General features: G+C 41.3%; 71 protein-coding genes and 5 pseudogenes. 6 read left to right on the top strand and 70 right to left on the bottom strand.

The genetic code is table 11. From position 1 onward, the window contains the following. Window positions 1-78: 78 nt before the first annotated feature. From DXA97_RS20310 to DXA97_RS15400, 9 genes and pseudogenes are all read right to left on the bottom strand, one after another. Window positions 79-237 (bottom strand): hypothetical protein, encoded by a 159-nt coding sequence (locus tag DXA97_RS20310; RefSeq protein WP_182436926.1) that lies wholly within the window; start codon window positions 235-237, stop codon window positions 79-81. Window positions 238-241: 4 nt separating this feature from the next. Next, on the bottom strand, window positions 242-433 hold the full coding sequence (locus DXA97_RS15435) for a hypothetical protein (protein WP_118720987.1): 192 nt from the start codon (window positions 431-433) through the stop codon (window positions 242-244). A 12-nt stretch (window positions 434-445) separates the two neighbouring features. Further along, window positions 446-2380 (bottom strand): annotated as a pseudogene (locus DXA97_RS15430) (DNA polymerase). Window positions 2381-2470: 90 nt separating this feature from the next. Continuing rightward, a complete protein-coding gene (locus DXA97_RS15425) occupies window positions 2471-3016 on the bottom strand; it encodes a DUF2815 family protein (protein WP_207666848.1) in 546 nt (181 codons plus the stop codon). Window positions 3017-3020: 4 nt separating this feature from the next. After that, window positions 3021-4157, bottom strand: a complete 1137-nt coding sequence (locus tag DXA97_RS15420) for a DUF2800 domain-containing protein (protein ID WP_118720986.1) — start codon at window positions 4155-4157, stop codon at window positions 3021-3023. After that, complete coding sequence (locus tag DXA97_RS15415) at window positions 4157-4522, bottom strand: type II toxin-antitoxin system PemK/MazF family toxin (protein ID WP_118720985.1); 366 nt, start codon at window positions 4520-4522, stop codon at window positions 4157-4159. The genes DXA97_RS15420 and DXA97_RS15415 overlap by 1 nt, the downstream gene beginning before the upstream one ends. Window positions 4523-4525: 3 nt before the next feature. Beyond that, window positions 4526-4897, bottom strand: a complete 372-nt coding sequence (locus tag DXA97_RS15410) for an rRNA biogenesis protein rrp5 (protein ID WP_118720984.1) — start codon at window positions 4895-4897, stop codon at window positions 4526-4528. An 11-nt stretch (window positions 4898-4908) separates the two neighbouring features. Next, window positions 4909-5466, bottom strand: coding sequence for a class I SAM-dependent methyltransferase (locus DXA97_RS15405; protein WP_147355584.1), 558 nt, complete (start codon window positions 5464-5466; stop codon window positions 4909-4911). A gap of 135 nt (window positions 5467-5601) precedes the next feature. Then, window positions 5602-5847 (bottom strand): helix-turn-helix transcriptional regulator, encoded by a 246-nt coding sequence (locus DXA97_RS15400; protein ID WP_147355583.1) that lies wholly within the window; start codon window positions 5845-5847, stop codon window positions 5602-5604. 495 nt (window positions 5848-6342) lie between these two features. On the opposite strand from DXA97_RS15400, the gene DXA97_RS15395 reads away from it, so the two are divergent. The 4 genes from DXA97_RS15395 (at window position 6343) to DXA97_RS15380 (ending at window position 7994) form a co-directional block, all read left to right on the top strand. Then, window positions 6343-6675 carry a helix-turn-helix transcriptional regulator gene (locus DXA97_RS15395; RefSeq protein ID WP_118720981.1) on the top strand — a complete coding sequence of 111 codons (333 nt, stop codon included), beginning with the start codon at window positions 6343-6345 and terminating at the stop codon, window positions 6673-6675. Window positions 6676-6944: 269 nt separating this feature from the next. Continuing rightward, complete coding sequence (locus tag DXA97_RS15390) at window positions 6945-7298, top strand: ImmA/IrrE family metallo-endopeptidase (protein ID WP_015541008.1); 354 nt, start codon at window positions 6945-6947, stop codon at window positions 7296-7298. A 58-nt stretch (window positions 7299-7356) separates the two neighbouring features. Then, on the top strand, window positions 7357-7701 hold the full coding sequence (locus tag DXA97_RS15385; protein ID WP_118720980.1) for a hypothetical protein: 345 nt from the start codon (window positions 7357-7359) through the stop codon (window positions 7699-7701). Window positions 7702-7736: 35 nt separating this feature from the next. Further along, the gene (locus tag DXA97_RS15380) at window positions 7737-7994 is read left to right on the top strand and encodes a hypothetical protein (protein WP_118720979.1); all 258 of its coding nucleotides are present in this window, start codon (window positions 7737-7739) and stop codon (window positions 7992-7994) included. 54 nt (window positions 7995-8048) lie between these two features. On the opposite strand, the gene DXA97_RS15375 is transcribed toward DXA97_RS15380, so the two are convergent. The 5 genes and pseudogenes from DXA97_RS15375 to DXA97_RS15355 form a co-directional block, all read right to left on the bottom strand. Further along, complete coding sequence (locus DXA97_RS15375; protein ID WP_118720978.1) at window positions 8049-8303, bottom strand: hypothetical protein; 255 nt, start codon at window positions 8301-8303, stop codon at window positions 8049-8051. Between the two features lie 63 nt (window positions 8304-8366). Then, entirely contained in the window at window positions 8367-8627 is a 261-nt protein-coding gene (locus DXA97_RS15370) for a DUF6809 family protein (protein ID WP_118720977.1), read from the bottom strand. Window positions 8628-9331: 704 nt separating this feature from the next. Continuing rightward, window positions 9332-9403, bottom strand: a pseudogene (locus tag DXA97_RS22360) (SEC-C metal-binding domain-containing protein); the annotation flags it as partial. A 29-nt stretch (window positions 9404-9432) separates the two neighbouring features. After that, window positions 9433-11115 (bottom strand): hypothetical protein, encoded by a 1683-nt coding sequence (locus DXA97_RS15360; protein ID WP_118720976.1) that lies wholly within the window; start codon window positions 11113-11115, stop codon window positions 9433-9435. A 16-nt stretch (window positions 11116-11131) separates the two neighbouring features. Continuing rightward, complete coding sequence (locus tag DXA97_RS15355) at window positions 11132-11974, bottom strand: hypothetical protein (protein WP_118720975.1); 843 nt, start codon at window positions 11972-11974, stop codon at window positions 11132-11134. A 59-nt stretch (window positions 11975-12033) separates the two neighbouring features. Here DXA97_RS15355 and DXA97_RS19930 point away from each other — a divergent pair, with 59 nt between their 5' ends. Continuing rightward, window positions 12034-12228, top strand: a complete 195-nt coding sequence (locus DXA97_RS19930) for a hypothetical protein (RefSeq protein WP_147355582.1) — start codon at window positions 12034-12036, stop codon at window positions 12226-12228. Window positions 12229-12272: 44 nt separating this feature from the next. Then, the gene (locus DXA97_RS15350) at window positions 12273-13289 is read left to right on the top strand and encodes a hypothetical protein (protein ID WP_118720974.1); all 1017 of its coding nucleotides are present in this window, start codon (window positions 12273-12275) and stop codon (window positions 13287-13289) included. Here DXA97_RS15350 and DXA97_RS15345 read toward each other — a convergent pair. The 56 genes and pseudogenes from DXA97_RS15345 to DXA97_RS15095 all read right to left on the bottom strand — a co-directional run bounded on the left by DXA97_RS15345 (window position 13273) and on the right by DXA97_RS15095 (window position 54677). Then, window positions 13273-14021, bottom strand: a pseudogene (locus DXA97_RS15345) (DNA adenine methylase). The gene DXA97_RS15350 and the pseudogene DXA97_RS15345 sit on opposite strands and share 17 nt — an antisense overlap. A gap of 98 nt (window positions 14022-14119) precedes the next feature. Next, complete coding sequence (locus DXA97_RS15335) at window positions 14120-14950, bottom strand: DNA adenine methylase (protein ID WP_118720971.1); 831 nt, start codon at window positions 14948-14950, stop codon at window positions 14120-14122. Window positions 14951-14961: 11 nt separating this feature from the next. Then, on the bottom strand, window positions 14962-15165 hold the full coding sequence (locus DXA97_RS15330; protein ID WP_118720970.1) for a helix-turn-helix transcriptional regulator: 204 nt from the start codon (window positions 15163-15165) through the stop codon (window positions 14962-14964). Between the two features lie 170 nt (window positions 15166-15335). After that, the gene (locus DXA97_RS15325; RefSeq protein WP_118720969.1) at window positions 15336-15812 is read right to left on the bottom strand and encodes a hypothetical protein; all 477 of its coding nucleotides are present in this window, start codon (window positions 15810-15812) and stop codon (window positions 15336-15338) included. Window positions 15813-16037: 225 nt separating this feature from the next. After that, complete coding sequence (locus DXA97_RS15320; protein WP_279221182.1) at window positions 16038-16331, bottom strand: hypothetical protein; 294 nt, start codon at window positions 16329-16331, stop codon at window positions 16038-16040. A 38-nt stretch (window positions 16332-16369) separates the two neighbouring features. Continuing rightward, window positions 16370-16903, bottom strand: a complete 534-nt coding sequence (locus tag DXA97_RS15315; RefSeq protein ID WP_147355581.1) for a hypothetical protein — start codon at window positions 16901-16903, stop codon at window positions 16370-16372. Window positions 16904-17030: 127 nt separating this feature from the next. After that, window positions 17031-17162, bottom strand: a complete 132-nt coding sequence (locus tag DXA97_RS21665) for a hypothetical protein (protein WP_279221181.1) — start codon at window positions 17160-17162, stop codon at window positions 17031-17033. Between the two features lie 2 nt (window positions 17163-17164). Beyond that, window positions 17165-17587: a phage holin family protein gene (locus DXA97_RS15310; protein ID WP_118004445.1), complete on the bottom strand. Its 423-nt coding sequence runs from the start codon at window positions 17585-17587 to the stop codon at window positions 17165-17167. Between the two features lie 101 nt (window positions 17588-17688). Then, the gene (locus DXA97_RS21660; protein ID WP_330362758.1) at window positions 17689-17814 is read right to left on the bottom strand and encodes a CD1375 family protein; all 126 of its coding nucleotides are present in this window, start codon (window positions 17812-17814) and stop codon (window positions 17689-17691) included. Between the two features lie 50 nt (window positions 17815-17864). Then, window positions 17865-17999 carry a CD1375 family protein gene (locus tag DXA97_RS21655; RefSeq protein ID WP_015527549.1) on the bottom strand — a complete coding sequence of 45 codons (135 nt, stop codon included), beginning with the start codon at window positions 17997-17999 and terminating at the stop codon, window positions 17865-17867. Between the two features lie 15 nt (window positions 18000-18014). Further along, the gene (locus tag DXA97_RS15305; protein ID WP_118720967.1) at window positions 18015-18281 is read right to left on the bottom strand and encodes a hypothetical protein; all 267 of its coding nucleotides are present in this window, start codon (window positions 18279-18281) and stop codon (window positions 18015-18017) included. Further along, window positions 18241-19431: an RNA-directed DNA polymerase gene (locus tag DXA97_RS15300; protein ID WP_118720966.1), complete on the bottom strand. Its 1191-nt coding sequence runs from the start codon at window positions 19429-19431 to the stop codon at window positions 18241-18243. Before DXA97_RS15300 ends, DXA97_RS15305 begins: the two co-directional genes overlap by 41 nt. 386 nt (window positions 19432-19817) lie before the next feature. Then, on the bottom strand, window positions 19818-21623 hold the full coding sequence (locus tag DXA97_RS15295; RefSeq protein ID WP_118720965.1) for a hypothetical protein: 1806 nt from the start codon (window positions 21621-21623) through the stop codon (window positions 19818-19820). A gap of 14 nt (window positions 21624-21637) precedes the next feature. Then, the gene (locus DXA97_RS15290) at window positions 21638-22432 is read right to left on the bottom strand and encodes a putative phage tail protein (RefSeq protein ID WP_118720964.1); all 795 of its coding nucleotides are present in this window, start codon (window positions 22430-22432) and stop codon (window positions 21638-21640) included. Beyond that, window positions 22429-23588: pseudogene (locus DXA97_RS22355) on the bottom strand (baseplate J/gp47 family protein). The gene DXA97_RS15290 and the pseudogene DXA97_RS22355 overlap by 4 nt, the downstream one beginning before the upstream one ends. A 43-nt stretch (window positions 23589-23631) precedes the next feature. Beyond that, on the bottom strand, window positions 23632-24036 hold the full coding sequence (locus DXA97_RS15280) for a DUF2634 domain-containing protein (protein WP_118720963.1): 405 nt from the start codon (window positions 24034-24036) through the stop codon (window positions 23632-23634). Beyond that, entirely contained in the window at window positions 24033-24428 is a 396-nt protein-coding gene (locus DXA97_RS15275) for a DUF2577 domain-containing protein (RefSeq protein ID WP_044911320.1), read from the bottom strand. The genes DXA97_RS15280 and DXA97_RS15275 overlap by 4 nt, the downstream gene beginning before the upstream one ends. Further along, complete coding sequence (locus tag DXA97_RS15270) at window positions 24421-25401, bottom strand: hypothetical protein (RefSeq protein WP_003500640.1); 981 nt, start codon at window positions 25399-25401, stop codon at window positions 24421-24423. Before DXA97_RS15270 ends, DXA97_RS15275 begins: the two co-directional genes overlap by 8 nt. Before the next feature lie 17 nt (window positions 25402-25418). After that, complete coding sequence (locus DXA97_RS15265; protein ID WP_003500642.1) at window positions 25419-26108, bottom strand: LysM peptidoglycan-binding domain-containing protein; 690 nt, start codon at window positions 26106-26108, stop codon at window positions 25419-25421. Beyond that, window positions 26108-28837: a tape measure protein gene (locus DXA97_RS15260; protein WP_118720989.1), complete on the bottom strand. Its 2730-nt coding sequence runs from the start codon at window positions 28835-28837 to the stop codon at window positions 26108-26110. Before DXA97_RS15260 ends, DXA97_RS15265 begins: the two co-directional genes overlap by 1 nt. Window positions 28838-29043: 206 nt before the next feature. Next, window positions 29044-29475, bottom strand: coding sequence for a hypothetical protein (locus DXA97_RS15255; protein WP_118004418.1), 432 nt, complete (start codon window positions 29473-29475; stop codon window positions 29044-29046). Between the two features lie 86 nt (window positions 29476-29561). Next, the gene (locus DXA97_RS15250; protein ID WP_003500649.1) at window positions 29562-30041 is read right to left on the bottom strand and encodes a phage tail tube protein; all 480 of its coding nucleotides are present in this window, start codon (window positions 30039-30041) and stop codon (window positions 29562-29564) included. Window positions 30042-30058: 17 nt separating this feature from the next. Then, window positions 30059-31362: pseudogene (locus DXA97_RS15245) on the bottom strand (phage tail sheath family protein). A gap of 1 nt (window position 31363) precedes the next feature. Then, entirely contained in the window at window positions 31364-31567 is a 204-nt protein-coding gene (locus tag DXA97_RS15240) for a hypothetical protein (RefSeq protein ID WP_015527559.1), read from the bottom strand. Window positions 31568-31569: 2 nt separating this feature from the next. Continuing rightward, complete coding sequence (locus tag DXA97_RS15235; protein WP_015527560.1) at window positions 31570-32004, bottom strand: DUF6838 family protein; 435 nt, start codon at window positions 32002-32004, stop codon at window positions 31570-31572. Further along, on the bottom strand, window positions 32001-32462 hold the full coding sequence (locus tag DXA97_RS15230; protein WP_118529847.1) for an HK97 gp10 family phage protein: 462 nt from the start codon (window positions 32460-32462) through the stop codon (window positions 32001-32003). The genes DXA97_RS15235 and DXA97_RS15230 overlap by 4 nt, the downstream gene beginning before the upstream one ends. Beyond that, window positions 32463-32846: a hypothetical protein gene (locus tag DXA97_RS15225; RefSeq protein ID WP_003500659.1), complete on the bottom strand. Its 384-nt coding sequence runs from the start codon at window positions 32844-32846 to the stop codon at window positions 32463-32465. It lies immediately after the preceding gene. Beyond that, window positions 32840-33235, bottom strand: coding sequence for a hypothetical protein (locus DXA97_RS15220; protein ID WP_118529845.1), 396 nt, complete (start codon window positions 33233-33235; stop codon window positions 32840-32842). Before DXA97_RS15220 ends, DXA97_RS15225 begins: the two co-directional genes overlap by 7 nt. A gap of 25 nt (window positions 33236-33260) precedes the next feature. Then, window positions 33261-34376: a major capsid protein gene (locus DXA97_RS15215; RefSeq protein WP_118656746.1), complete on the bottom strand. Its 1116-nt coding sequence runs from the start codon at window positions 34374-34376 to the stop codon at window positions 33261-33263. A gap of 26 nt (window positions 34377-34402) precedes the next feature. Further along, a complete protein-coding gene (locus DXA97_RS15210; protein ID WP_118656748.1) occupies window positions 34403-35029 on the bottom strand; it encodes a phage scaffolding protein in 627 nt (208 codons plus the stop codon). 305 nt (window positions 35030-35334) lie between these two features. Continuing rightward, the gene (locus tag DXA97_RS15205; protein WP_015527565.1) at window positions 35335-35544 is read right to left on the bottom strand and encodes a hypothetical protein; all 210 of its coding nucleotides are present in this window, start codon (window positions 35542-35544) and stop codon (window positions 35335-35337) included. Continuing rightward, window positions 35534-37291, bottom strand: coding sequence for a minor capsid protein (locus tag DXA97_RS15200; protein WP_118656750.1), 1758 nt, complete (start codon window positions 37289-37291; stop codon window positions 35534-35536). Before DXA97_RS15200 ends, DXA97_RS15205 begins: the two co-directional genes overlap by 11 nt. After that, window positions 37284-38780 carry a phage portal protein gene (locus DXA97_RS15195; RefSeq protein WP_118656752.1) on the bottom strand — a complete coding sequence of 499 codons (1497 nt, stop codon included), beginning with the start codon at window positions 38778-38780 and terminating at the stop codon, window positions 37284-37286. The genes DXA97_RS15200 and DXA97_RS15195 overlap by 8 nt, the downstream gene beginning before the upstream one ends. A 298-nt stretch (window positions 38781-39078) precedes the next feature. Beyond that, the gene (locus DXA97_RS15190; protein WP_015527567.1) at window positions 39079-40416 is read right to left on the bottom strand and encodes a PBSX family phage terminase large subunit; all 1338 of its coding nucleotides are present in this window, start codon (window positions 40414-40416) and stop codon (window positions 39079-39081) included. Window positions 40417-40429: 13 nt separating this feature from the next. Beyond that, window positions 40430-40936 carry a terminase small subunit gene (locus DXA97_RS15185; RefSeq protein ID WP_118720962.1) on the bottom strand — a complete coding sequence of 169 codons (507 nt, stop codon included), beginning with the start codon at window positions 40934-40936 and terminating at the stop codon, window positions 40430-40432. Between the two features lie 182 nt (window positions 40937-41118). After that, entirely contained in the window at window positions 41119-41565 is a 447-nt protein-coding gene (locus DXA97_RS15180) for a hypothetical protein (protein WP_118656802.1), read from the bottom strand. A gap of 274 nt (window positions 41566-41839) precedes the next feature. After that, entirely contained in the window at window positions 41840-42124 is a 285-nt protein-coding gene (locus tag DXA97_RS15175) for a hypothetical protein (RefSeq protein ID WP_118656756.1), read from the bottom strand. Then, window positions 42114-42266 (bottom strand): hypothetical protein, encoded by a 153-nt coding sequence (locus tag DXA97_RS20300; RefSeq protein ID WP_158563135.1) that lies wholly within the window; start codon window positions 42264-42266, stop codon window positions 42114-42116. Before DXA97_RS20300 ends, DXA97_RS15175 begins: the two co-directional genes overlap by 11 nt. Then, window positions 42263-42484, bottom strand: a complete 222-nt coding sequence (locus tag DXA97_RS15170) for a hypothetical protein (RefSeq protein ID WP_118656758.1) — start codon at window positions 42482-42484, stop codon at window positions 42263-42265. The genes DXA97_RS20300 and DXA97_RS15170 overlap by 4 nt, the downstream gene beginning before the upstream one ends. Then, window positions 42484-43485: a DNA cytosine methyltransferase gene (locus DXA97_RS15165; protein WP_347561647.1), complete on the bottom strand. Its 1002-nt coding sequence runs from the start codon at window positions 43483-43485 to the stop codon at window positions 42484-42486. The genes DXA97_RS15170 and DXA97_RS15165 overlap by 1 nt, the downstream gene beginning before the upstream one ends. A 21-nt stretch (window positions 43486-43506) precedes the next feature. After that, window positions 43507-44223: a phage/plasmid primase, P4 family gene (locus DXA97_RS21135; protein ID WP_243107707.1), complete on the bottom strand. Its 717-nt coding sequence runs from the start codon at window positions 44221-44223 to the stop codon at window positions 43507-43509. Beyond that, window positions 44175-45383, bottom strand: a complete 1209-nt coding sequence (locus DXA97_RS21130) for a hypothetical protein (protein WP_243107706.1) — start codon at window positions 45381-45383, stop codon at window positions 44175-44177. The genes DXA97_RS21135 and DXA97_RS21130 overlap by 49 nt, the downstream gene beginning before the upstream one ends. A 15-nt stretch (window positions 45384-45398) precedes the next feature. Continuing rightward, window positions 45399-45854, bottom strand: coding sequence for a hypothetical protein (locus DXA97_RS15155; protein ID WP_003500691.1), 456 nt, complete (start codon window positions 45852-45854; stop codon window positions 45399-45401). Window positions 45855-45875: 21 nt separating this feature from the next. Continuing rightward, the gene (locus DXA97_RS15150; protein WP_118656764.1) at window positions 45876-47759 is read right to left on the bottom strand and encodes a hypothetical protein; all 1884 of its coding nucleotides are present in this window, start codon (window positions 47757-47759) and stop codon (window positions 45876-45878) included. Window positions 47760-47857: 98 nt separating this feature from the next. Continuing rightward, entirely contained in the window at window positions 47858-48328 is a 471-nt protein-coding gene (locus DXA97_RS15145; RefSeq protein WP_015527576.1) for a DUF669 domain-containing protein, read from the bottom strand. Window positions 48329-48351: 23 nt separating this feature from the next. Then, entirely contained in the window at window positions 48352-48594 is a 243-nt protein-coding gene (locus DXA97_RS15140; protein WP_118720961.1) for a hypothetical protein, read from the bottom strand. A gap of 19 nt (window positions 48595-48613) precedes the next feature. Further along, window positions 48614-49354: a hypothetical protein gene (locus tag DXA97_RS21125; RefSeq protein ID WP_243107705.1), complete on the bottom strand. Its 741-nt coding sequence runs from the start codon at window positions 49352-49354 to the stop codon at window positions 48614-48616. 62 nt (window positions 49355-49416) lie between these two features. Further along, a complete protein-coding gene (locus DXA97_RS21120) occupies window positions 49417-49983 on the bottom strand; it encodes a hypothetical protein (protein ID WP_347561649.1) in 567 nt (188 codons plus the stop codon). 10 nt (window positions 49984-49993) lie between these two features. Continuing rightward, window positions 49994-50407 (bottom strand): hypothetical protein, encoded by a 414-nt coding sequence (locus DXA97_RS15130; RefSeq protein ID WP_118720960.1) that lies wholly within the window; start codon window positions 50405-50407, stop codon window positions 49994-49996. Between the two features lie 172 nt (window positions 50408-50579). Next, entirely contained in the window at window positions 50580-50882 is a 303-nt protein-coding gene (locus DXA97_RS15125; RefSeq protein ID WP_118720959.1) for a hypothetical protein, read from the bottom strand. After that, entirely contained in the window at window positions 50879-51604 is a 726-nt protein-coding gene (locus DXA97_RS15120; protein ID WP_118720958.1) for a hypothetical protein, read from the bottom strand. The genes DXA97_RS15125 and DXA97_RS15120 overlap by 4 nt, the downstream gene beginning before the upstream one ends. Window positions 51605-51617: 13 nt before the next feature. Next, complete coding sequence (locus tag DXA97_RS15115) at window positions 51618-51974, bottom strand: VRR-NUC domain-containing protein (RefSeq protein ID WP_015527582.1); 357 nt, start codon at window positions 51972-51974, stop codon at window positions 51618-51620. A 164-nt stretch (window positions 51975-52138) separates the two neighbouring features. Further along, window positions 52139-52831: a transglycosylase SLT domain-containing protein gene (locus tag DXA97_RS15110; RefSeq protein WP_243107703.1), complete on the bottom strand. Its 693-nt coding sequence runs from the start codon at window positions 52829-52831 to the stop codon at window positions 52139-52141. Continuing rightward, window positions 52828-53043: a hypothetical protein gene (locus DXA97_RS15105; RefSeq protein WP_015527584.1), complete on the bottom strand. Its 216-nt coding sequence runs from the start codon at window positions 53041-53043 to the stop codon at window positions 52828-52830. Before DXA97_RS15105 ends, DXA97_RS15110 begins: the two co-directional genes overlap by 4 nt. After that, window positions 53021-54376: a DEAD/DEAH box helicase gene (locus tag DXA97_RS15100; RefSeq protein WP_118720957.1), complete on the bottom strand. Its 1356-nt coding sequence runs from the start codon at window positions 54374-54376 to the stop codon at window positions 53021-53023. Before DXA97_RS15100 ends, DXA97_RS15105 begins: the two co-directional genes overlap by 23 nt. Continuing rightward, complete coding sequence (locus DXA97_RS15095) at window positions 54369-54677, bottom strand: hypothetical protein (RefSeq protein WP_243107702.1); 309 nt, start codon at window positions 54675-54677, stop codon at window positions 54369-54371. The genes DXA97_RS15100 and DXA97_RS15095 overlap by 8 nt, the downstream gene beginning before the upstream one ends. Between the last annotated feature and the right edge of the window lie 130 nt (window positions 54678-54807).

Here is a 54807-nt window from a genome sequence, read left to right as displayed (position 1 = left end):
GAATTCGAACGAGTGTATGAAAGAATACACACTGAGGCTGAGCTTCTGGCAGGTTAAAATGGGGAGAATTTTCTTATTTTAACTTGTACTAAATCTTGACATAGGACCAGTATTATCCTGTGCCGGCTTACTCATCTTTCGATATTCTGAAATGGTCTCAGTGGTACGAATGGTCTGGGAACACTTCTGCTTAAAGTCCTCCCAGGACATTTCCTTGTTCTTCCACTTCTTATCCATTCTGCTATTTCCTACTGCTATTCTCATAACCTGCTGCCTCCTTCGCTAATTCTCGTTTGATACGATAGATGCCAATATTGGCACCTTCGACATTTCCTGACAAAATCTGTCCTTTAATGGACTGATAAGTATTTTTAGGAATCTTCCCCTTAAGGCTCCTAAGCTCTCTAAAAGTTCTATTTACATTTACGGTCATACCGCTTCCTCCTTAATCTTTCTGATAAAATTCACATTCATATCCCGCTGCGTTTAAGATCAGTCCTGGTGTCCAATCGAGTGTTTTCGACATAATCCGACACGCATCATCAAGAACTGCATCTCTCGGAGCTTCAATGACAGCCTCATCATGCACATGCATAACAATGTCATAACCTGCTGCTTCCAAGCGTTCCATTGCTTCTGCCAAAATATCTCTACTCATCGCCTGAATAATGTTTTCCACAAACTTTGGTCCGTAGGAATTGATCTTTCCCCATTTCTTTGTGGCATCTACACCCATATAGGCAATCTCGTCTCTGTCATAATCATTGCGATATACGCTTGGCTTTGCATAGGCGAGCCTTCTTCCACTTGGCAGGCCAATAAACAACATGCCGGACTGATATTCAAAGGTCAGACACTTATAGGTCTGTGGCTGCTTATCCTTTACTGCTTTGATGACACATCTATGCACATCCCACCACAGCTTTACGATGGCCGGATTACTCTGTCTCCAGGAATCCACAATCGGCTGCAATTCTTCCTCAGCAAGCCCCATATCAATAGCACCCATGCTGATCATCGCTCCAACGCCACCACCATATCCAAGTGCCAGTTCTGCGATCTTACCTTTCTGACGCAGCTCTCCATTGACACCATGCTTTTCAACCGGAACACCAAACATCTGACTGGCAGATGCGCAATAGATATCACCGTTGTTCCTAAAAACTTCCTGACGCCAGCTCTCCCCAGCAAGCCATGCAATTACCCTGGCCTCAATTGCACTAAAGTCAGCTACCATAAACTTACAGCCTTCTCTCGGCACAAATGCAGTACGAATAAGCTGGGAAAGGGTATCTGGAATAGAATCGTACAAAAGCTCTACTGCTTCAAAGCAACCACTCTTTATCAGATTTCTTGCTACCGCCAAATCAGGAATATGGTTCTGTGGGAGGTTTTGCACCTGCACAAGTCTGCCTGCCCAGCGGCCAGTTCTGTTGGCTCCATAAAACTGCAACAGTCCATGTGCCCTTCCATCGTTGCAGTGGCAGGTCTCCATTGCCAGATATTTTTTCACGCTGGACTTGGAAAGAAGCAGCCTAAGCTCTAACACTTCCTTTACCGGTCCGGTTGCTGTTTCCATAATTGAAGCCACCTCTGCTTTTGTAAGTGTCTCCATTTCGACACCATTTGACAAAATCCACTCTTTTAACTGAATGGGTGAGTTTGGATTTTCTAGTCCCGTAAGCTCCTGGGCTCTTTTTAAATATCGATCCCTGGACTCCTCATCACATTTAATGGCCTGCCTTACCAGTGCCATATCAAGCTCAATGCCTAAATCATTGATGCGCTGATCCTGTGTATATTGTTTCCAAAGGAAATCTGGAACCGGGAACCTTGCCAACTTATCCATGATCTCCATTTCTGTTTCAACGTCCCTGGCATTATAGGTAATAAACTGTTCTCATTTTTCTCTATCATGCTCCGGAAGGTTTCTGGTGCAACCACCATTTGTTTTGGTCGGCTTACATGGTACAGAGAAGAATTTAATCAAATCCTTACCAGTTTCTAACTTCTTCTTTTCCACTCCTAACACTGCTTCTACCTGAGCCAAAGAGCCTGGAAGCCCTAGATACAACGAAGCCACCATCGTACAGCGCCATGCGTCCGGAGCCAGGTGTACACCTAGGTACTTTCCTAAGCAAACACGCTCAAACTGTGCATTGAAGGCAAATTTTAGAACCGTATCATCAAGCATCGCTTCCCTTATTTCCTGTGGTAGTTCCTCCCCTTCTGCCAGGGAGATTACCTTCGCCGGACCACCATCTGCGGAATAACCAAAAAGCAGCACTTCAAAACCAGGAGCATCTACATACTTGTAAACTCCTGACTTAGATAAGTCTGCTTCACTATAAGTTTCAATATCAATATTCATTCTTTTCATGCTAATCACCTTTCTTACTTTCTAAGCGGTTGATTGGATCACCAGGAGGTGTTACCCTCCCGGCTTCCATCTGACACTCTTTAATTGTTATTAACCGAGGAAATCGTCCTCACCATCGCCAAAGTCATCGTTAGCAGAAACTCTGCCACCACCAAGGCTCTCACCATCTCTGGTCTTCTGGATATTTCCAAGTCCACATGCGATACCCTTATTGCCATTTGTGTTGAAGGCATAAAAGTTGATGCTGACTCTTGCATAGCAACCAGAATACACTTCTGTCTCATCTGTGATAGGCTGACGGTTAAGATCTACGATCTGAGGAGCTGTCTTTGAATTGCAGTTGATGAAGTATGCGTCTTCGTATGCCTCGTCATCCTTTTCGATACCATCACGAAGTGGGAGCTTAAGTGCTGCCTTGTTCGGCTTCTTACCACCAAACTTTGAAACACCGTCTGTGATTGCCTGGTCGATTGCCTTATTGATTAAGGCGATTGTCTCTGTGTCGGACTTCGGAATAATAAGGGACACACTGTACTTCTCATCACCACCATTGATTGACTTTGGTGTGAACACATTTGCATAAGAAAGTCTTACCTCGTTAGTTACTACTCTGTTACCATTCATAATTTTTGCCATAATACTAATCCTCCTGGAATTCATCATTTACTGTGTTAACTGTTACTTCCGGTCTTTTATCGCTCACCGGAACGAGCGTTAATTTTCCTGCTGGCTTTGTGACATATGAGCCCAGCACCTCGTTGAAGGTATCCTTACCCATAAGCTTTTCAAAAGCAGTCAAGGTAATAAGGGACTTATTATAGATGTCCGTATAACCGGCACCCTTGGCAGCCTCCTCTACCTTTTTCTCATCAGTGAATCGTCTGGTGGACCTACCTTCTACGAGCTTGTATCCATTCCAATGCTTACCATTCTCAATGGCCTCTGCCTGGGCATACGCCATAACATCACTGGCCCACTTGGAAAGCTCGTCCGCCTTCTCCATTACCTCAGCAACTTCTTCATCCGATAAAAGTGCGGGCGGCTGGAACTCCATTTTTGCAAGTTCCAAAAAGCTCTCTGCTCTGGCCCTGCAGGTATTTCTTGCTTTACAAAATCTGCACCAGGATCCAGAAATAAACTCTCCTTCTCCCTTAGCAGCAAGCTCAGCCTTTGGCTTTAATACTTCCTCAGCCCATTTATAGAGCTCCTCGGCACTAATCGTCCAAGTGGAAATACTGGAGAGTCTTGATTGGAAGATGGTCATTGTGACCTGCTCGATATCGTACAAACAATCAAAGAGATTCAAAGCTCCCAGGGCATATAACATCATCTGCGGATTGTGATCTGCATAGACTGCCACGCCCCTTCCATACTTGAAATCCACTACATTCAATTCCTTATCCGCGACTAAAAGGAAGTCATCGGTACCAAAGCCGTCCGGAACATAACATGGGAAATCGAGATGCTGCTCAATGAGTGTCACAGGATCCTTGTAGGTAAGTTTGGCCTGTCCTACCAGGTCCATAATGAAATCCCGGTAATCATCAGTAAACTCCTCCATCTCATCGGTCCAATAATCAGAAGTTGGTCTCCTGCCTGCTCTCATCTTCAGTGCCTTTCGCACCTTCCATTCACAAAGAGCATGTGCTGCGGTTCCCTCTGCAGCAAAGGTTGTTGTCTCGTCCTCCATACCGGCAGTGAGCTGGGCAGATGGCGTACAATTCATCCATCTGTCCGCTGCCGATGCACCGAGGACACTGTGTACCTCTGGTGGCATTAGGCACTCACCTCCAATCCAAGTGATGCAAGAAGTGCCTGATCTACCCTGGCCATATCAGCGTCGGTCAGATGGTCGGTCACTGAAATCACATCACCTTTATCAATAGTGGCAAGCTGCTCTGCCTGAAGAACGGATACCTTACGAAGTCCGGAATAATGCTGTAACACAATATGTGTTGGAAGTTCCAACTTCTTAAGCTGTGAAGTAAGGTACGCTACAATCAGATTCCCTGAATGGTCATTTCCTACCTGGTTCTGAATCACCACAGCAGGGTGATTACCACAGACTACATGGCCATGTGGCTTTTTGATTGGATTGTCGACGAATACGATATCGCCTCTCTTAAAATCACCATGCCGCACCTCCTACTTAATATCCTGCGCTGCAGCCATCAGGTCCTTATAATCTTCCGGCTTGACTGCGGACAATTTATTTGCATCGAAGCTCTCAAGAAGTTCCTTCACCTGCGCTGTAAATCCGTCCTGACTCTTTTCTGCAAGCACTGCTCTCACCTGCTCGATGGTGATAACTTCCTCCGGCCCCTTTGCAGGCTTCTCGGCCTTGGCTTTAGCTGCCTTTGGTGCTTCCTTCTTTGGTTCCTCTACCGGTTTATCAGCATCTACTGTCATAGCCTGCGCTACTGGAACTCCGATTGTTTTATCTGCTACTGCCATAAGCACCACTGCTAAATCCTGGTATGCTTTGGCTACATTGTTAATTGCTTCAATTGGTGTCATACGCTACCTCCTTAATGTCCACGATAGAAATGAGCAAGGAGTTTTGATCTCCAATCACTTCCTTTGGTGTTTACAGTTACTAGCTTATCTTCTGGCTTGCTCACAACTGGCTCACTCTTTTCCGAGGCCTTCGCGCAGCTCTTTTCACACTGTCCTGCGTATGGACAGATATGTCTGCTACCGCCGGGATTTACCGTATCTTCAATAATCTGCTTATATCCGATGCCGATACGATTGTTGATGATCAGAGCATCGTACTTGATTTCTTCCATATCAGAGTTGAAGAATTTGATAGGAATCTTACGCTTACGAGCTTCCTGGATTTCTTCGATCATGCCCTCGGACACCTCATCCGCATAAACACGCATCTCTTTACATTCTGCGAGCAGTGCTTTGCCCCAGCGCATTCCCTTATAGCGGTCATACTTCTCATCCAGAAACTGTGTGAAGTATAAATGTGGTGCAATCGGAATACCGTCGTAAGCAGCATCTCTGCAATATCGTTTTACATTCTCAAGGTTCTTTTTCTCGTCTCCTCTATATGGAGAGCAAATAAAAATCTTATCCATAAAAATCTTCTTTCCTTTCCAGAGCCAGTGTGCTATACTGACTCTAACCAGATTTGGAATGTTCATCATCCATTAGCTTTCCAGGGCACCGGTTGATTGTATTCCTTATTCTTTACCGTTGTGTTACCATTTTGTTTAAGTTTTAATGTTTCGTCTTAAACATTTGGTAAGCTCGTGATCAAAAAAAATTGCATCGAATTCTGGAAATGATAAGTTAAGTGCCTTGACGATTTCAACCATCTCCTCAGCTTTGAACTTATTCACTTCGCTACATTCTTTTTGACACATGGCCTTCTCGGTAATACCGAGTACAGCAGCCAGGTCTTTTTGTTTGACATTGCGTTCGACGCGCTTGGCTTTAAGTAATCGAACATTCATCATCTCACCTCCCGTTTGTTTAAGTTATGAGCCTATTCTATATAACAAATGGTAAGTTGTCAACACTTATTTTACCATTTGTTTTACCTTGAAATCTAATAAGTCTAGTAAAATCAAGGCTTTCAGCCACAAAAAACTTTCCAAAAATTTATTTTCTATTGACATTTTCGGTAAGTCGCGTTATACTTTTAGTAAATTCAGTGATTCATATAAAAATGAATTTAAAAATAATATACTACGAAAAAAAGCAAAGAAATACTGAATTTGCTGGAATTCTGTAGTGCGAGACGACATGGACAGTCATGCGAGCAACAAACCAGTGTTTATAAAAATGGTAAGTTAGGGCACAATATTGTATAAGAAGAGTGCGGAGTGAATAATAATTTTTTAAGCCCACAAAAAATGATGAAAAAAACAAACACTGCACAATGCCCAGACGCAGCGCCTTAAAGCAACGCAGAGCATATGCAAATCTTAATTAGAAATGAGGAAAACCAAATGGCACAAAACTTAGGAGGTCGAATCGCTGAATTATTGACACAATATAACATGACTCAAAGAGAGCTCGCAGATAAGGCTGGCATCACTGAAGTGTCTATGTCTCGTTATATCAAAGGCGATCGTGTTCCAAAGGGAACTACTCTGGCTAATATTGCCACTGCCCTTCACACAACCACTGATTTCCTATTAAACGGGGAAGGTTCCGGCACCGGTGACTTTGAATCCGAATACTATCAGATTCACAGACTGATTGCTAGAAACGCATCTCAGATGTCTCCAAAACAGAGACGTGAACTTATCAATGCTTTACTTGAGTCCGACGAGAACTAGGAAAGGATAGAACAAAAGTATTGATTATCTTGCGACAGCACAGAGGCGTCCGCCTAGCCAACGAGCGCTATGAGGAAATTAAGGCTGACATTATCGATATGTTTGAATAATGTGATGTACATACATTCCCACTCAACGCATTCGATATTGCCGAGACATTACATTACAATGTGGTACCATATTCTTCTCTTCCAGTGGAAAAAAGAATCGAGTGTCACTGTATTAGCAAGGACGGTTGTTCCGAGCTAGATCACAACCAGGAAACTGGTATGTACACCTACAATATTTATTACAATGATTCCAGCGATATTGACGACAGTCGCGTGCATTTTACAATCATGCACGAAATCGGACATATAAGGCTTGGCCACCTGGATGAGGACATTGATAAGCCTGACAATTACAAGGAATCAGAAGCCAACTTTTATGCGGCATACAGCCTTGCGCCACCGCCGATGATTGACTACTATGCATGCGCAAACCAGGATGACTTATGCCGCACTTTCCATGTCTCATGGGAGATGTCCGGCTACTGCCTTGAACGCTACGTCAAGTGGTTAAGCTGCAGCCCTTACTACACTGAACATGAAACACAATTGATGTCACTGTTTGGTGCAGCATAAAAATGAATATGATGTTATAATTTTCATAGAAAACTTACGAGAAAGGAGGAGATACGATATGCAAATCATTAAGCGCAACTGTGAATCAGATACAACTAAAACAATCGAGTTATTTGCCGGTACTGGTGGAATAGCAAAAATGATAAGTGAAATCGTAGACGACATCTATGAGAAGTTCCTGCGTGCACTTCTTAATGCATTTGAAACAGTTCTTGGTATTGATCCGAGAGACTATGTTGTTACCGCTGCAATTCACTATGATCTCAATTTGTGCGATACGCAGGATTTAAAGCATATCGTGAATGCGTTCCTGGAACACTCAGGATTAACACGCAAGATTTACCTGGTACCCCGCTTCCATAGAGGCAACACCGATGATGCAAATCTTATATTAGCTATGTAACTGTAAACTTAAGATTTTGCAACGGAGGTATAACCATGCTTAAATATAATGACTCTATGGATCACTACGACGAGGACATGCAGTCCTTCACCCAGTCAGGCCAATACCAGGCTATGCACACGCGAAACAATGAGGAAATTGAGCTCTTTCGAGAGCAGTTGCCGGGCCACATGAAGGCATACTTTACCAGTCTCCTCAATCATTTATCAGATGAATATGCCTGTCTTGCCGAGGCATCATATGATGCTGGTATTGAACGAGGCTATTCTAGAGAAGAAGCCTATGAAAAATAGAATACAAAAAAGCAGAAAGCTAGTGAAAACCAAATCGGAATTCACTAGCTTATTTTAATGCCAATAATCATAAGGTGAGCGATACCCTCGCTGCTGTGCTACCACCGGCTTTGGCTTAGCCTTTGGTATGCTATCTTCTGCAGCTTCTTTTGTGGCAAACAACCTGTTCTTGTTTACCTGGATCCCACCGCCATTTTCAAATCTTATAATAATCAAATTTCCAGCCGGGCGCACCACTGTGCATTCCCTGACTATTCTATTACTTTCTATAATATAGGCCTTATCGCCGACTTTATATCCTGCTGCCATAAATGCCTCCTACCAAAGAAAAGGCCAGCTCAAAGGGAAATCAAAGCTAGTCATCCTTACAACCTATTTTGCTGTTACCTTTTCTCGTAAAGCAATACCATCAACAACACCATGCACGTATGCCTCAGACGCTAATGCGCTATTTACTTCCGTAGCTGCGTCCAAGTATGCTGTAAGCTGCTGCTTCTGTATATCACTTAATCCTGCTTGCAAATATGATAACAGCCTATCCTCCTGCTGCTTTAGTCGGGTATATTCTTGAGACTGAATATACACACGAAGTGACTCATCAAAGTTATCCTTGATGCATTCCTCCAGTTCCATGTCAATCACACCTCCAATACCGGGATTAATATTGATCGGCCTGTTTAACAAAATATAAAAACCCTAGGTAGCGAACCTAGAGTTATTATACAGAACATTTGTTCTGTTGTCAATTTCAAAATATAAAAGCTGCATTAGAATGCCTCACTGTCTTTTCTAATCAGTGTTCGTTTTGTACCGGCATACTTTTCTCTCAAAGCTGGAAGATCTATCTTTTTACCTAATAGTTCCTCCACAACTCCCCAGAGTCCATTTTTTTCATCTGGAAATACATCCATGAACATTGTGAAGTCCGTATTTTGAACTACTAACGAATCGCCTTCTAATCCACGTCCCGGAACTCCATAATTCAGAACAGGTTCATGTCCAGTAGTGATATCCTTATCAAAAATGATTATTCCAGATGCAGGAGCTCCGCCCATCAACGTCATACTGATTGCGACATCTACAATTTTATCATCAATAGTAATCCAAGAATGGTCAAAGTATAAACCTTGTCCGTATACTTCACCAATACATAATGTTGGCTCCATTCCCAGTTCCTTCAGTGCAACATATAATGCGGAACAAGACGCATGGCATGCCCCCCACCAATTTTTTCTATGCATGTAATTATAAAGATTAACAAGCACATTAGATAATTCCTCACTATACCCTGCAGCTTTAACTTCATCTCTAATTTTCTGAACAGGGCTTATATTTTCTTTTAATAAGCAACATTGTTTATATTTCTTGCCACTTCCACATGGACATGGATCATTTCTGCCAATCTTCCCCATTGCAATACCTCCATTTCTACAAGCTACTATTCTTCTTCATCTTCAATATGACCGCCGAAGACTTCCAGATCCTCGATAGGAATACGCTCTCGGATAAATGTATCTAAATCGACTCCATCGATTTCCACCCCTCCAATTAGTGCTCCAAATAACGATTCCTTGCTTCCATTGGCCTTTGTAACATTCATATCCCAATTACCAACATCTGTTGCTAATATTGGTTCCGGTTTTGATTGAACATAGTCATTGATATAGCAAAGAATTGCTGCGGCTTTCTGATTTCCAATAGTAAGCTGTTTTTTATTTCTTATCACACGTCCACCATCGCATAAAACATAATCAGAAAACCAAACGCGACCTGTGGCCGATATTGTAAGATGCTGCTCCACTGCAGTTTCCTCAAGTGGATTCTTAAAATATCTAAGCATATCTGAAATAATCTGAGCCTTTTGGAGTGCCTTGTGATATACATAAAAATCCAGATTCCAAGGTAGGCCTTCCACCTTATCATCATGTGAGCTGAAATCCAGGATAATATCCTGCTGTTCCAAGGTTTCCACTATCGCATTATGAATATCAAAAAACTCCGAAAATTCAATCTTTTCTACCATATCTGGACAGACTTTTCCTACAGCGCGACCTGTTGTAGTATTACTCTTATTTGGAAGGTTTGCGATCAGCTTTGCTGCTTCGCTGATAATTTTTTCTTTATCTTTTTCTGTCATAGGATGTTTCCCCTCTTTCTTGTCTGTTTTATCCTTTCCCAGAATTCCTTCTATCATATCTAACGCATTTAATATCTGAATGCATTCATATCTTTCAACATTTCTGCTTGTCCTACCATGTAGTATCCAGTTGCGATTGACATATGGAGGCTCATTACCGCTTTCAAAGGTATACTCTCCATCTACAAATAACCTACTCAAATATTCTATCATTGATGGATAAACATCCAAAAAATAATATCGTTTCATAAAAAAAGAATTCGATGCTTCAAATTGTTCTTTTTTAATATGTGCAAATCCGTTATCTGAAAATTTCTGACTATAGTATCTTATCACTTTGGGAAATTCAGCTAACTTATTTACTCTAACATCTAGCAATGCAACTAAATACATCGCTGCAGTCATATAATCATTTTCTCGAAAGGCTTTTATTCCTCTTTCAAAATAATTCCTATTCGCCGGAAGAATATACTTTTTATCTAAATCGCTGATTATAGTCTCAAGGACTCTACCATTATCTTCTTCGAAGAATTCAACTATCGCATCGCTGTTATCTGCAATTATTGCATTGTACCACTGGGATATTTCACGCGGATTAGAGTGCCCAGATACAATCCACCCATTAGCACCTAGTGTTTTACATATCTCGATTTCTTCTCCATATTTGGACTCAAACTCATCCTCAGAAAGCTGCTCACTTTCTTTCGCTTCCTTTATAAACTCCCACATTTCATCCGACAGTTGGAATGTTGGAAAAATGCCATCAAGTTGCTTTGCCAGATTTGCAATATTACTTCCTTGAAATTTTGCAATATTTAAGCTCTTTACTATGTCTGGGTTTATAGCATCCTTCCACATACGCGAAATCTGAATACTTTTATCCTTCCATAGCTGTATCTGAGGTGCTAACTTTTTTGATAAGTTGTTTAGCTGCTGAATTGCTTTTCTTAATTCTTCCGATCCACCCAATCCAAAATCATGCAAATAATCACTACCTTTCTCAAACCTCTACATCTTTATGACAATTAGTTATATATTTTATAAAGTCATCTTTATGCCTTCCAACCGATATATCATCCAAATAGAATCTGCCTGAGCATATAAGCCACATTATTTTGTCTATTTTATATGGTGTCACCTCTGGATCAACTTTCTTACATACTTCTGCCATCTCTACTATTGACTCAAATACCGAAATCGGATCGGCCTTTGATAATCCGGTCTGACTAAAAACCTCTATAAGATGTACATCCGGTTTAGGATAATTTAAGAAGCCCAGCTCCTTCAAACAGTCGCATGCTAAAGCAAATCCTATGCCAGAAATCTTTGTCGAGATTAAAAGTGGTAAGGCCATTCTAGTCGGCTTATTGTAATCAAATTGGTATACAAACTTTCTAAAATCATCCGTATCTGTAAAATTACTCATGAAATCGGCGGCCTCAACACACGACTTACTCCACTTCCACCAACTATTTCTCTTACTATCTTTACTCGTTACTCCAAACTTTTCTCTAAATATGTAATATAGTGCATCAGCATCCATTTGTTTAACTCGACTAACATCAAAATCGTACAAGATTTCTTTAATCTGTTGCCGACGTAAATCGTATTTTATAATATTTGGCATGCTCTGATAGTTTTGTGCTGAATGGATAAACTGTTCATAAATATCTTGCACTGAAGCATAATCACGCCTATCTCCTATAAAGTATTTTTGCAATTCAGCTTCCGATATTTCTTCTGGAAGCATATCAAGCAAATACTGACATGCGGTTGTATATGTAAGAATCATTTTATCTTTCAAAAAATCACTTCCTCTTTTTATGTAGTTTGCACTGTCCAATTGTTATTTTCCTCTTTTTTGATATAATGTACATATCAACAATAAAAGGAGAATTCACATTGAATATACAAGATTATTTTTCATCACACATAACTACCGGTCGTATTGCCGAAATTGCCTCTGCTGCATGCAACTACTATAACTGTTCAACGGCAAAAGAACTTAGCCCCAATCAGAAACTTGAATCACTGTGCACTGCATTAGCTATTGACAGACTTTCTTTAGACGAAATTATTGCTAATAGTCTGAAGTAAAACGCACAGTTAAAGGTCATGCATTTGAGATAATATTTGAAAAAATGCTTATCAATAATTCTATTTCATGCACAGACATCGGTGGAGACGGTGATACTGATCTAATCGTTAATAATATCACTCTTCAATTAAAGACGCCTTATGTAAATGGATGTTCCGAAAACACCGTTTCTTATAAAACGCATAAGACTCATGGCGCCAAATCCGAATTGGAATCTTTCGATTACTATCATAAAGTATCAGATTTCGCAGATTATCTAGTTGGATTGGTTTCATACGAGCCTTTCCAGGTTGACATCATCCCTAAAAACGAACTTCCAAGAGTTCCAGATCATGACGAGTACATTCAAAGTCCAATGTATATAAACATTGAAAATGGACAATATATCAATGACTTTAATAAACTTGGTATTTCCAAATCTCTTGTCTTTCCTAGATCGATAACAACTCTAGATTCAAATGAGATTTTACCATTATCTGCTTCTGCAATGGACGTTCGTAGCGAATATATACTTGAAGCCATCTTTAGAATTGAGAACTTTCGAATTTGGGATATGAATATGCGTGGCTTCATTCGTGAACGCTCTTTAAGCAATCTCTTTTTCCAAAACTCGATAACTGTTTTTCCTCCAACCATCACTGGTTTAGATCGTCCGGAAAAGAGTGATTTAGTATTGCAGAGCAAAGAAAATAACTATATTCGTTTTCAAGTAAAAGGCCTTACCTTCTCTGGCTGTCGTTTCGATGGTCAGAACTCACGTATTGACTGTGAAACACAATTATCAAGAGGACGTGTAAATGACCATCCAACACAAAGTAGGTTATACAAAATATCTGACTTTGAATATGTAATAATGGCAATGGATCCACCTTATACCAACAAATATAATCTTGAATATTTTGGAACTCCAAATTATAAATGGTCATATTATTGTGTGCCGGTGGCAGCACTAAGTACCCACCCAACATATACTACACGAATCGCTTCACATCAATATATTATGTTTAAGGATTTATTACAATACAAAATAAATCCTGAATGGCTCACAAAATGGAATTAATATGTTTCGTCTCGTAATTAGTTATAATAACCTCCTTGCAGGCTTTTCGACTTTGACCTGGCTTATTATCAGTATTATAAAGCCAACTCACGTCGTTAATATTTGCCCAAGAATACAGTTCTCTTATTTCTGGGCAATCATCATAGGATAAACAAAAATTATATTTTGTATTTCTAAGGGCATGCGCTACTCTAATATGATCTTCAATATCAAATGGTTTTGTGTATGCCCTTTTTTGGTCAGCGTGATAGTATGGCGGATCTAAATATATAAGTACATCTCGACCTTTTGGCGGCATATTCAGTATCTCTGTAAAATCTAGCGAAAACATTTCTACATCTACTAATTTTTTTGAAGCAGTTCTCAAAAAATTCCCCCAGTTTTTAGGAGGTGAACTTTTTCCTTCTGCATACCCCCATGCAGGTCGATTAATAATTCCACTGTAAGATGTTCTATTCAAATAGTATGTCTTGAATACCTTTTCAATCTCTGTCTCTACAACTAATTCCTTTATTATCGCATGTCTTTCCCTGGTTGCCTCTTCACGACTTAACATTTCAATTAACTGTTCACATCTCTCAGCATCCTGGATCCACCGATATAAATCTATTATTTCTGTTTCCAAATCATTGATGATATTATACTTAACCTTCTTTTTGCAAAAAAGACTGAACCGCCACCCATAAACGGTTCTCGATACTCATCATGAGGAACACACACAATGTAAGGCATTATATGTTTCAATGCATAAAATTTTCCTCCTGGATATCTCAACGGAGATTTGATCGCATCTGTCGCTTTTTTATATGGTTCTACAGTATATTGTGAAATCATAATCTACTTTCTCCTTCCAAAAAAGACATTTGCTGTGGAATCATAAAATTGGTGATTATCAACTCAAATCCAACCTGTCTTGCGCCATTTCTAACTGCTGAATTATCCACTCTATATGTAAAATTAACATCATAAATATTCGCCCAATTATACAACTCCCGTATTTCAGGACAGTCATCATATGTAAGAAAGAATTTATGATTTGTTCTTTTAAGTTCTTCAGCCAATCTAATATGATCTTCAATATCAAATCCGCACCTATAATGCTTATGCTTAGGTGGCAAATAATATGGGGGATCAACATATAAAAGAACATTGTCTCCCGGTGCTCTAATAACGTCAGAAAAATCCAAATTGGTAAGTCTAACTCCTTCTAAAGCCTCTCCACATGGTATGATTCTTTCAAACCACCTTTCAGGAGGCAAACTTCTTTTCGGACGATATCCCCATGCAGCAGAGACTAACTTTCCACTGAACGATGTTCTATTCAAGTAATAATATTTTTTTGCTATCTCATAATTGTTCTCTGGAACACTTTCATATATTTCTTTCCATCTCTCTTTTGAAGCAATCTCTGATTTAAATTCTTCTGCCATTTTTTCTCTTAAAAAAGGATCCTGCATAGTTCTATAACATTCCATCAATTCTGAGTCTAAATCATTCAACCAATTTAATTCAGCTTTTGGTTTATGAAAAAAAACGGTTGCTCCGCCTGCAAATGGTTCTCTATACTCTGTACAGTCTACTGCCTCCCAATAAGGTTGTAAAATATCCATTGCGTAATATTTTCCACCTGGATATCTAAATGGTAATGCTGCTCTTTTCATAGCTGGTCTCCTTATTCCTTCACGATTTCCATAATATCAGATATTTCACAATCTAATGCGACACAAATCTTTAACAACACATCCGTTGTGACATTTTCATCATGTACTAATTTTGTAACTGATGATTTACTAATCTGCGCCAAATTTATAAGCTCTGTTTTTTTCATATCTTTATCTATAAGTAATTTCCATAGTTTTTTGTATGTAAATTTCATTTTTCCTCCTAGTATTCCAAATCGTCATTTAATTGTATAACAACAGCAGTTTGATTTTACCATAAAAAGAGCGTAAACTCAATCTTTATATTGCTTTTTAATTCTTTTTGTTTTATTCGCACTCTTCAAAAAACTCAAACCTCGGTTCATAATTTTTGCAAAAAAAATGGTTAGTATTTATAATTTCTACATATTTCATCAGCTACTTGAAATCTATTGATGTCTATTTTTATTGCGTTATTTTTCACCAGATTTTCATCCAGATAGCCTTCCAATTCTGTCCCCTCTAAATAATAAAATCCTTGCGGAACAATAAATCTGCCTATATCAATTTCTATTTTTCCTTTGCTAATAAAATTAGTCTCACAAATGCTTAGTATTGGCATCATCATCTTATTACCTCTACTTTCGTATTGACATATCCTTGAATATACCTCTGATGTATTTTTGTATTTTTTCTTCAAATCGTCTAGTTCTATTCCTTTTCCCATTGTGATGACTCCAGAAATTCCTGAAAGTGGTCTGCTAAGGTATAAATATGCTTCAACCTCCTCATGCATAAACCGTTTTCTATATTCGTATATTTTTTCTTGACTCTTTACAATCTCCCACCCATAGGGCTTCATGCTTAGTAAAATACGTCTCATGATAGTGCCTCGCTTTGCCTTTATATTTTACAAATTTTAATGTCCCATAAAAAGGACGTAAAAATAGAGATGTAAAATCCGCGCACAGCTTTAGCCCGATAAAATCTCGGCGCACAAAGCTAATTACGCAGTTTTTTTAACACCCCTATTAAAACACTTAAAAATTCTCATATTTTCCTTCTAAAAACACAGGTTCATATCTGACACAAAAGCCCGCAAACCCGCTTAAACTGGGGCTTTACGCGAGAGTAAACATACCGTCTCAACGGTATTACCTTTTTCCCACAAGAGCCGCCTTACCTCTTGACCATCCCGATATATTGGGAAATTAAACTCTATCGACTTCAAAGGCTGCTCTGACTCCCCATTTGGATATATCTGAATTTCTTTTATGAGATAAGTAATAAGGCTTTTCTTTTCCTCGTCACTTATTATATCATAAATTTCATTGATATAACACCCCGCTTTTTGCCCGTATTTGCTGAAAAGTTCAATTTTGAATATCTCCGCAAATCTCACAAAATCCCGCTATTTAGTAACAAATTAGTAACACCCGGTTACTGTTTATTCAGGACACGTTCAGAAACAAAACCAGTGTATTTCACACCCCTGTACGTTACCTGAACATAAAGCCATTTTACACCCTGATATTCAGAATAGTAACCATAGCACTTCACTTCTGTCCCCTGTTCTAACACAACCATTGATGTGTTCTGTTTTCCCGCACCGTTACGCATATAACAATCAGTGCTTGTCTTATATGTTCCGGCAACGGCAGATGACTTTTTCTGTGCAGATGACTTTGCGGTCTTTGAAGTAACTGGTGCAGCACTCTGACTGTTGCTTGCTGATCTACTGTTTCCACTTACTACAATAACAGTGTGACCTGATGTTTTTGTAACCAGTACATCACCATTATATAAAACAGTATTAGCACTGACAGACTGCCTTTTTTCAAATTTTCCAGTTGCTTCAAGTTTGGCTGCTTCACCTGATGTTGCAAAATCACCGGGGTCAAAACCGTTCTGAATACAACAACCACGAACCAAAGAAGAACAGTCTGCTTCTGTCTTTTCTTTGATTGCTTTCATGCTGCCATATTTTCTGACCATCTTAATGACACCATAACGGTTAGACTGATCGTAACCGATATGGTCATTTGCACACGCATCTGACATTGCAGATGCAAGACCATTTGCAAGTGCAACAGTTTTTGGTCTAAAACATACCAACCTTGCTGTGCAAATAGTACGGCTGTGTACTTACTTCCCTACCGTTGTTGTCACCCAACACACCGCCGGAAATCTTGCCGTTTTCATCAATTCTTGCTGAACCTACTACTAAACTCATAATTATTCACCCTCACTTTCTGTCTTTTTCTGTAAAATATCAATAGCCTTGGTGATGACTGCCGGGAGTGGTAACCCCATAAGACCCGCATTTTCCACAAGGGAAATTGTTTCATTGGCAATGAACGCAATGATTACTGCATCCCTGATGTAATTTGTGCCAATGACAAGATCAAGGCGGTACGCAACCAGTACAAAAATCAGGGTCATGCACTTTCTGCAAAGACCTTTCCACCCCGCCTTACTTTCAAGTGAACCTGTGTCTGTCTTGGGACTGTTCTTGAACACCCCCGCAACAATCAGTCCTGAAATATAATCAAGACCCATGAAGATCAGAAGGGTTGCAAGTCCCGCATCCCAACCACCAAAAAAAGATGCGATTGCTGAACCAATCACACCTAATACACTGCAAATAGTCTGTTTCATTTTCTCTGTCCTTTCTGAACATAAAAACAACCGCTTGTGACCTCATATAAGGGTCATATAGCGGTTGTTTTTGTTCCTGTGATAATTTCCTTGTCTGTTGATTACTCTGCTAATTCAGGGCAATCAAGGTCAATCAGAACTTCCTTCACTTTGTCCTTGATTTTCTCAGGTACATCAGCAAAGGTTTTCTTGCCCTTAATGATAAGGGTTGCATAGATCACTGCCATAGATTCCACATCCTTTCTGAATAAAATTTTTATGATGAACTGAAACAACATCAGTTACCACCTTCTGCCAGTTCCGGGTGTCCTTCATCAATAAGCACCTGTTTGACTTCATCCCTGATCTTGTCAGGAACATCATTGATTGACTTCTTACCCTTGATGATAAGTGCTGCATAAATGTTTGCCATATTCTCACCCCTTCCTTATGCCATCATTTCATAGATTTCACACATGGCTTCCTGTGCCTGTGTCATCTGATCTTCCAAAGATGCGTTCCTGTCATCAATCATTTTGATGTATTCATCCTTGGTGTACTGGGTCAGGTCATATTCATAACCAGTGAATCCCGGCTGTTCATCTGTCCCGGCTTCTGTGACCGGGGTGATGTTTGCAGCAACCCAAACTGAATAGTCATCAATGACTTTCTGTTCAGGCTGCTTTGTACTGCGTACTTTTCCGTACTCTTTCATGCTTTTTACCACCTTTCTTGATATGATCTTTATAGTACCTATCAGCATAAGGCTGAATTGGTTCAATATATTTTTCAGACAATCGGCTGCTATCACAATATTTCAACCAACCCTTATAGGAATTGATTGCACACCATTCTGAATAGTTCATTTCCTGACCGCTTTCAATCTTCTTCCTGATTGCGGTCATTTTCCGTTCAAATTCCTGACAGGTGGATTTTCTAAGAAGGGTATCTTTCAAGAAAATCCTGTACCCTACAAAATCAATACCCCGGATGAACGAAGGGAATATCTGATAGTTGCCTTTTATTCTTAATTTCAAATTCTGTATGAAGTATTCATTGATTTCTGTAAGTAACTGATGCAGTTCTTCTTTGGTTCTTGCAAAAATACAAATATCATCCATATAACGGTAATAGTGCTTTACCCGCTTAACTTCTTTTATCCAGTGGTCAAAACCTGATAGGAAGAAATTGCCGTCATACTGTGAAAAGTAATTCCCTATTGGAATACCGACACCTTCAATGAAGTCCTTGCCGTTTACCTTCACTATCTTGATTTCATTACCACAAGACCGATAAAATTCAATGTTTTCATCCGTTGCCGGACAAGTGCTGATTGAATCAATTACTTCATCAATCAGTTCAAGCAGTTCAGGGTCTTTGTACTTCCGTCTGAACTTCTGTTTTAGTGTTTCATGGTCAATGGAAGGGTAAAATTTCTTGCAGTCTATTTTCAAACAATAGGTCATTTCTTCCGGCACGGTATCAACCGCCAACCGTAACTTCTTGTATGCTGCATGAATACCCTTGTTTGGTATTGCTGAATATGTGTCATCAGTGAAATACGCTAATAACTGCGGTTCAATCACCTGTAAAACCGCCCATTGTGCAATTCTGTCAGGGAAGAATGGAAGTTTGTATATTTCCCGTTCCTTCTTGCCGTCCTTTTTCGTAAAAGTGGCATATTCCGAAGTTTTGTATAAATGGTTTTGAAGCATCCATTGCAGACCAGCCAAATAGTAGTATGGTCTTTTCTCAATCTGCTGAACTTCCTTGTACCATCCTTTGCCTTTCTTTGCGTGTTGAAACGCAAGATACAGGTTATCCATTGAACAGATTTTTTCATAAAGATTGCCATACCGTTTCACGCTTGTCTGTTCCCTTCTGTATGCACTGAACCGAACTTTCAACCCGTCAGGTGGCGGTCTACTAATACAGCCCATGTATTTTGATGTTTTGCCAAGTGGCACGGTAATCAGTTTTCAGTACATTGATTTATAAGAACACCCCGCCATTTCTGACGGGGTGTTTCAAGTGATATTTGTGCATTTACTAACTGACTGCTGATATTCCGATTACGATTAGAAGAAGCATTATTCAGATTCCAATAGAAAGCACTGGTATTCAAGCCATTATTCCAATTAGCACCTAATTTAGTGACATTGGTTTTTTGTCTTTTTATTGTCTTTCTGCTTGAAAATCGTCATCCTTAGCATCCTGATTACCTAAAATTGTGTGAATTACTGGTTGCCTGTTATGCTGCCACCTTTTTTCGATACACCAACCGACCGCCGATACCCCGATAACGACCAGAAGAAGCATTACCCAGATACCAACAGAAAGCACCGGCACCCAAGCCATTACCCCAACCAGCACCCAATGCAGCGACACGCCAACCAGTACCGTTCTGATTCCAACAGTAATCACCAACAGGAAGTGCAGTGTTTCCGTTGAACTCACCCGGTAAGAACAACCAATCAAAATCTTCTGAATAGCAGAAAGCGGAAATATAGCCGTTTCCATACTTTGCGGTCATTCCTGTATCTTCATAAGGTGCTGCCTTAATGTCATCAGCAAAACCATGATCTGCAACATAGGTTTCACACTCACCTGTGGTTGCGTTTGCATAGTGATTGATTCCATCAATCCACCACCAAATATTGCCCCAAAAGTTTTCTTCACCACGGTATGACACAATCTGAATACCGTTAGCGTTGACAACTGAACCGGATGCATTACCAAGGGTGATTGTTGCACCTGTATTTTCTGTCATGGATGTTTTACCGTCATCAGTCTTGGAAACTGCACCGTTACCAATGGCAGACTGCATATTGAAGGTTGCATATTCAATCAGCATGAGCATCTGTGAAGCGGATGCCGTCTGAACAACACCCTGTTCCCAACCAGTACCACGTTTTTCAGCAAGTTTTCTGATATTTGCACGGGTTGCGTTCTGTGTAAGTCCTGACAGCGGTTTTGCATTGGCAATACTGCATAACATATCAGCAGCAAAGTCAGCAACCTGTGAATCATCAAGAATGTATGCTGATGCAGATGCATCCCAAAGTGAACCTTCAAAGGCTGCAAGATATGCAACATCATTTTCCTGACCATTTACAATGAACGCCGGATGAAGTTTGAATCCCGCCTTTGGTGTATCTGATACATAGTATCTGATTTTTCTTGTGATCGCCCCCTTGGTTCTCTTTTCAGTTTTAAGCGGTACAACCTTGTAATAAAACTTTGGCTGTTCAACCATTACCTGAACGATTGTCCCGGCACTGAATTTCAGGTTTTCATCAGGTGATTCAGTACCTACCGGGTTACGATCAACCGCCTGTGTCAGTTTTCCAGTAGTGGAAAATCCGGCTTCACCATAATATGCAGCAACACGCCCGTCATTGGTAAGGTTGCAACGCTTTCTGCCACCAAAGGCATTGATTCCATCAAACCCTGAACCCGCTGAACGGTTTACTGCTCCGGCAAGTCTTGTGAATTTCTTATTTTCAAGGTCCACTTCAACACCGTAAATGTCACCGTCTGTATAGCCAACAAAGGCTTTCAGATCAGCAATTTCTTTTTCAAGTGCCTGAATGTCACCGACCGTTGCATACGCACCCGGACTGACCGCAAGTGATACGCTGTCAGCGTTTCCTACTGTGGTATATAACTGTAAGTATGCAGCCGATACCGTAACGCCGTTATATGGTGGCATATAACAGTTATTTGACTTTTCAATGCAGACTGCATACAGGATTTCACCCTTGTCAGGGTCAACGGCATATAAGCCAAGTGTACGCATATAGTAACCTTCTTTCAGGTCTACGTTGGAATATGCTGCATCAATTTTGATTGCAACCTCATTTGTGCGGGTAACCTTGGAAACAAGGGTTGTCTGCTTGATGTTGCTAAGTGCGGTCAATGCCTGTAACTGACTTTCAGTGTACTGGGTACTGGAAGAACATACTTTTGTAAAATCAATGTTTCCTGACCCGGCAATCATCTTTGCCATAAGTGCCTGACCATTGTTTGTGATGTAAAGTTTTGAATACTCTGCCATCTTATCATTCCTTTCTATGTTGTTTTTATCTCAATGAAGTCTACCTGAACAACGCCGGATGCTGCCTTTGCATCCATATCTGCCCGGATTGTTTCATTAAAATCTGTTGAAATGGTTACCATTGCGGTATCTGTTGCCTTACCACCAAAGTTCACTGTACCCTGAACACTCACTGTTTCCTGACTGTCATTTGTGATGTTCAGCATTTCAGTCTGAACGATTCCACCACCAAAGACTGATGAACCGTTCACATCAAACACTTCCCGGAAATCGTTTGTGATGATAAATTCATTGATGAAGCAGATGCCACCACCAAAAAGAACAGCACCTTTGATGTTGCAAGGGATGCTGTTCTTAGATACAACCACAAGATTTTCAGGAATCATTGTGTTTATGATGTTTTCCAGTTCTTCCACCTGACCATATAATTCAAGGTCAGTGTCAATATACAGTGTGTACCCGGTCTTGAAATCACCAGTCACTTCAAAATCACTGTCACCACAAAGGACAAGCAACTTTTGAAGCAACACTTTCCAAGTGTACGGGATTGTGTTGAACCACTTGCTTTGAACCCTTGAACGCCTTGATTCAAGGGTATCATCAGCAGTTGGGTATATTTTCAGCATCTTTTCAAATCTGCTGATTCCATATTCATCAGCGGTTGAAATGAAGCGGTTACGCAAACACCTGTCAGTTGCCGACCACATCAGACTAAATTCAGGGTTTTCCGCTTCAAGTGCTGCAACGGGTTCTTTGTAGTTCTGCATGAATGGCGGCAAGTATGAAACAAGGTCAACTTCTCTTATCATGCAGAAACACCCCCTAACTTTGGTATGCAAAATTCTGTCAAGGTCATATTGCTTGCCGTGCCGTTCAGCTTTGTCCCGGTCACATCCACCACACCATCAACACCAAGGATGCGGTTTTCAATCTGCGATACCCTGACAATGGTTTGTGATGTTTCTGACCAGTTCTTTCTTAATTCCAAGAAATACGCATCAACCGCTTCTGTAATGGCTGCTTTGGTATTTGACCAGTTGTGACCTTCTTCAAAGGTTACCGTGGTCTTGACCTCAATACTGACAGGTGATGCACTTGCAACACTGACTACATGACCGATTGGTGCAAGTCCGTAACCTTCCCCGGCATTTTCTTCCGGGTCAAGTGTCTGCTGAACGTATTGAACAAGCGTTGAACTTGCTTCACCGTAATCATCTGAATCAGTGATAACTACATGAACAGTACCGCCAACTGTCAGTTTCTTGTCCTTGGCTGCATTATATACGGCATCAAGCCACGGTTTGACTGCTGCCGGAACTGTTGAAATGATTGATTCATACCAGTTCTTGACCACTGTACTGACGATCATGTCAGCGGGTCTAATGTCACCATTCCAAACACGCTTGACCTTACATGACCCAACACCTTCAATGCCTTTGACCTTTGCCATATAATCAGCATGATTACCACCAAAGGACTGTTCATTGAGCTGTCAAAGTAACGCTGTCTGAAAACTTCTGTATCTTCTTCATCTTCACCGGGGATCAATACGCTTGTCAGGCTTGCCGTCTGCAATCCGTCAATATATTCCATTGGTATCATATCCCCAAGGTACTGATTGCCAACCACACCTTCTGTTTCACACTGAACCTTGTATGTTCCCGGTGTGATCTGTTCAGTCACAACATAGTTGATTTCACCAATGTTGAAACGCTTTCCAGTAACATCAATGTTTGTTGGTGTGAACTCACCCTGTAAGATTGCCTTGGTTGCGGGTTCAGGTGAAAGTCCCCTGTCCTTTGCAAGCAAGATCAGAAATTCCCTTGCAGCAGTATCACCGTATGAATTTTTTATCAGATATTCCAACTCAATGTATAAAATCTGAAATTCAATGGCTGTTGAACTATGCAGATCATAAACAGGGGATGACGGTCTTTTGTCAATTTTGTCAGATACCCGGTTCATCATCCTTTCAAGGATAATGTCATAAGTCTGATCTTCATACATTCTAAATCTTCACCCCCTTCTCTGCTTTAATATCACCGTAAATTGTTTTTACGGTAAAATAGGCATGAACCACACCTTTGACCGTCAGGTCAAATTCAAAGTCGGTCACGCCCGTGATTCTTTCATCAACGGCTAACGCTTCAGTGATTCTGCGTTCTAATTCAGGGCAAACCCAAGTAACAGGTTCACCATACAGATCAAGTGTTTCAATGCCGTAATACCACGGATATATGATGTACTGATACCGTTCTGTTTGCAGTGTTCTGAAAATCATCTGCTTCATGGCATCCTGTTCATCCACAAGACCCCTGACTGAATCACCGTCTAAATCCATTTTATAAGTTAGGCTTGGCTGTGTTTCAATTTCAAAATCTTGGTCAAGAAAACCAACTGTTGAAGGAATCATTTGCCTATCCTATCCACAACAATGAATTTCTGACCTTCTTGCTGTCTTATTAGAATGACACCATCACCGACAGCCAAGCCATTGTGTACGGTGACTTCAATCGTTCCGACAGCATGAACGTGTGACGGGGAAACTGGTGCTGTCCCTGAATTTACATCCCCGGTATAGTAATAATTCTTGATATTCCCCGCCGTTATCTTAGTTTTGAAATCTGTTACATTCCTTGAAAGTACAAGTTGTTTTTCAGTAAGAATCATCTTCTGTTCAACATTTATCTGTAACGGGGATGCAGATATAACCTTTCCAAAACATACATTTACAGGTTTTGTTGATTCTACCGCTTCAACCGCTGCTTGATGTACTTTCTTGATAATTCCTTTTGCATCAGGCAATAAACTCACCCCCTCTAAGTGTCAAATCCATCCAATGTTCACCTTCCTTGTAAGTGTGCTTGCACTTTTCAACAAGCATCCAGTTTTTCACTTTCATATCACCAAGGTCAAGGTTAATGACAACCATTGAACCCGCCCGCACTCTGTTGTCACCCAAAGCATTGGTGATCTTCAAGTTACGGGTTTTCTTGTTATACAGTTTCAAAAGGGCATCTGCCTTTGCTTGACCATTTTCACCTTTCTGTAAGGTATCAAAATACTGCAAAATGCCCCATTTATTGATATTAGAAGAATCCTGTGTGATATAAACATCACGCTTTTTAGTATCTTCATTGTCATAGGTCAACTTGATTTTGTTATAAGTATTACTGTCGATAGATGAAGTATATTCAAAATCTTGCCCTGTTTCTTCATCAATCATTAAGTACGCCCCCGGAACACCCACATACATAGATGACAGGCTTTTCAGGGTAAGTTTTCCAAAATCGTCATATAACACATACATTTCCCCGGTGTTAGTCAGTGTCAGGTCAAGAGCATTTGTTATCATTTCAAACAGTTCACTGTTTTCTTCAATTCTTGATTCAATGACATACCCTGTATCATCCAGTGTACCAAGGTTCAGGGCATAATCATCTGCAATCATTTTTACAAATTGTGATGCAGTTTTATTTTCATAAACCTTAGTGTCCTTATTTTTCAAATATCTTAACTGATCGTAGGCGGTGACAGTAATGATCTTGTCCTTACTTCTTTGCTGCTTGAATACAAAACCAAAGAATACATTGTCACCGTCTACCTTCATCCTGACTGGACTACCTTCTGAAAAATCAAGAATGTTGTCATACAGGACTTTGAAAACCAGTTTGCCGGGGGTGTTTTTTCTTTCTGTTGACCATTCAATACCTTCCTGAACAACAGGTTGATATACTTTTGTTCCTGATTCATTCCCAACCAGTAGTTCAACGTACATTGAACAACACCCCTTTCTTATGCTGCCGGAATGGTCAAAACCTGTCCCGGATAAATTAAGTTAGGGTTGCCACCAATGACACCCCTGTTTGCGTTGTAAATCACGGTGTATTTTGCACCGCTACCGTAAAACCGTTTTGCAATGTTCCATAAACAATCACCACGCACAACCGTATAAGTCTGTGCTGCTGCCGGGGCGGGTGAATTGTTAGTTTCCCGCTTAGGCTCTGCACTTGCCTTTGGCTTGGATGCAGCAATTTTGATGTTGACTGTCTTTGTTCCATAGTCCCGGTACTGTTTCAGATTGAACTTGACTTTGAAGTCAAACCCGTTCTTGGCATCCTCTGAAATTTTGTAATCTTCCAAAGATACCTTCATGTTCGTGTTCAGCAGTTTTTTCCCCACCGGGGTCTTTCTGCACACAATGAACTGGAATGTCTTTTTGCCTGTTTTCAACCCTTCAAAAATATCAAAGAAATACCCCGCTTCTTTGAAACCATTCTTATACACCGCATAAGGATGTTTTACTTGCGGGATTTCTGCTTCAAATTCAATGTCGGTCAACCCGGTTTTTTTCAGGATATTGATTTCACCTTCATTTATCAGGTTGACCGTTTTGTTATTACCATTGATTTTGATGCTAATTTTTTCAGGGGTGACAGGAAAAAGGCATTTATCAAAATACATATCATATCCGCTTTGTGCCATTAGTCTGTACCCCCATTTGTTACTTCATCTATTGCTTCACCCATTGCATCATCTAATGCAGTGATAAAGCCATCAAGGTCAGTATCAGATGAAACATTATTGTTGTTTGTTTGGTTGATAGTTACTTCTGCGGTTGTGAATCTGTTAATTGATTCTTGTTCCGCAATGTCACGCAAATACTTCAAATCTTCTTCTGTAACATCCAAAGAATCCTTGATTTTGCCTGTGTTATCGTCAATGTTTCCAATGCTGTCACCCACGCCTGAATTTGCTATTGCATCATTGAACCCTGATGTGTAATCACCAACATTAGGAATATCTGTCTGACCGAATACATCCGACAGACTAAAGTTTGAAACCTTATCAGCAATACCGTCACCCCATGCTGCACCCGCATTGAACGCATCTGATGCCCAACCGTCCTGAAATGCATCAAAGGTTGTAAAACCTTCATTGAACGCATCACTGATTGACTGGTAATCTTCTTTGTTTCCGGCTGCTTCACTTGCTTTGGCTGCATAGTCATCCGCTGCGGATGAAATGCCTGAATAGTCAAATTCAACAAACGGTAACTTATTCAGTGCTGAACAAATACCTTCAATGACTGAAAGTGCCGTGCTTAACAGGTTGTAAAACCATGACTGAACAGAACAGATTGCATTGTGAAATGCCGTCATCATATTGGATGCAAGTGCTGCAATGGCGTTTCCAATACCCAAGGCAATGTTTGCCACGGTTAGACCCAAGTTCTTGAAGAACTGAATCACCACGTTCACACCACCAGTAATCACACCGAACCCTGAATTTGCAATACCTGTCATCTTTGCAATCGCATTACATACGGCAAAAATTATTGCTATAAGTGCTATAATCAGCACAATAATCCATGTGATCGGACACGCTGCAAGTGCTGCGTTCAATCCATACTGCTGTACTGTCCAAAGAAATGTTTGTCCGGCTGCAAGTGCATCTGCCGCTGCCTTTGTCGCATCAATGGCTGCTGAAATTGCAGTAATTGCGTTGACAATTCCCATGATTGCCAAATATGCCCCTAATGCAGCAATTACACCATAGATAATTGGTGCAATGATTGACCAGTCATCACCGATAAATGCCCCAACAGATGCAGCCACTTCAAACACATTCAGAAGGATATTCGCAAGGGTTGCCATTGCTTCAATAGCACCCTGAATGAAAGTCTGAAATGCTTCACTATTAGCTAAATCGTTCAGTCTTTGAAGAACAGGCTGAAATGCAATCAGTGCGGTGTTCTGCATTGACTGCCATATCTGCCCCCAAGTCATAGGCATTTCATTGAATTTGCTGTTAATGTCATCAGCAGCAGAAAAGATTGCTGCCTTGACTACATCAGCGGAAAGTTCCCCATCCGCTGCCATTTCTCTGATCTTACCGATTGGAACATCAAGATAGTCCGCAATGTTCTGAATCAGGTTAGGTGCTTGTTCAAAGATACTGTTCAATTCATCACCACGAAGGACACCTGAACCAAGTGCCTGTGATAACTGCAATTCTGCGTTTGCTGCTTCTTGGGTGCTTGCCCCGGCAATCGTCATCTGCTTTTGAATCAGATCAGCAAAAGCAACAACTTCTTCTGAACTGCTGAACGCATCCTTTGCGTTGTTACCGAAACGGGCAACAACATCAGCCATCTGACTGAATGAACCTCTTGCATCTTGTGCTGCTGCATATACCATGTTGACAAGTTCAGCGGTTGTCTGAACCCCGTCATTCATCATGTTCAAACGGGATGTTGTCTGAACAAGTTCGTCTGAAATGTTCAGTGCTTTCCCAACTGTCTGAATACTGACATAGGCTGCAACCGCCCGCTTGATGGTATTGGTCAGTTCATTTGCCTGTTGTGTTCCGGCTGAAATTTCCTGATTGAAACGCCCCTGTTCATCCACATTGTCACGGATGTACCTTTCTGTGTTGCCAACAGTCTGTGACAAACGTAAATAGGCATCATTGGCAGCAGAAACATCCATATTCTGCATTGCCTGATTCAGTGAATTTTGTTCCTGAATAGCCTGATTCAACTGCATACGCAACTGTTCCAGTTCTGCATTTGCATTGTCTGCCCCAACATTTACCGGGTTGTTCTCAATCTGCTGAATCCGCTGCTGAATTGCAGATAACCGCTGTTGCATGGTGTTCATATCCTGAACTGCTGCATCCGGCAGTATATCCATTCCCTGTGCGGTCTGTGAAATCCTTGCCTGTGTGGTATTCAGTGTGTTCAACATATCGTTTGCACTCTGAACTTCTTGCTGAAATCGTTCAACACCTGTTCCTGTGAACACATCCATCCCGTCAGTGTTCCATGTGACCGGGATTTCTACGGGTTCAGGGTCAGGCGGTGCGTTTGGCTGAATTTCAGGTCTGATTGGTTCAGGATTTTCAACCAAAGGGTCAGGAAGTACCGGGTCAACAGGTACAGGAATCGGTTCTTGATTTCCACCATCCACAACAGGCGGTGCAATATCAGGTGCGGTCTGTCGGCTTGCTGCCTGATTCATTGCTTCAATGGCAGCGGTTGCCTGATTGATTTCATCCCTTGCCCCTTCAATACTGCTTGTATCAATATCAGCGTTCATTGACTGCTGCATATCATACATTGCAGATACGGCAAGGTTCACTGAACTGATGATGTTGTTCAACACTCCGCTGAATTGGTCATTAAGTTCAATACCTGTCTGAATAGATGACACCTGTTTCACCGTCCTTTCTTAGTGTTTTTTCTTTGCCCTTGCTTCTGCCTTTTTCTTTTCCTTCTTGTCATGCTCTGCTTTCAACTTGATTGAAGCAATCACAAAGGCTTTTTCCTGTTCATCCATAGCCAAGAACACTGATGGAAGAATGTGAAGTTTTAGAAGGGCATAGTAAGCATAATTTGCTTCACCGTCCCCTTCTTCAATTAGTTTTTTGCTTCATCAACCTTTTCATCAAGTGACTTGGTAAATCCCTGAAACTTCTGCATCCATAACTGGAAGTCCTGCATTTCCCCGGCATCATCAACCATTGCATAGACTAAATCTTCCGGGGTCATCACACCGTAACTGTCCTGTAACTCTTTATCGTAAAGGTCAGGAAACACCGTTGACTTCACGATCATTGCCATAAGGTACTTTGAAGTAATCAGTTTTGGTCTGAATAAGTTCGGCTTGCCTGTCACCTGAACTTCAATGGTGTTTGCATCACGAAGTTCTTCATTCTCCTTGGAACTGATATGTCTGAACTCCCATCTAACAGGTGTTCCGTCTGAACCAAGAAGTGAAGCAGTAGGTGCAAACTTTTCATTTTCCTTTACCTTTTTATTCGCTTTCATAAATGCACTAAATTTTGACATTTTGTTGTTCTCCCTTCTGTTTATCAAAGAATAGAAAAAACCCCTTATATGACCTTATATAAAAGCCACACAAGGGGTTCTGTTACTTAGTTAGTAAGAAAACCCGTGAGGTTTGCAAAAGATTCAGGCATTGAGAAGTCCTCAAATGTTCCTTCAATCTCTTCATCAAGGTATTCCCCGTCAGCATCAAATTTTGCTAACACACCGCCGTCAGTGTTGCAGTCATAGAAAATGATCGTCTGTCTGCCCGCATCACTGGTTGGATCATCATTGGTGATCTGCATTTCAAAATACACATCCTCACCAGTGTTCTTATAGTCAAGCAATGCCTGACGAAGAACTGACTGGTTATAGTGTGCCGTGCCGGAAAAAGTACCTTCCATACCACATGACTTATGACCCGCCATGATTGCACCAAGGCGGGGAACAGTAGTCTTGGTTTTCTCAACCTTTGCTTCCATATCAATCATCTGCATGAAGTTGTATCTTCTACTTCCGATTGTGATAAAACATTCAGCAAGTTTTGCTGCAATAGTGTCCCTTGCTTTCATTGTTACATTCGGCATTTTATTTCACCCCTTTCTTACGCAACCGTAACCGTTTCATAGAGTTTACCCATAGCGTTCACAACGGTGATTGCTGATGTAATCACAACCGCCTTTTTGGAATCGCCCTGTGCAACCGTAACATCAGAATCAGTGAACCCTTCAATAGCACCAAGTTCCTGTAACTGTGTACGGATTTTCACCAAGTCAGACCAAAGGGAAGTTCTGCCTGATGCATTGTTTGGAACAACACCAAGATACTTAGTGTTGAAAAGAACTGCATCATCATTCCCAACTGGTCAATAACTCTGATCGTCTGATTGTCCTTGAATACATCCCCGCAAGTGTCCGAAGTGGTCACCATAGAGTTAATATCTTCAAGCACACGGACAACGCCGTTGACCTTATGGAAAGTGAACTCACCCGCCTTGATTGCTGCTTTCAACTCATTCTGTGTGTAATTGGTATCAACGGTGAAACCGCCGTCATATTTCTTGTTCTGACAAGACTTATTGACCGCACAACCGCTTTCTGCACCAGTTACCCAGTACACAAGTGCTGCTTCTGACCATCCTGTATCTGTTACCTTGTTCTTCACACTGATAACGCCCATATAATCAGCAGACAGGTTGTAAACAACCAACTGGAACTTGATACCAAGTTCATCACGCAAACGCTTGTTGAAAGCCACATATAACTTCTTGGTAACATCATCAGTAACCACAACGCCCATAGTGTTGTAGGTGTATGATTCGATTTTATCCAAGTAAGCCTGATGTGCAGTGCCGTCAACCGTGCCGTTTGTACCACCAGTTAAAGGTGTTCCGGCAGTAACAGCAAGATCAGCAGCCTTGAATGTCACATAATCGTTTGCCACAAGATCAGCAGCCTTGGCAACTGTCTGTGTGTCAACCTTGACCGTACCGAAGTAGGTTGTAACATCATACTTGCTTGCATCATCTGCATTTTTCTGAATCACGATCTTCAAATCGTTACCACGAACACCACAATACTTTGCAGTTGCGTATGTGTTCGCTGCCTTATCACCACCGCCGTTCAGACGGTATGCGTATAAGGTCTTTGCACCCATGAACAGATCATTAAGACCAAGCATCTTAGGACTGTCAAAGGCATAACCAAAAAGTTTCAGGCTGTTCTTCTGAAAATCTTCATTGGTCACTTCAAAAACTTCCCCTTCAACACCCCAGTCAAGTTCAAGGGGCATTGTTGCGATACCTCTATCAGACAATGCAGCGGATGCGGATGCAGCCGATACAAAGTTGATATAAGCACCGGGCAGTTCTTTGTTCTGTGAGGTAAATGTACCACCACCTAAAGCCATACTATTTCACCTGTCCTTTCATGTATTTTTCAACTAAATTGTCAACAGTTTTCATGGTGTAACTTTTATCTTCATCAAGAAGGGCATCCACCAAGTCCCTTCTGTTTGCAAAACGGGCAGATGCAAGAATCTGTTCCTTGCTGAACATTGGTTCAGTCTGTTCAGACCTTGCAGCAGTTCCCGTTGCTGTCTTTTTTGCTGCCATAATCAACCACCTTCCTTCACATCCGTGCTTGCCGTCATAGTTTCCATTGGTGTCTGTTCTTCCGTCTTGACCGTGAAAAAGTCATAATTGACAAAAAAATTCAGAACACCGTCAACCACCTGATGATTCATTTTTGAACCCCTGATTGGCTTGGTATCACCGTCTGTTGTGATATACTCCAAACAGTCATACATTCTTTCAGCCACATCAGCACATTCCCGCTGCTTCTTTGCAGACTGTGGGAAATACTGGATGCAGAACTGATTGGTACGTTCATACCGTTTGCCAAGGAAAAGGTTGTTGTTTGGGTTCAAGCAAGCAATAAAAAAACAAGGCTCTTTCAAACCTTGCTTGATTTCTTCATTGTGGATTTCATAATCATCCCCAAATTCTTTGTTCAGGGAACAACTGATTGCTTCAACTATTGAATTTATCATTTACCAAGTCCCCCTAAATATTTCTTGATTTTGTTTTCAAGCACCTTTGGGGCAATTCTCTGTAATTCCTGTTCAGATATGGTCATCATAAACTGACCCTTGACCCATCCTGAATGATTGGCTGTCCTGTGTCCGTACTCAACATAAGATGCGTATTCAACCGGGTTCACAATTTCAATGACATAGGTGTCACCAAAATGATTCACCGTCAGGCTGTCTGCATACCCTTGTGCTGATGCACGTTTTTCACCAGTCCAACCACGCCTTAATGTACCGCCCTTTTTTCCTGAACTTGCCGGGTACTGTCCGACAGGTGTTCTTTTGACCACCATGCGAAGCAACCGGGCAGCAAGTTCCTTTGCACACGATTCCACAAAGTCATCAGGATTTTGCAACTTTCCCAACTGCTGCTGAAAGTCTTTCAGACCTTTGCAGTCAAATCTTCCCATTCTACCCATTTACGCATATTCCTTGAACAGTTCAAGTGTAATTTCCTGATGCGTTGGGTATGTGGAAGGGACACCGCTGCGTGTGTAGTCCGTGGTCACATTGTCCTGTGTTACTGTCAGTTTTGACCCCGCCTTGATGGTTACATCCGGGGAAACGAACAACTTTGTGCTTTGCGTGATCGTTGCTGCTGATTCTGACTGAATTGCTGTTTGCAGTTTTTCAAAAGATAATCTGCACGGTTGGTCTTGTAAGACTACAACTTCTGATTCTTCCATAAGTTTTGACTTCTCATTTTTTACCTTTTGCAGTTCTGTCACCGTCAAAGTACCAAAATAGGTTGCTTCAATGGCTTTTCTTGCAGCCTTTTGTGCTGCCTGAATCTGTTTTACCATCTGATACGCCTGAATGAATTAAATTCAGCCTTTCCATAGGATAAAAGGTAATTGATGAAAGAGGTCAGTCTTTGTTCAGGGGTCATTGAACCTTCACCAGTTGCAAAAACCGTGTTGGTGTCCCCTGTCTGAATCTGCTTGACAGCATATTCTAAATCAAACCCGGTAAGGTCATCAGGTGCAAAGGTTTTCTTGGAAAGAAGAAATTCACCCACCGCCATATCAACGGCAATGTGTTCCAGTCCTTCCGGCACATCATTCCAGTTGATTTCATTCTTGATTGTGCTGCGTACTTTCTCAACGCAAAAGGTCAAGGCAAATTCATCATCTGCCTTGACCGTATAACCGAATGATTTCAACCGTTCTTTTACTGTATCAGTATCAAACATTGCAACCACCCTTTCAGATCAGAAATTATCCACGGGAAATGATACGGGCAATAGGTACTGCCTTATGCTCAATAGTCTTGGTATCAGATGCAACCAGTGACCAGTTCTTGCCAGTCTTTAATTCCGCATTGGTAGGGGAATTTGTTGCCTGTGATGCCTTAGTGTAGGAAATACCACCAACAGAAACGGCGTGACGCTTACGGGAAATCAGTGTATCTTCACCGCCGTGAAGTTTCGCATCACGAACCATTTCATACGGTACTTTTGCACCAACATCCTCAAAACCAATAGCACCTTCACCAAGGATATAGGTTGTGTACTCTGTGTATGCATCCTGTGCCTTGATTCCCTTGCCTGTGTCCTCTGCAACGGCTTCAACAACCTTAGTAGGTAAAGAATCATCAATGATGACCAGTCTGCCGTTCCAAGTACCCATTTCAAGATCACGCTCAATGCCCTGTGCATCTGTGTACTTTAAGTATGCAAGCAGTTTCAGGTTTTCAAGGTTGGTAGCAACTGCACTGTGACAGTAAACCAGCTTGAACTTCTGCTTGTTATCACCGCAAGCCTTCTGAATTGCACTGTTCAGGGTTGTTGCATCCATCTTCATACTGTCATCAGTATGTTCAGCACCCGCTGATGCAATGTTATAGGTGTGTGCTTCAACAAAGGCTGCATTGGCTTTCTTAATGTCACCTGTACCAGTGTCCTTCATTCCAAAGACACCTTCTAAGATTGCAAGAATAACATCCTGATCTACACTGTTCCAGTAGTCATTGATCTGATTTCTGACGTTTGCCATGAAGTCAGTACCACCAGTTACATCATAACTGAAATCTGCTTCTGTCCAACCGTTCATTCTGCCATAGGTGAAAACACCCTGTTCATAGGTATCAGTCTTGCCCGGTGTAACATTGTCAACACCGTCATAGTTCTGCGGTGTGCCGGAAAGCAGACCAAAATACGGTAACACTGCATAAACAGTGCCAGTCTGTGAGTTATTCACAAAAGTGTCACGCAATCTTGCATCACCAACGATTGCACGAGATTCACGCAACTTGTTCAGTTTTACGTTCTTAATAGCACTCATGTACTTACCGAACGCCTTTTCGTTAAAACTTTTAGCATCAAATTTTGCCATGTTTCAATTACCTTCCTTTCATCAAATTAAATCTGTGCATCCGGGTTTGCTTCCATGTAAGCGGTGAGTTCGTCATAACTCATTTTTGAGAAATCGACCGTTTCACCCTCACCCGGTTTCTTTTCCCCTGATGCTCCCGGCTGAAAACCTTTGAAATTCTGCTGCTGTTTCTGCTGCTTTTGTGCTTCAAACAGGAACTTGGTGTCATCACCACTTCTTAACTTCTCGATCTGTTCATCCAGTCCCTTGACATTTCCGTCCTTGTCAAGTTTGGCTTCTCCAAGTTCAAGTAAGGCTTTGACAGCTTTGATGTTCTTTGCCTTTGCACCAGTAAGTGCCTTTTCAACCGCAAAATCAATTTTCAACTGGTTCAGTTCAGATTCATGGGTTGCCTTGGCAGTGGCATTTTCAGTCTGTAAGTCCTCAATCTTCTTTTTCAGATCAGCGTTGTCCCCGGCAGATGCTTTCAGGGTTTCTAACTGCTTGTCACGGTCACCGACCTGTGTTTTCAGTCCTTCAACCTCTGTCTGCAAGTTCTTGATTTCTGTTGAAGCAGTACCCTTTGCGTTCTCAATGTCATCACCATTGATTTTCATTACTGAATCAGCCTGTTCCTTGGTAAGTCCTAAATCCTCTAACTGTTTTCTTGTCATTTCTATACCATCCTTTCAAATACGTTTTTATACGGGGTTACTCCCACATGATTGATTGGTTTTGTTCGGTTTACGCTTGACAACCCGCAAGAAAAAAGACACCCGTTGCCGGATGCCTTTTCTATGTGCTACTTGACCCAGTAGCCGGGAGATAATCAGGATCACCATGCCTTTCTCATTGTGTATGTTTTCATGTGCCTTTTATCCCCCTTTCTGACCTCATATAACAGCCATATAGCAATTATTACAGGTCTATTGATAACTTGTTAAGGTATGAAAAAAGCACGGTTATTTGACCGTGCTTTCTATACTCTATCTTTGAAGAACTCACACCATTCAGGATTTTCTTCATCAAATATTTTTTTCTGTTCAGGTGTTAGGTTGTGCGGATAATCAGCAAACATATTGAACACTTGCTTTTTGTCAAAACTGAACAGCCATTCACCGACTGAATCAGGTGTATCTTTCCACCAAATCTGATCTGTTTCATTGTTCTTGTACCAGTTACTTGACATCACCCGTCACCCCTTTCTTCTGACTTTCTACTGCGGTATTTATATACCCAAGAATTTGTTCAAATTCAGTATTTTCATTGAATGATTCAACATCCATAAGAACAACCGATTTTTCCCAAACCTTGCCGAATTGCTTATCAACTGTTTTCCTACATCCAAAACGCTTATTCAGTGTTGCAGCCATTGAACCATAACGGTCAAATGGCATCCACCCGTTCTGAAATTTTGATTGAAGTTCCAAGTATTCAACACCGCTGTCAACCCGTCTGACAATGGCTGCGTGTTTACCAGTTGCAAGATAGTATTCTTTATTCAAGACAAGGTTATTCAGGACTTCCATTGTTCCTGAAATCTCTTTCTTGACCATTGTGATTGAACCATTCACACCCGGTAATTCCAGTATTTTCTTAATGTTACTGTTCATAGAAAATACATACTGACTACTGCCACCCCTGAAATCAAGAACATCAAGTCCGTTCCTGTTTCCAATGTATGCAAAAGCCAGTGAAGAACATGAACCCTTGGTCATATCTCCACCCGCAAGCCTTTCAATGATTTCATCAGATGACAACGGCTGTGAAAGTTTCTGAACAGGTCTGTGTTCAACCTTGTCCGCTTCACACGCTTTCTGAATCTGTTGAAATGCTTCACTTGGTTCTTTTTCTTTGATTGTATCATCACTGTTGACTGCTTGCAAGCCTGACTTATCACCATTGACAAATGCCTTTTCCCATTCCTTATAGGTCATATTGCCCGGTACAAAGTAGGTCTTGCCTGTTTCTTCATCCCGTGCAGCACGTTCACCAACGGCATCAAATTCATCATCAAAATACGGTACTGTGGTTGAACGGCAATGAACATGAAACGGCGGTGCAGTCACACCAACCTTCCATTCAGACATAGGGAAATGCTTACCATCCATACCCCGGCATATATCCGAAGTGTGGGAATCCAGTGTTGCCACAATCTCAAACTGTTCAACATCCAGTTCATCAAAACAATCCTTCTGTGCTGCGGAACTGAAAAAGGCTTCTTCTGTCATTACCAACCGCCCGGCGTTGGTCTTGGAAGTGTTCATCTTCCGGGCAATTTCATCAATGGCTTTCTGTGGGTCTTTTCCCAAGATGATGTTCTGTGTCAGTGTGTTGTTCAGTTCATTGACCAACTTCTGACGGTTGCCCCATATCCTTTCACTGAAATTCTTACCGTCAACCGCCCAAGGCTTATTGATGACCTTGCTGATCTGCTTGTCATCCAGTGCGGAAAAGTCCCAACCAACACCCACACCCTTCTGAATCTCATAGGCTGTGTGATAATAGCCGGACTTGTAAACATTCCGCATTGTGCTGTCAATGTTGTCAAGTTGGTTTCCAAACATGACTTCAATGCTCTGTTGGGTCTGCAACTTCAAGGCTTCAAGTCTGCTGATATGGAATCTTGCAGATGCGTTTTCAAGCTGCTTGACCCAAGTACCGTTGATCGCATTTTCCTGACCGTACTGAATGTACTGGTTCACATCCCATTTCAGTTCAGCAAGTTCCTTTGCGTTCAACATCCGCTTTGCTTCTGCAAGGGTTACCCCATTGTTAGATGCAAAACGCTGATACCATGCAGCAATCTGACCTTCAAGTTGCTTTTGCGCCTGTCGGTATTGTTTTTCAATATCCGCATAGCACTGAACCCCCTGTTGGTGTGCAGCCTGTTCAAGCAGTTCAAAACGCTTCTGCCAGTATTCACCGTTATTCATCTACTTCACCGCCCTGACTTCCCTGTGACGGGTCACCTTTATTGTCAGGGTCATCATCTGCACCGTCACCGTTTTGGTTCTGTGTACCAAATGGGTCATACTGTGCAAGCATTTCTTTCTGTGCTTCTTCCTTCTGCTTTTTCAGGCGTTCCATTTCAAGTTGCGGGTCATCTACCCAAGGGTGCATACTGATGATTGTTTCATCAGAAATGATTCCCTGTGACTTCTGACAGTTATCAATAATATCTGATTCATTCATCAGCATATCACGGTTGAATACCACATCAACCCCATCTTCTTCACCTTCAAAATCACCCTGTCCCGTATTGGCAAGGTGGCAGTTGACAAACCAAAGTACATCATCCATTGTTGCCTGTGCTTCTGATTCCGTATCATTGGCATCTGTATCAATGTCAGAGTACATTGACTGAATGTTCATCTGATTAGGGTTGCCGGAAAGTCTGTCATCCTTGGCATCATAACCCATTGCGTTCTCAATCAAGGCTTTCTTGAAGATTTCCACAATGGTCTTGTAATTCTCTGCATTGACTGTGATTTCAAGGGTTTCAACCCCGCCCTTGGTGTCACCGTCATATCTGACCTTTACTGCACCATAGGTTGCAAGGTTCTTCCTAAACTCACCTAAATTAGTACCGTCATAGTTCTTCAATACCAAAATGGTGTTCCGGGCATCTTCTTGCATATTATTTTCAAAGTCAGACAGCATCACATTGATGCCATCCTGTAATGACTTGACTTTCTTAATCAACGGTGTTTCCTGTTCATTGGCTTTCAATGGAATCAGGGGAACACGCTGCCAGTTGAACACTTGAACATTTCCGGCAGCATCCGTCATTGTAACGTGTGGGAAGTCTGCGGTTTCATTGTTCACAATGTCAGGAATCAGTTTCCCGCCATCAAGAATGAACAGGTGAACACCATTCAGATCATACAATTCAACCTTTTCAATGAACTTCCTTTGATTGCCGTCATAGGCAACCGTCACATAATGCCGGATGAAGAAATCAAGTTCAGTATGTTCAGAATCTTTCCAAAATGGCAAAATCTCATAAGCGGGGAAAAGCCTGAAAGCAAATTCACCCCGTTCATTGTAGTATGGATATAGCCAAGCAATACCGCCGTTATATGCAGCTTTGCCCGCACTTTTCAATGTTCGCATGAACTTCTTATCAAATATCTTTTTCAGCAGTTCAATGTATGCAGTGTTTTCACCGCTTAGTGTGAACGGCTTACCAAACAGATAATTGGCTTTCTGATTGACCATCTTTGCATACTGGTTATCAACAATTCTGTTGTTTGGTAGGTTCTCAACAACTTCAAGTTCCCCACCTTCACCGATCATTGTACGCTTGCGGTGAATTACATCATGGTCACCGTCATAGTACAAAAATCCTTTTATCTGCATCATTCTACGGGGTGAACACTTCCATGCTGCAATTTCCTTTTCAAGAAATTCCAAGTCTGTCATGTGTGCCTTTGCCCCTTGCAATATAAAGTTGCTAAGTTTTAATGTGATTGCATCCACAAAGGAACTGAACACGGTTCAATTCACCCCTTTCATTGCATAATAAAATCAAAACCCCTGAAAACACTATGTTTCCAAGGGTATGTGTTACTAATTTGTTTCTAATATCTCAAAAAGTAGTTATACAGGTGTCATAGGCGGTCACCGATTGCAACCGCCCCGGAGTAAGCATTTGACAGCCTTTTCCTACCGTCCAAAAAAGAAACGGCTGCTGACACCGTGTATTCTACCCGGTAATTGCTTAATCAAAACTAAAGGCATCACCTTTTGCCATCTGTTCAATCGCATAACGCATTGCATCCATCAGGTGGTTGAAATCATCAATAGGGCGGTTCAGTTTCTTGCCCGTCTTGGCATCCTTATCCCACTGATAGTTGCTGATCTCTGTGATGAAATTCACGCAACGTGGATGAATGATAATATGATAGTCCTGTATGAAGTCAATGCCGTTGTTGATGCTGTCCTTGCCCTTCCTTGCTTTCCTGATTCCTTTCAGACCCAGTTCACGCAAGCGGTCAATGCTCTTTGGTTCTGCTGAATCGGCTGTGATCTTCTCTTTCACATATCCCATCCGCTGAACCTGTTCGGCAATGGCTTCATTACTCATACCCGGCTGATACATTTCATCAAAGACCCAAATGGTTTTGCTTGACTGATCTATCAGACCACAAAACAGTGCTGACGGGTCATTTGTATAACCAAAGTCAAGACCGAATACAGACTTGACACCGGCAATCTTCTTGACTTCATCAACACTGAACGCCTTTTCTTCCCAATTTTCATAGACAAGACCGTCTACAATACCCCAATCACCAAGACCCGCTACTTTGTAACGCCTTGGGTTCTGCTTCTTCATGGTTTCAAAGACTTTTAAGTCTGCCTTATCCAACCATTCATTGCACTTGTAATTGGTGGTCATTGCAAGGGTTTCATCATCCGTGTTATCAAAAAACCGCTTCTTTATCCAGTGGTGTTCATTCCACGGGTTCAGTGTAAGGGTTATTTGCTTGAACAGTCCTGAACCGTCAGGAACAGCACCACGGATTGATTCATCAAGCATATTGAAATCATCTTCTGAACTGATTTCATACGCTTCTTCAATCCACATCCAACACAAGCAACCAATATCAACGGTTATTGATGTTACTTTCAGGGGGTCATCCAGTCCCCTGAAATAAATCTTTTGACCTGTCGGTTTATAGGTCATTTCAAGTGGTGATTCTTTGATTTCCCAAAAGGCATCAACGCCAAGGCGGTGAATCGCCCACTTCAATTCTGTGAAACAGGAATCTTTCAGGGTTCTGAAAGTCTTTCTGACCACAAGGGTATTTGCCTGTGGGTACTTCATCATATTGGTGATATACCAAAGGGCAGTTGTTTTTGATTTCTTGGATGCACGGCTGCCCTTGCATACCCTATATCTACCTTTCCAACGCCAAAAAGTACCGTAACCCTTACCAACCAGTTCAGGCAGCAGCACTTTCTTCTTGCCGGACTTTGTAGCTTTGTAATCTTCCGGGTACAGGATAAACTTCTGATACCCAAAAACATATTGTGAAGATATTCTGTTCTTGACCATAGACGATCACCGCCTAATCTTCAAGGGCATCTTCACCAGTGATAACAATAGGCTGTGTGATATTCACATCAATCTTGTCATTCCACATACCCAAATGCTTACCAAGTAATTCAAGTGCTTTCAGCTTTGGTGAAACCTTCACTTCCCTTTCAACGCTTGACCCAGTTTCTGATTCAGACTGTTTATATTTCACGGATTCGATACAAGCAAGGTCATCATCAGTTGCATTGTCTTTGATTCTTCCGTGACTATCAACAAGGTCTGTCATCTTAACAAAAGCAATGCGGGCAAGTTCTAAAACAACCCTGTCCTGATTGATTCCTGTTCTTTTGCTGCGTTCTGCCATTGCAACACTAATTGCTTGTTGAACCTTGACATTTGCCAACATCCTTGAACCTTGCTGATCTGCTGTTTTTGCCGAATAACCCGCACGAATGGCTGCTTGTGTTGCGTTCAGGTCAATCAGGTATTCTTCAACAAAACGCTGCTGTTTTTCAGTTAATTTTGCCGTTTTTGCCATCAAACAACACCCCTTTCATGTATTTTTGCAATAAAAAATCCCTGAAACATTACATTTCAGGGTGCAAATATCGGCAGTAAAAAATAAATTGCAGATAATTCATAAGAATTATCTGCAACCCAGTTTTTGCAAGTTTATCATAATTGTCTTGTACCTGTTTGTCAATCGTCAGATATAACCGATTACATCAAATAATGTAAGTTTTGATAAGTTTTTTCAAACGCTGCAAGTGCCTTGTTATGCAGTTCAACCGTGTAATTATAGCACTTTTTCATTTCCTTTGATGCCTGTTTCACTGTCTTGTACTGAACATACACTTTATACAACACCTGAACATAATTTTTATCACGCAAACCTCTGATTTCTTTGATGATCTGTTCTTTAGCATCTGCAAAACTGTCAATTTCTGCATTGATTTTATCATTGAAAGCAACATAATTTGTTACCTGTTTGCAAAGTGTATCACCTGACGGACTTGTCTGCACTCTATCCTTGGAATAATCTATTGCCCCTGTACTGCAAGCATTGACTTTCATTTCTTCAAGGCGTTCTAAGTCCTGATTGATATAAATATCAAATTCCTGTATCTGCTCTAAGTACCGCCGTGCAGTCAATTTCTTATTATTCATCACTTTCACCTATCCTTTCCTTGGTATCGGTTGGGTAACGGTTGAAAATTGGCAAAAAATACCTTGAAAGCCTTGTAAATACTGACGGTAACGGTTGGTAACGGTAACGGTTAAACCCTTATACTCTATATTTTTACTTTTTATAAATACATAAAAAGTACTTATATATAAAAATAATAAAAAATTACATTTAACCGTTACTACCGTTACAAACCGCATAAATAAAGACTTTCAACAGTTACCGTGAACCGTTACCAACAGTTACCAACCGCAACTACTGCATAAAATCATACGGTGTATCATTCACCTTTGTATAAATCACATCAGCAACAACCATCTGACCAAACTGCTGACCCGCTGCAAACTTAGGAACAGCAATCACGGCAACCCCGGCAGTATGCGCCCCATACAACAACTGTAATATGTATTGGTGTGCAAGTTCATAAAGTTCTGCACCAATCACCTGACCTTCAAATTCTTTTTCCACCAATGGGAAAATATCATCATTCATTGACACGCTGCCCTTCTGTTCCAATAATTCCAAAATCTTATTTTCCATAATTTCTTAACCTCACCTTTCTATCTTGCCTGTCTTTCATTCTCTGAACCTTTTTGTTGGAACTCATTACTTCCAGTTCCCAAGGTTTCATTTGTGGAAACCATTTCCACCTATCAAATGTACCTGTAAATATTTCATTCATCTGTAAACCCTTCCCGTCTTGGTATCTTTTACCTGAACACGTTCAGTCAGTTCAAACCCCGCACCTTTGATGATGTACTTCAAAACCTTAATCAGATCATAGGCACGTTTGTCTGCTGCTTCACATTCAACCTGTTCATGTTCTTCCTTTGCTACTCTACCAACAGCAATAGTTGCCGTTGGGTCTGCATATCCTTCCTGATTTCTTCCACCTTTCACTAATTGATACCTTCCTTTCTTATAATCCCACTGTTCAGCATTGCACTGAACATACTTTCAAATATCGGTACGGGTATGGAATTACCCGCCTGATGATATAAGGTTCTGTTCATTTTTCCCGGTTCAACTCTGCAAGTTGCTTCTGCTGCATAAAAATCATCATCCGAATATCCCATCAACCGCCAACATTCCAATTCTGTCAAATATCTGTATTTTCCACCACCAAGATCAATGACCTGTGCGGGTGTCCTATCCTGTCTTGTTGTGATAGTATTTACATAATCTTTGATTATGGTTGCCCTTCTGATTCCTTTCTTACCAATCACTGAATAAACACTTGGCTGTGTCACCAAGTAGCAATCAGGAACATCACCGTATTCAAGAAAATTTGAAATGTTCTTCATGGGTCTTTTTTCCATCAGTTCAAAATCAAAAACATTGTCACCAAGAATTGATACTGTGAAACACCGTTCCCGTGCCTGTGGTATTCCATAATCACGGCAGTCTAACACTTTGTAATTATTGGAATAACCCAACTTTTCCATATATGACAGGTAACGGTTGAAGTTGTGAACCATGTGCTTTGATAAAACATTTTTTACGTTTTCCCATATCACAACAGTTGGTTTCCACTCACCCATCTGTTCAATAATATGTACCGTTTCCCACATCAGGGATGATCTTGTCCCTGAACCTTCATCAGCACCTTTTCCTTTGTTTATTCTTCCGTCTGCTGCCGTTGCTTTTCCCTGATGCCCCGCAATACTGAAATCCTGACACGGTGACCCGTGAATCAGAATATCAGGTTGAAGATTCCACCCCACTACTGTCTGCGGTGAATATGCTGATTCCTGTTCAAACATTGCATTGTATGACCTGACAGCCTTTTCATCAATTTCCACATAATCAATAGATTTTACTGAAACACCTATGTTTCTAAGGGCAACCCTTGGTGACCCTATGCCACCAAAAAGTTCCAATATTTGCAGTTTTTCTGACACATTCAATCACCTTCCTTTCTGCTATGAAACAAATATCTTACAATTTTTATTGTTCACTTTTTTCTGAATTACTCTGAACCCAAGCCTCTTATTGATCTGCTTACTGAACACAATATTTGACATTGGCTGCATTGCATTGTCTGCACAAAAAACCTGATACCGCTTATATACATCAGCGGTTGGTTCATTTTCTATCATGTCAACCCCGGTGTCATTGATAAATGCAAGGATAGGGTTGTTTTCTTCTTCATACTCTGTCAACTGGTTCTGAACTTTGTCTGACTTGGTGAATCCGTCATTGATGATAATTCTTTTCAGACCTTCCACACCAAGCCTGATGAAATATTCAACGCTTTCCTGTTGAATCAGTTTGTACTTGATGAATGGGTCATAATCAGGATCATCCTTGCTGAACGTGGCATTGAATGGAATAATAACCAAACGCCTAAGTACCGCCCCTGTCTTGTCCTTCATACGGGGAATATCATTTGCACTGAATAACAATTTGATGAACGGGTTGAACTCAAACGGGTCTTGTCCTTTACGTTCTGCCTTGATGCGGTTACCTGTTACTATTTTCTTGAACACACTGACCTGTGAACCTTGAAGGAAATCATCACCAATATCATCACCAATGTTTGCCAGTTTGCCGAACATCATTGAAGTATTGAACCTGTCCCCCAGTTCTTTCAGGTCAAGTGCTGAAATATTCCGATCACCAAGATTGCTTTGACACAATCCAAAAATGTACTTTTACCGTTGGACTTGTCACCTGTCAGGATGAACGCCTTGCCTAACTCATTTCTTCTGTAAAAGCAGTAACCAATACATTCTTCCAACAACGCCCTGATTGCTGCATCACCACACGCTAACTTGTTCAATGTACTGTCTGCCAGTTCAGAATAGGCATCCGGCTTGTAGTCCCAAGGAATCTTATTAGTAATAACAATGTCCGTGCTGAATGGTTTCAGTTCCCCGGTCACAAGGTCATATACACCATTGTTGAAAGCAATCAGGTTTGCATCTGATTGTTCCTTTTCATCAACGATCAATTCCATGTAATCAAGAACTTCCCGGCGTTGCATCTTTTTTAGGTTGGGGATATGCTGAATCATGTTTGATTCAATTTCTTTGTACCCATTGGAATACACACCATCTTTGTATATGTGTAACTGTCCGTTGATTTTGATAACGTGTGCCGTGTTCTTCATAAACACTGCAAACTTGTCAAACAGGAATGTGCTGCCAAGGAAAAAAACAGGTTTCTGAAAAGCATCATCACGCAAGATCACTTCCAGTTCATCATCTGACAGCGGTTGTTTCAGTACAAATTTGTTCAGGATGCGGATGCACTCACGGGTTTCTTCAACCGTGAAATCATTTGCAGTCAGGGTCAGGATGTAATTGAAAAGTGCCTGATTCCTTCCGTCCCCGGCATCCATATCAACAAAGTCTGCGGTTGCCTTGACCGGGAACAACCACTTGGGAACTTCCTGATACTTTCCACCTTCTTCAATGTCCCATTCACAAAACCTTTCTTCACCGTCAATCTTGATAACCTCATAGGATAACTTACTGCCGACTTTTATATCAGCAGTAAGACCAACCGCCAACTGAACGTGTGTCCTGTTCCTTGCAATAGTATGATTCTTGAAAAGAAAGTGTTTTCCCCTACTGGTACAAAGGACTTTACAGTCAAGTTGCAGTTCTTCCACAATGTTCATCAGAATTTCAGATTGGTCAGAATCATCAATGTCAATAAGGATGGTGTCATCAGCCAAAACCCCGCCGAACCCGTTCAGGTTTTTCACTTCATCATAGGTTTTCCATGTGGTTCTGTTTTTCAGTTTTTCAATGCTTGCCTTGCCTTTGGTTTCAACATAACCTTTGTAAAGCATCTTTTATCACCTACCTTATGTGATGTTTTCTAACACCTTTTTATAAAAATCCTTATTCCTGATGTTGCTGTTGTACCGGGACTGATAGGAACGAAGCAGTGTTTTCACTTCTGCAAGTTCTTTTCTGCACCCTTTCACTTCTTCATTCCATCTGTCCCACCCTTCCGACTTATGCAGCGGTGTTGACTTCTTGTAACTGTCACGGGTATATAAAGCATCCCGCAACTGCTTCTGACAATAACTGACTTTCTGTTCATACCCTGTGATATACCGTTCAGTTTCCAACTGTTTCTGTTCAAACTGTTCAATCCAGTCCTGAACAAATTCTTTAATCTGCTGTTCACATTCCGGGGTGAAACTGCTTCTGATAAGTTTCAGCAGTTTCCTGACCTTGGCAATGCTGCGGATATTCAGAAATTCTTCAAGATGAACAGTCATTGAACCATTTTCATATCTGATTTCTAAATCCATGAAAAACCTTCCTTCCCGGTGTTACGCTACAACACCAAATTGTTTCAAGCGTTTCTTTGCTAAATCTATGTACCACTGCCTATCAAGTTCAGGCGGTGTTTTTACCCCAACAACTGAATCATTGAAAATGAAACAGTGGTCAGGTGTATTACCGAATTTTTCACCTTTGGTTTTCACCTGTTTACGTTTCAGCAATCTGCCGTCCTTCTGATCGTTAGATGCAAACACCCTGTATGACTTATATGTGTATTTGTCCTTGTCAGGGTATTCATACACCGTCTTGATTGTTCTTTTGCCTATATGACTGACAAGCGGGGTGCAATGCTCATGTTCCACCCAATCATACTTGTCTGATAACTTGACGATCTTCTGAAACATAATCAGGTCATCACACTGATTGATGGTCTGTTCAACCGGGGTTTTCTTAACCATGTAGTCAACCAGTGCTTTATTCAGGATTGGCAGATCATTGTCAACCGCTGAAAGTTCCTTCACATAAGCACCGATTCTTTCAACACCGCCGTCAATACCAACCCAAAGGTAATTGTTCACATCCTTCTGATAGATTTCACTGATGTTATCCAGTTCAAGAAGAATTGAACACTGATCTGTGGAACAACGCTGTTCCCACTCCCAACAAATATCATCCACCATTTCAAAGGCTTCATCTGTGTCAGGAATCCAAATAATAAGACCGTCCGTGTTGGACTGAATCAGTTCAAATCCCGGTACAACTTCAAGGTGTTCAATCAGGTCAAGCAACATCAACTGACCATTGATACACATACAGTTATTATTTCTTGGGTCATACGCTGCATTGGTTTCGTCCTTCATTGCACCTGACAAGGCGTTCAGCATCTTCTTATATGGCAACTGTGCTTTCTTCCACCGCTTGACTTCTTTCTTGTTTCCGGCGTTTTTTGCAGCAATCTGTTTTTCCTTCATGGCTTTTCGTGTGTTATACACCAACGGGTAATTGTCATTGGTTGCTGCCCTTGTAACCAGTCCCCAAGCAATCAGCATTGACGGGTAGTAATTGTTTACATCAACGTGCAGCAGTTGCCCGGTCTTATGAATTGGTGTGGCTGTTGCCCCATGAACACCGCCAAAACCGAATGAATGAGGAATACCCGCAACCACGGTTTCAAGACCCTGTTCTTTGTACCATGTACGTTTTGAGTATTTATCCATGTGTGCCAAGTCCATTGACAAGGCTTCCTGTCTTTTCTGTTCAAACCAGTCCTGAACATATTTATATTTTTTCAGTTGCAAGCACGGCAAGAAGTAGAAATCAAATTCATCTTCAAATGATCTGCGGGAACACCCAAGCACCTTTGCGGTGATTCTTGCTTCACTGTCCCCTATATCAGACAGGTTCACAATGTCCGGGAAAGCCTGAATGATACCGTGCATTGCATTAAATTCATCTATTTTTTCAAGGAATACTTTGATGGTTTCTTCCACATCATGCCGACAGTAAAAAACCGTCATTTCAATTTCTTCCTTGGTCAATTTCCTGTTTATTCTAAAATCAACATCCGTTTCCTTGATATTGCTGCCAAGAAAACCTTCCAGTGTTTTCAAACCAACCGGGGGGTTCGGCATAACATCATAGTTAATCATTGGAACTTTGTTGAACGCTGATGAAAATTGCCACCCTTCCTTTTTTTCAACAATTATCCAGTCATTGATTCTTTTGGGATTCATTCCCAACAGAATACCTTTCATAATGTACTGGTCATAGTGGCGGTTGTTATAACCTACCCATATATCCTTGCTATTAGCTTCATATAAGGCTTTTAATTCATCAGGGTTATTGATTATCACATACTCTTTTTTCTTGGTCACATCAATGAAAACGGCAAGCCAATCTTCCTTGAAAACCTCAAAGTCATAAAAAATCACTACATTCACCCTTTCTGAAAATAGCGGTGGAAGGTGTGACCCCGCCACCGCCTGATAACATTATTGTGGATTGTCAATCCACACGCAAGCAAAATTTTTTAACAGTCAAAAACTTCCTTGATTGTGATAGGGTTGAAAGCATCTGCCTTATAATCAACCTCAACTTCAATCGCACCCTGAATAGACTGGAACACATCAAGAATCTGATCTGCAAAATCTGCATAGTTTACGAACTCAACAGGTGTGTCATCTTCTGCAATCAGCTTGTTCACCCAAGTGCATACAGACTTGATTGCCTGTCCGTCCGTCCACTTTGCGGAACTGTTGCCGGAAATAACACGGTTGAAGAAGATCATGCGGTTTGCCTGTTCACCTTCCTTGATCTTTGCCTGAACTGCAAACATCAACTTATCCTGTGCCTTGGTCAACTTAATTTCCATCTTCTCAATACTAATGATATATGTACCATCCGGCACATCAGCAAAATCATTATCAGGTGCGTTCTGCACCTCATTCTGTAATTCCTGTAAATCAACCTTTTCATCAAATGCACTGAAATCAATAGCCATAATTTTTCACCTTTTAACCTTTCTTATTTGCTTAATACTAACTTTAACAACTCAAACGCCTGAACCTCATTGAACCCGGCTTTTACATAGGAATCATAGATTTTCTTTGCAGCAGTTGCACCATCTTCCGGCGGTACATCCTGTTTAGGTGCTACCGGGTGCGGGTTCTTCATTGAACGGTTGTTTGCCGTGTTCATTCCTTCCGTGATTGCTGATGCAAGGATTGCACCAAACAGTTCATCAGGTAAACCAAAAGGATTGTTCATGTTCTTTTACCTCACTTTCTTAGCGTGTTTTTCTTACTCTGCGGGTTCTGCCAGTCGGCTGTTCATCTACTGCCGGGGTTTCATCCGCTGTTGTATCTGCATTATCAGGCTGTGCCTGTGCTGCACTTCTTCTTGTGCGTCTGCCCTTCTCCGGCGGGTTCATTGCCCCGTCAATAGGGTTTTCCGGCTTAGGGTTGTCTGTCTGTGCTAAACGCTTCACACCTTCACCAAATTCTTCCTTGCTGATGACCTTCATAACCTCAACACCGTCAACAATCAGGTCAACCGTGTCACCCTTGTGCTTCATCACATAGTTATCATCAGCCGGAACATAGAAGTATGTGTCTGCATCCAGTGTGACAGATTCAGAATCAGTGTTTGTTGTACCGTCCTGAACAGGTTCAGACTGTTCAGCAGACTTTCTTTCCTTGCGGGTTCTTCTTGGCGGTGTTTCAAGTTCCGGCTGCGGTACAGAATCCGCTGCTGCACACGCTTCATCAAACGGGATTTCTTCACGCCCATCAGCAACCGCATCAATAGCCTTGTCACGCTCTGCCATATAATCAGCCATTTTCTGATTATTTTCAGCCACCACTTCATCATGTGTCTTGCGGGCGGTTCTGCCTGTCTTTGGTGCTGCATCTTCTGTTGTAGTAGGCGGTGTTGCTGTGGCTGTGGTCTTTTTTCCACCCCTTGCCCGTCTACCGTTTGCATCCGGCTTTTCAAGATCGGATGCAGCCTGTGCATCAGCCTGACCCATTTCTGCATCTGTCTTATACTCACCGACTTCATAGAAGTTGCGGATTTTATCAGCTACATAATTCAGGTCATTGTCAATGGCGTATGCCGGAACATTCCCATAGGTGACTTCACGGTGTCCTTGCCACTGTTCTGTGTGTAGAAGTAATATTTTCCTTCATTCACACCTGTTCTAAGTACAATGGTGAAAAGTCCTTCAATGGTGATCTTCTCACGAAGTAACTTTCCGATCAGCTTAATAGTAGTAACACCATTTTCAAGGGTTTCTGTGTGGGTCATATAAGCAACCACCACATCATCAGGAAGTTCCTTGCATACCTCAATGATTTCAAAGTAGTTCGCACCGAAGTCATTCCACTTATCCCAACCGTTTTCTTTGATACGGTTCATGTACGGAACTGAAAGAATATACTGGAAGTCATCAACAACAATCAGCTTCTTCCCGGCTGCTACCTGTTCCTTCATAAATTTGCAAATCTTGCGTGATTCAACTTCACTGTTCAGCATTGTGAACTTACCCTTGAACGGTAACGGTTTACCAACCGGGTTCACAACGGCAGTTGTTGCCGGATTGCAATTTCTCATACTGGTACTTTTTCCTGTACCTGATTCACCCATAATCAAAAGCATCTGTGCCATATTATTTCACCTGTCCTTTCTTATCCTGAATCACTGTTTTATTCTTAATGATACTTTTTACATGACTGTTAGTACCAAAAAGTTTGATTGCAAGTGCAGCAGTGAATGCATTGTAATCATTTGGGTATTCATCCTTGGCACACTTTACAACAGTTTTTGTGCCATCTTTCCAAAATACAATAGTTGCTGAACCTGATTTCAGAATACGTTCAGGAATTAAACGTGAACCATATTTTGCATTAAGAAGGCTTTCATAACTTGGATGACTAACAAACCCACCGATAGGTTTTCCAAGGTCTGAACAAAAACACATAGGTGGAAACATTGACCTTCCATATGCTGCATTTAATGCTTCTTTCACATCATTGTTCGGTACTTCTTTAGCATAAATACCGGGATTATACATACCTTCCATTTACTTCACCTGTTCCTTTCTGATTTTTTCAAAGTTTCCAGCCATATTAGCAGAAACATGATGCTGACCAAACTGTTTCTGAACTCCCGCACGAATCACTGAACGAAGTAACTTTCTGTTATATACCGGGCGTGGATTGTAAACTTTTCCCTGTCTTTCATTTACCATACTCTTATACCTCACTTTCCTTGATAATGATTTTTAACTTTCTGCGTTCATCCATTGGTATGACTTCAACAGAATAGTTATTTGCAAGAAGAATACCAACTAAATCCTGATATGCTGCACTGGTGCGACTTCCTTCAATTACAATACAACCACATTCAGCAGCACATTCCTTTTCAATATCTTCACGCATAATATCATTTACTGACTGAATATCATTGATGATATATTTCAATTCCTGATTTTCAGCCATCAGCTGATTGCGTTCATCTTCTAACCGTCTGATTTTCTTATCTCTTTTATCCATCATTCTTCACTTCCTTCATCTGTGCTGCCTTCTGTTACTCTGCTTGACCATAAATCAGCATAGTGCAGAATCAAATATAACGGGGTTTCATTTCCCTTCACTGCATAGTTTGCTGATTCATACAGACCATCATGGTATCTGATCGCAAATTCTTCATCTTCCGTCAGGTCAATGAAAAGGGTTGCTAACTTGATGCTGCGGGTTGCATGGTCAAGTGGAAGAAGTGCCGGGTTACGCTTGAAAGGCTTGCTTTCAGACTGTTTATATTTCTGTTCCGGCTCTGTCTTGGTAGGTCTGCCGTCCTTAATCATGTTAGGCACATACATCTGCTTGCCAAAGTCACCACACTTGCCAAGGTCATGTAATGCTGCTGCAATGATGACTGAATTACGAATTTCTGCATACTTGACCTTGCCAAGAAGTGCGTAACCAATGTTTTCTGCTGCCATCATCACGTTTCTGCTGTGATGAACAAGACCGAACTGACAAGCAAGGTGATTTCCACCACTGCAAGGTGCTTCAAAGAATCCGATTTCTTCCATGTATGCAATCAGATCTTCCATTCCCTCACGCTTGGTTGAAAGTAAGTGATCAACCACATACTTCTTATTGTCAAGTTCCTTTGCGTTGTCTGCTGCTACCTGTTCAATTTCTTCCTGAACGCTTTCCTGTGTTACTTCTGCGGTATTCTCAACCGCTGCATCTGCTTTCTTTTTTGTTGCCATGCTCTTTCACTCCTTATTTTGATAATTTTATTTCCCAACGCTTCTGATCTTCAATGTTGGAAAGATACCAAGCGTTAAGTTCTGATTTTTTTGCAATGAACATTTTGAACTGTTCAAAATCCTTGGGGTACAACAAAATTCCATACCCGCCTGATTCTCTGATTTTTTTGAGGTTGACCAACTGCAATAGTGACGGTTCACCGTTTGGTGCTTTGACTTCAATGCCAAGGAAACACCCGTCTGAACAAACCAACAGGTCAGGAATACCGCTTTTTGTATAAGCAGCACCGCCCCAGTATTTCAGCAGCCACGCCCCGGTGTCCTTCAGGAACGCTTTGACCTTATTTTCAAAATTCTTTTCTGCTGCCATCAATCCACCATGTACTGATATGTTCTGTATAATCTCTGAACTGCCAGTTTTTCCCTTTCTGTCAATCGGTCAGACTCACGCAATTCTTTCAAAATCTGTGAATCTTCAAAAGTAAATTTGTCATCTTCTGTCAATGGTTTTTCTTCACGGTATGCACTCACTTCTTATTTACTCCCTTCCAACTGTTCATTGAACTGTGTCTGATAGTTCAATATTTTTTCTGTATAGTCGGTTGAATAGATGCCCTTTTCCCATAACCGGGCAGCACCATCTTCACCCATGTTGTACGCCATCAAGACCATGTTGGTATCTTGATACCGTTCAAACAGTTTTCTAAGTACGAACACGCCCGCCCTGATGTTCTGATATGGGTCTGTGAAATCCGTAACACCAAGGGTATCTGTCAACCACTGATGATTGATCTGATTGATCTGCATATAACCGTAATCATTGGTTTCACTAACAACCGCCGGGTCAAAACTGCTTTCATTCTGAATCAGTGCCATGACAAGGGTAAAATCAATGTTGTACCCGGTACAAAGGTAATATGTAAATTCCTGTTGTTCTTCCGGCATCTTGCAGTCAAGCGGTGTGAAATCTAAGTCACCCGCACCCCAGTCAAGGGAAATTTCCTGTGTGAATGTTCTATCATCATACGCCCCATATACAAGGGTTTCTGTATTATCCCGTTCAAGTGTGTGTTCTTCTGTTTTCTGCTTGTCCTTGGCGGTTATATGAGTTTTCAGGGCATATCCTGACACATTACCAATCACCAAACCAACGACAAGTGCAACACCAATCAGAATCAAGACCCTTTTGACCATTGCCGACTTTCTCATGCTCTTTGAATAGTTCAATTTTCATCACCCCTTTCCGTGATTTTCAAATAAATGATTCCGGGAATTATCAGAATCGCACCAATGATGTATTCTTTCAGGTGTGCAGTAAGTGGTTCATATATTCCCATTTCAACCGCATAGTCAGATGCACCGACTGCACCGATTATCAGGAATACACCGATAAATGCCATGATTCCAAATATCCAATTAAGTATTTTTGAATAATTCATCTGTCAGTTCCTTCCCTTCTTTCAACGCTGCAAGGTTTCTTTCTTCAACCGTCCCCTTCACCAGTAAGTAATAGTAAAAGCACGGTTTGGCTTGTCCTATGCGGTGAATACGCTTTTTTGACTGTTCCCACATATCACATGACCCTTTGCCAAGTGGCAAGGTGAAATAAATAATCTTGTTTGCTTTCTGATAGTTACCACCCATTGCCCCGGCTTGGTACTGTATGAATGTGATTGAATCATCTGCCTGATCGTATGCAGTCAAGTCCTTCTTTGACCCATTCACAACTGAATAGGGTCTGTTTAGATCAGCAAGTTTTTTCTGCATTGCTTCAAGTTCTGCGGTAAAGTTGTAGAATATAATCAGCCTATCTTCTGTTGATTCAACCAAGTCCCGCAAACCTTCCAGTTTTTCCTTATGCCACTGTCCGCACAACTGCCGTGCATATAGCATCTTGGTCAGGCTGTTATCACCGACCAGTTCAACCCGTGGTGTCACATCCGTGCCGTAATAATCTGAATCATCTTTGAACTTGCACATATTCAGGGTATCAAGCATGATGTAACTGTTTTTGATAAAATACTTGTATGCCTGTGTTACCTTAAAGAATATCTTCTGTTCAGTCTGTTCCGGCAGTTCAATTACATCAGCGGTTTTCATAAAGATGCACCCATAATCTGCAAGTTTCTTTTTCAGGTGTTTTGTGTGTTTGTACCCAGTTATCACTTCATTCTTGTACCCGTCACCGTTTTCAACCCATTCGGTCTGAACGTATGATGACCAAAACGCCTTTTTTGTAATGTTCCACCCAAGCAACTGAACCTGTGACCACAACCTTTCATACTTTCCGGCTGTTGGTGTTCCTGATAATAAAATCACGCTTTCCGGCTGCATTTTCAGAATGAACTTTGACCGTTGTGCTGTTTCATTGGTTATCAGTGAACTTTCATCAAGCATCAGTGTGAACCCTTTGAGTTTCAGCAACCAATCCCGCCGGAAAGCAGTCTCATAGTTGATAACGCCTATAATCTGAACATCCTTGTTGTATAATTCTTTGGTATCAACAAGTGTCCTGAAATTGATTGCTTCACTTTTCTTGGTCAGGTTCATCACACGGTCACTTGGGTAATATTCTTTGAAGTGCTGAATCCAGTCATCTATCTTGGATTTCTGACAGATGACCACATTCACCGCATTGTTCAGCAAATACATTTTTTCAGCACCTACAAAGGTCTTACCCAGTCCCATATCAAGATAATAAGCACAACGGTTGAACTGTTCAGTTCTGTTCAGTGCATCTTCCTGATGGGGCATAAAGTGCAGATCATTCATCTACCCTGACACCCGTACACTGGAAGAATATTTCAGCATCAAAGTTTGGTATTGCCTTGATGATTTCCTTTCTGCGGTCTGACAGGCTGCCCCACCACAACTGACCACATTCAGATTCATCAAGCACTTTGAGATAACCGCCTGTTGTTTCATAGGTTGGATGTGCTGCCTTTTCCGCATCAGTCATATCTTCTTCATATACCCATTCAACAACATCCTTTGGTATCTGATTCAGTAAATATCTTGCATCTGAACCCAACCATTCACTGTAAGTCATATCTGACGGTTTATTGAACAGCATGATCTTCTGTTCTTCTGTATTAAAACAACCAGTATTAAAAGACGATTTGTTCCAGTCCCCGGTGTTCCAGTCCCCGGTGTTCCTGTTCCCGGTGTTCCTGTTCCCGGTGTTGCAGTCCCCGGTGTTCCTG

The sequence above is a fragment of the Clostridium sp. OF09-36 genome (assembly GCF_003481985.1).
GTDB lineage: Bacteria > Bacillota > Clostridia > Lachnospirales > Lachnospiraceae > Brotaphodocola.
This window is presented reverse-complemented; position numbering and strand designations above follow the sequence as displayed.

Bases quoted from the DNA above. Each gene is read 5' to 3' on its own strand.
- DXA97_RS15180 (WP_118656802.1), bottom strand. From the start codon at position 41,565: ATGAATAATAAGAAATTGACTGCACGGCGGTACTTAGAGCAGATACAG.
- DXA97_RS15100 (WP_118720957.1), bottom strand. From the start codon at position 54,376: ATGAATGATCTGCACTTTATGCCCCATCAGGAAGATGCACTGAACAGA.
- DXA97_RS15370 (WP_118720977.1), bottom strand. From the start codon at position 8,627: ATGGAACTGGAGGAATGCATCAAGGATAACTTTGATGAGTCACTTCGT.
- DXA97_RS15265 (WP_003500642.1), bottom strand. From the start codon at position 26,108: ATGGCACAAAGCGGATATGATATGTATTTTGATAAATGCCTTTTTCCT.
- DXA97_RS15155 (WP_003500691.1), bottom strand. From the start codon at position 45,854: ATGGATTTAGAAATCAGATATGAAAATGGTTCAATGACTGTTCATCTT.
- DXA97_RS21660 (WP_330362758.1), bottom strand. From the start codon at position 17,814: ATGGCAGTGATCTATGCAACCCTTATCATTAAGGGCAAGAAAACCTTT.
- DXA97_RS15120 (WP_118720958.1), bottom strand. From the start codon at position 51,604: ATGGCAACAAAAAAGAAAGCAGATGCAGCGGTTGAGAATACCGCAGAA.
- DXA97_RS15200 (WP_118656750.1), bottom strand. From the start codon at position 37,291: ATGAATAACGGTGAATACTGGCAGAAGCGTTTTGAACTGCTTGAACAG.
- DXA97_RS21130 (WP_243107706.1), bottom strand. From the start codon at position 45,383: ATGCTTTACAAAGGTTATGTTGAAACCAAAGGCAAGGCAAGCATTGAA.
- DXA97_RS15305 (WP_118720967.1), bottom strand. From the start codon at position 18,281: ATGAAAGAGTACGGAAAAGTACGCAGTACAAAGCAGCCTGAACAGAAA.
- DXA97_RS15195 (WP_118656752.1), bottom strand. From the start codon at position 38,780: ATGACAGACTTGGAATTTCTTGAAAAGGAAATTGCAGCATGGAAGTGT.
- DXA97_RS15185 (WP_118720962.1), bottom strand. From the start codon at position 40,936: ATGGCAAAAACGGCAAAATTAACTGAAAAACAGCAGCGTTTTGTTGAA.
- DXA97_RS15145 (WP_015527576.1), bottom strand. From the start codon at position 48,328: ATGGCTATTGATTTCAGTGCATTTGATGAAAAGGTTGATTTACAGGAA.
- DXA97_RS15270 (WP_003500640.1), bottom strand. From the start codon at position 25,401: ATGTACGTTGAACTACTGGTTGGGAATGAATCAGGAACAAAAGTATAT.
- DXA97_RS15435 (WP_118720987.1), bottom strand. From the start codon at position 433: ATGACCGTAAATGTAAATAGAACTTTTAGAGAGCTTAGGAGCCTTAAG.
- DXA97_RS15420 (WP_118720986.1), bottom strand. From the start codon at position 4,157: ATGCCACCAGAGGTACACAGTGTCCTCGGTGCATCGGCAGCGGACAGA.
- DXA97_RS15250 (WP_003500649.1), bottom strand. From the start codon at position 30,041: ATGCCGAATGTAACAATGAAAGCAAGGGACACTATTGCAGCAAAACTT.
- DXA97_RS15280 (WP_118720963.1), bottom strand. From the start codon at position 24,036: ATGATTCCTTCAACAGTTGGTTTTCTTGACCAAGATTTTGAAATTGAA.
- DXA97_RS15240 (WP_015527559.1), bottom strand. From the start codon at position 31,567: ATGGCAGCAAAAAAGACAGCAACGGGAACTGCTGCAAGGTCTGAACAG.
- DXA97_RS15330 (WP_118720970.1), bottom strand. From the start codon at position 15,165: ATGAAATTTACATACAAAAAACTATGGAAATTACTTATAGATAAAGAT.
- DXA97_RS21125 (WP_243107705.1), bottom strand. From the start codon at position 49,354: ATGGGTCAGGCTGATGCACAGGCTGCATCCGATCTTGAAAAGCCGGAT.
- DXA97_RS15225 (WP_003500659.1), bottom strand. From the start codon at position 32,846: ATGGTAAAACAGATTCAGGCAGCACAAAAGGCTGCAAGAAAAGCCATT.
- DXA97_RS15115 (WP_015527582.1), bottom strand. From the start codon at position 51,974: ATGGCAGCAGAAAAGAATTTTGAAAATAAGGTCAAAGCGTTCCTGAAG.
- DXA97_RS15130 (WP_118720960.1), bottom strand. From the start codon at position 50,407: ATGGAAGGTATGTATAATCCCGGTATTTATGCTAAAGAAGTACCGAAC.
- DXA97_RS21655 (WP_015527549.1), bottom strand. From the start codon at position 17,999: ATGGCAAACATTTATGCAGCACTTATCATCAAGGGTAAGAAGTCAATC.
- DXA97_RS20300 (WP_158563135.1), bottom strand. From the start codon at position 42,266: ATGAATGAAATATTTACAGGTACATTTGATAGGTGGAAATGGTTTCCA.
- DXA97_RS15095 (WP_243107702.1), bottom strand. From the start codon at position 54,677: ATGCTGTTCAATAAACCGTCAGATATGACTTACAGTGAATGGTTGGGT.
- DXA97_RS15210 (WP_118656748.1), bottom strand. From the start codon at position 35,029: ATGACAAGAAAACAGTTAGAGGATTTAGGACTTACCAAGGAACAGGCT.
- DXA97_RS15315 (WP_147355581.1), bottom strand. From the start codon at position 16,903: ATGAAAGCAATCAAAGAAAAGACAGAAGCAGACTGTTCTTCTTTGGTT.
- DXA97_RS20310 (WP_182436926.1), bottom strand. From the start codon at position 237: ATGGATAAGAAGTGGAAGAACAAGGAAATGTCCTGGGAGGACTTTAAG.
- DXA97_RS15395 (WP_118720981.1), top strand. From the start codon at position 6,343: ATGGCACAAAACTTAGGAGGTCGAATCGCTGAATTATTGACACAATAT.
- DXA97_RS15335 (WP_118720971.1), bottom strand. From the start codon at position 14,950: ATGAAAAGAGCAGCATTACCATTTAGATATCCAGGTGGAAAATATTAC.
- DXA97_RS15295 (WP_118720965.1), bottom strand. From the start codon at position 21,623: ATGGCAGAGTATTCAAAACTTTACATCACAAACAATGGTCAGGCACTT.
- DXA97_RS15310 (WP_118004445.1), bottom strand. From the start codon at position 17,587: ATGAAACAGACTATTTGCAGTGTATTAGGTGTGATTGGTTCAGCAATC.
- DXA97_RS15255 (WP_118004418.1), bottom strand. From the start codon at position 29,475: ATGTCAAAATTTAGTGCATTTATGAAAGCGAATAAAAAGGTAAAGGAA.
- DXA97_RS15190 (WP_015527567.1), bottom strand. From the start codon at position 40,416: ATGGTCAAGAACAGAATATCTTCACAATATGTTTTTGGGTATCAGAAG.
- DXA97_RS15230 (WP_118529847.1), bottom strand. From the start codon at position 32,462: ATGGGTAGAATGGGAAGATTTGACTGCAAAGGTCTGAAAGACTTTCAG.
- DXA97_RS15175 (WP_118656756.1), bottom strand. From the start codon at position 42,124: ATGGAAAATAAGATTTTGGAATTATTGGAACAGAAGGGCAGCGTGTCA.
- DXA97_RS15425 (WP_207666848.1), bottom strand. From the start codon at position 3,016: ATGGCAAAAATTATGAATGGTAACAGAGTAGTAACTAACGAGGTAAGA.
- DXA97_RS21120 (WP_347561649.1), bottom strand. From the start codon at position 49,983: ATGCTTTTGATTATGGGTGAATCAGGTACAGGAAAAAGTACCAGTATG.
- DXA97_RS15290 (WP_118720964.1), bottom strand. From the start codon at position 22,432: ATGATAAGAGAAGTTGACCTTGTTTCATACTTGCCGCCATTCATGCAG.
- DXA97_RS15325 (WP_118720969.1), bottom strand. From the start codon at position 15,812: ATGAGACGTATTTTACTAAGCATGAAGCCCTATGGGTGGGAGATTGTA.
- DXA97_RS15350 (WP_118720974.1), top strand. From the start codon at position 12,273: ATGCTTATCAATAATTCTATTTCATGCACAGACATCGGTGGAGACGGT.
- DXA97_RS15380 (WP_118720979.1), top strand. From the start codon at position 7,737: ATGCTTAAATATAATGACTCTATGGATCACTACGACGAGGACATGCAG.
- DXA97_RS15215 (WP_118656746.1), bottom strand. From the start codon at position 34,376: ATGGCAAAATTTGATGCTAAAAGTTTTAACGAAAAGGCGTTCGGTAAG.
- DXA97_RS15105 (WP_015527584.1), bottom strand. From the start codon at position 53,043: ATGAATTATTCAAAAATACTTAATTGGATATTTGGAATCATGGCATTT.
- DXA97_RS15400 (WP_147355583.1), bottom strand. From the start codon at position 5,847: ATGATGAATGTTCGATTACTTAAAGCCAAGCGCGTCGAACGCAATGTC.
- DXA97_RS15140 (WP_118720961.1), bottom strand. From the start codon at position 48,594: ATGAACAATCCTTTTGGTTTACCTGATGAACTGTTTGGTGCAATCCTT.
- DXA97_RS15405 (WP_147355584.1), bottom strand. From the start codon at position 5,466: ATGGATAAGATTTTTATTTGCTCTCCATATAGAGGAGACGAGAAAAAG.
- DXA97_RS15125 (WP_118720959.1), bottom strand. From the start codon at position 50,882: ATGATGGATAAAAGAGATAAGAAAATCAGACGGTTAGAAGATGAACGC.
- DXA97_RS15375 (WP_118720978.1), bottom strand. From the start codon at position 8,303: ATGGCAGCAGGATATAAAGTCGGCGATAAGGCCTATATTATAGAAAGT.
- DXA97_RS15220 (WP_118529845.1), bottom strand. From the start codon at position 33,235: ATGTTTGATACTGATACAGTAAAAGAACGGTTGAAATCATTCGGTTAT.
- DXA97_RS15410 (WP_118720984.1), bottom strand. From the start codon at position 4,897: ATGACACCAATTGAAGCAATTAACAATGTAGCCAAAGCATACCAGGAT.
- DXA97_RS21665 (WP_279221181.1), bottom strand. From the start codon at position 17,162: ATGAGTTTAGTAGTAGGTTCAGCAAGAATTGATGAAAACGGCAAGATT.
- DXA97_RS15235 (WP_015527560.1), bottom strand. From the start codon at position 32,004: ATGATAAATTCAATAGTTGAAGCAATCAGTTGTTCCCTGAACAAAGAA.
- DXA97_RS15385 (WP_118720980.1), top strand. From the start codon at position 7,357: ATGCAAATCATTAAGCGCAACTGTGAATCAGATACAACTAAAACAATC.
- DXA97_RS15205 (WP_015527565.1), bottom strand. From the start codon at position 35,544: ATGTCAAGTAACTGGTACAAGAACAATGAAACAGATCAGATTTGGTGG.
- DXA97_RS15390 (WP_015541008.1), top strand. From the start codon at position 6,945: ATGTACACCTACAATATTTATTACAATGATTCCAGCGATATTGACGAC.